This window comes from Pseudochelatococcus lubricantis (assembly GCF_011762225.1).
Taxonomy (GTDB): Bacteria; Pseudomonadota; Alphaproteobacteria; order Rhizobiales; family Beijerinckiaceae; genus Pseudochelatococcus; species Pseudochelatococcus lubricantis.
The window spans coordinates 1-56,121 of record NZ_JAASQI010000005.1; the positions used below are offsets into that span (position 1 = coordinate 1).

General features: G+C 64.7%; 54 protein-coding genes and 2 tRNA genes (1 of these 56 only partly in view). 35 read left to right on the plus strand and 21 right to left on the minus strand.

The features are described from left to right. Positions 1-86 precede the first annotated feature (86 nt). Positions 87-180, minus strand: a tRNA-Ser gene (locus tag FHS82_RS11175). Between the two features lie 133 nt (positions 181-313). After that, complete coding sequence (hspQ, locus tag FHS82_RS11180) at positions 314-658, minus strand: heat shock protein HspQ (RefSeq protein ID WP_166952632.1); 345 nt, start codon at positions 656-658, stop codon at positions 314-316. 518 nt (positions 659-1,176) lie between these two features. Here hspQ and dnaE point away from each other — a divergent pair. The 23 genes from dnaE to FHS82_RS11295 all read left to right on the plus strand — a co-directional run bounded on the left by dnaE (position 1,177) and on the right by FHS82_RS11295 (position 27,335). Further along, positions 1,177-4,698 (plus strand): DNA polymerase III subunit alpha, encoded by a 3,522-nt coding sequence (dnaE, locus tag FHS82_RS11185; RefSeq protein WP_166952635.1) that lies wholly within the window; start codon positions 1,177-1,179, stop codon positions 4,696-4,698. Between the two features lie 193 nt (positions 4,699-4,891). Continuing rightward, on the plus strand, positions 4,892-5,899 hold the full coding sequence (locus FHS82_RS11190; protein WP_166952638.1) for a 30S ribosomal protein S2: 1,008 nt from the start codon (positions 4,892-4,894) through the stop codon (positions 5,897-5,899). A gap of 110 nt (positions 5,900-6,009) precedes the next feature. Next, on the plus strand, positions 6,010-6,930 hold the full coding sequence (tsf, locus tag FHS82_RS11195; protein ID WP_166952641.1) for a translation elongation factor Ts: 921 nt from the start codon (positions 6,010-6,012) through the stop codon (positions 6,928-6,930). A gap of 130 nt (positions 6,931-7,060) precedes the next feature. Next, positions 7,061-7,768 (plus strand): UMP kinase, encoded by a 708-nt coding sequence (gene pyrH, locus FHS82_RS11200; protein ID WP_166952644.1) that lies wholly within the window; start codon positions 7,061-7,063, stop codon positions 7,766-7,768. Between the two features lie 143 nt (positions 7,769-7,911). Further along, positions 7,912-8,469 carry a ribosome recycling factor gene (gene frr / locus FHS82_RS11205; RefSeq protein ID WP_166952647.1) on the plus strand — a complete coding sequence of 186 codons (558 nt, stop codon included), beginning with the start codon at positions 7,912-7,914 and terminating at the stop codon, positions 8,467-8,469. A gap of 304 nt (positions 8,470-8,773) precedes the next feature. Continuing rightward, on the plus strand, positions 8,774-9,505 hold the full coding sequence (locus FHS82_RS11210; protein WP_246225318.1) for an isoprenyl transferase: 732 nt from the start codon (positions 8,774-8,776) through the stop codon (positions 9,503-9,505). 10 nt (positions 9,506-9,515) lie between these two features. Then, entirely contained in the window at positions 9,516-10,451 is a 936-nt protein-coding gene (locus tag FHS82_RS11215; protein WP_246225308.1) for a phosphatidate cytidylyltransferase, read from the plus strand. 123 nt (positions 10,452-10,574) lie between these two features. Further along, on the plus strand, positions 10,575-11,759 hold the full coding sequence (gene dxr / locus FHS82_RS11220; RefSeq protein ID WP_166952653.1) for a 1-deoxy-D-xylulose-5-phosphate reductoisomerase: 1,185 nt from the start codon (positions 10,575-10,577) through the stop codon (positions 11,757-11,759). Between the two features lie 249 nt (positions 11,760-12,008). Beyond that, positions 12,009-13,181, plus strand: coding sequence for an RIP metalloprotease RseP (gene rseP / locus FHS82_RS11225; RefSeq protein WP_166952656.1), 1,173 nt, complete (start codon positions 12,009-12,011; stop codon positions 13,179-13,181). Positions 13,182-13,339: 158 nt separating this feature from the next. Continuing rightward, entirely contained in the window at positions 13,340-15,673 is a 2,334-nt protein-coding gene (gene bamA / locus FHS82_RS11230) for an outer membrane protein assembly factor BamA (RefSeq protein ID WP_166952659.1), read from the plus strand. A gap of 101 nt (positions 15,674-15,774) precedes the next feature. Further along, on the plus strand, positions 15,775-16,869 hold the full coding sequence (gene lpxD, locus FHS82_RS11235; protein ID WP_166952662.1) for a UDP-3-O-(3-hydroxymyristoyl)glucosamine N-acyltransferase: 1,095 nt from the start codon (positions 15,775-15,777) through the stop codon (positions 16,867-16,869). 78 nt (positions 16,870-16,947) lie between these two features. Continuing rightward, positions 16,948-17,412 (plus strand): 3-hydroxyacyl-ACP dehydratase FabZ, encoded by a 465-nt coding sequence (fabZ, locus tag FHS82_RS11240; RefSeq protein WP_166952665.1) that lies wholly within the window; start codon positions 16,948-16,950, stop codon positions 17,410-17,412. 14 nt (positions 17,413-17,426) lie between these two features. After that, entirely contained in the window at positions 17,427-18,242 is an 816-nt protein-coding gene (lpxA, locus tag FHS82_RS11245; protein WP_166952667.1) for an acyl-ACP--UDP-N-acetylglucosamine O-acyltransferase, read from the plus strand. After that, positions 18,239-19,117: an LpxI family protein gene (locus FHS82_RS11250; protein ID WP_166952670.1), complete on the plus strand. Its 879-nt coding sequence runs from the start codon at positions 18,239-18,241 to the stop codon at positions 19,115-19,117. The genes lpxA and FHS82_RS11250 overlap by 4 nt, the downstream gene beginning before the upstream one ends. Further along, complete coding sequence (gene lpxB, locus FHS82_RS11255) at positions 19,095-20,300, plus strand: lipid-A-disaccharide synthase (RefSeq protein WP_166952673.1); 1,206 nt, start codon at positions 19,095-19,097, stop codon at positions 20,298-20,300. Before FHS82_RS11250 ends, lpxB begins: the two co-directional genes overlap by 23 nt. A 240-nt stretch (positions 20,301-20,540) precedes the next feature. Next, positions 20,541-21,296 carry an ABC transporter ATP-binding protein gene (locus tag FHS82_RS11260; protein WP_166952676.1) on the plus strand — a complete coding sequence of 252 codons (756 nt, stop codon included), beginning with the start codon at positions 20,541-20,543 and terminating at the stop codon, positions 21,294-21,296. Further along, positions 21,289-22,032 (plus strand): ABC transporter ATP-binding protein, encoded by a 744-nt coding sequence (locus FHS82_RS11265; protein WP_166952680.1) that lies wholly within the window; start codon positions 21,289-21,291, stop codon positions 22,030-22,032. Before FHS82_RS11260 ends, FHS82_RS11265 begins: the two co-directional genes overlap by 8 nt. Positions 22,033-22,127: 95 nt before the next feature. Then, complete coding sequence (locus FHS82_RS11270; RefSeq protein ID WP_166952683.1) at positions 22,128-23,333, plus strand: ABC transporter substrate-binding protein; 1,206 nt, start codon at positions 22,128-22,130, stop codon at positions 23,331-23,333. A 192-nt stretch (positions 23,334-23,525) separates the two neighbouring features. Then, positions 23,526-24,413, plus strand: coding sequence for a branched-chain amino acid ABC transporter permease (locus tag FHS82_RS11275; RefSeq protein WP_166952686.1), 888 nt, complete (start codon positions 23,526-23,528; stop codon positions 24,411-24,413). After that, positions 24,413-25,393, plus strand: a complete 981-nt coding sequence (locus FHS82_RS11280) for a branched-chain amino acid ABC transporter permease (protein WP_166952689.1) — start codon at positions 24,413-24,415, stop codon at positions 25,391-25,393. Before FHS82_RS11275 ends, FHS82_RS11280 begins: the two co-directional genes overlap by 1 nt. A 119-nt stretch (positions 25,394-25,512) precedes the next feature. Next, a complete protein-coding gene (locus tag FHS82_RS11285; protein WP_166952692.1) occupies positions 25,513-26,166 on the plus strand; it encodes a glutathione S-transferase N-terminal domain-containing protein in 654 nt (217 codons plus the stop codon). 121 nt (positions 26,167-26,287) lie between these two features. Next, complete coding sequence (gene ndk, locus FHS82_RS11290; RefSeq protein WP_166952695.1) at positions 26,288-26,710, plus strand: nucleoside-diphosphate kinase; 423 nt, start codon at positions 26,288-26,290, stop codon at positions 26,708-26,710. 232 nt (positions 26,711-26,942) lie between these two features. Continuing rightward, the gene (locus FHS82_RS11295) at positions 26,943-27,335 is read left to right on the plus strand and encodes a hypothetical protein (RefSeq protein WP_166952698.1); all 393 of its coding nucleotides are present in this window, start codon (positions 26,943-26,945) and stop codon (positions 27,333-27,335) included. Here FHS82_RS11295 and hisI read toward each other — a convergent pair. Both hisI and folE read right to left on the minus strand, forming a co-directional pair. Next, positions 27,328-27,759, minus strand: a complete 432-nt coding sequence (hisI, locus tag FHS82_RS11300; RefSeq protein WP_166952701.1) for a phosphoribosyl-AMP cyclohydrolase — start codon at positions 27,757-27,759, stop codon at positions 27,328-27,330. The genes FHS82_RS11295 and hisI overlap by 8 nt on opposite strands. Before the next feature lie 80 nt (positions 27,760-27,839). Next, positions 27,840-28,499 carry a GTP cyclohydrolase I FolE gene (folE, locus tag FHS82_RS11305; protein ID WP_166952704.1) on the minus strand — a complete coding sequence of 220 codons (660 nt, stop codon included), beginning with the start codon at positions 28,497-28,499 and terminating at the stop codon, positions 27,840-27,842. Positions 28,500-28,752: 253 nt separating this feature from the next. Here folE and FHS82_RS11310 point away from each other — a divergent pair, with 253 nt between their 5' ends. Beyond that, positions 28,753-29,214 carry an iron-sulfur cluster assembly scaffold protein gene (locus FHS82_RS11310; RefSeq protein WP_166953398.1) on the plus strand — a complete coding sequence of 154 codons (462 nt, stop codon included), beginning with the start codon at positions 28,753-28,755 and terminating at the stop codon, positions 29,212-29,214. Here FHS82_RS11310 and FHS82_RS11315 read toward each other — a convergent pair. Next, positions 29,197-30,108, minus strand: coding sequence for a MipA/OmpV family protein (locus tag FHS82_RS11315; RefSeq protein WP_166952707.1), 912 nt, complete (start codon positions 30,106-30,108; stop codon positions 29,197-29,199). The two genes, FHS82_RS11310 and FHS82_RS11315, sit on opposite strands and share 18 nt — an antisense overlap. A 94-nt stretch (positions 30,109-30,202) precedes the next feature. Here FHS82_RS11315 and yidD point away from each other — a divergent pair, with 94 nt between their 5' ends. Next, positions 30,203-30,676: a membrane protein insertion efficiency factor YidD gene (gene yidD, locus FHS82_RS11320; protein ID WP_166952710.1), complete on the plus strand. Its 474-nt coding sequence runs from the start codon at positions 30,203-30,205 to the stop codon at positions 30,674-30,676. Between the two features lie 51 nt (positions 30,677-30,727). Then, positions 30,728-32,698: a threonine--tRNA ligase gene (gene thrS / locus FHS82_RS11325; RefSeq protein ID WP_166952713.1), complete on the plus strand. Its 1,971-nt coding sequence runs from the start codon at positions 30,728-30,730 to the stop codon at positions 32,696-32,698. Between the two features lie 226 nt (positions 32,699-32,924). Here thrS and FHS82_RS11330 read toward each other — a convergent pair whose 3' ends face one another. The 6 genes from FHS82_RS11330 to FHS82_RS11355 form a co-directional block, all read right to left on the minus strand. Beyond that, positions 32,925-33,731 carry a carbon-nitrogen hydrolase family protein gene (locus FHS82_RS11330; protein WP_166952716.1) on the minus strand — a complete coding sequence of 269 codons (807 nt, stop codon included), beginning with the start codon at positions 33,729-33,731 and terminating at the stop codon, positions 32,925-32,927. A gap of 286 nt (positions 33,732-34,017) precedes the next feature. Continuing rightward, positions 34,018-35,043 carry a hypothetical protein gene (locus FHS82_RS11335; protein WP_208394201.1) on the minus strand — a complete coding sequence of 342 codons (1,026 nt, stop codon included), beginning with the start codon at positions 35,041-35,043 and terminating at the stop codon, positions 34,018-34,020. Positions 35,044-35,046: 3 nt separating this feature from the next. Continuing rightward, entirely contained in the window at positions 35,047-35,799 is a 753-nt protein-coding gene (locus tag FHS82_RS11340) for an NAD kinase (RefSeq protein ID WP_343042570.1), read from the minus strand. Between the two features lie 199 nt (positions 35,800-35,998). Continuing rightward, positions 35,999-36,286: a hypothetical protein gene (locus FHS82_RS11345; RefSeq protein ID WP_166952724.1), complete on the minus strand. Its 288-nt coding sequence runs from the start codon at positions 36,284-36,286 to the stop codon at positions 35,999-36,001. Positions 36,287-36,487: 201 nt separating this feature from the next. Then, the gene (locus FHS82_RS11350; RefSeq protein WP_166952727.1) at positions 36,488-36,970 is read right to left on the minus strand and encodes a CesT family type III secretion system chaperone; all 483 of its coding nucleotides are present in this window, start codon (positions 36,968-36,970) and stop codon (positions 36,488-36,490) included. 135 nt (positions 36,971-37,105) lie between these two features. Then, the gene (locus FHS82_RS11355; protein ID WP_166952730.1) at positions 37,106-37,903 is read right to left on the minus strand and encodes a hypothetical protein; all 798 of its coding nucleotides are present in this window, start codon (positions 37,901-37,903) and stop codon (positions 37,106-37,108) included. A gap of 461 nt (positions 37,904-38,364) precedes the next feature. Here FHS82_RS11355 and speB point away from each other — a divergent pair, with 461 nt between their 5' ends. Together speB and argC are read left to right on the plus strand one after the other, a co-directional pair. Beyond that, positions 38,365-39,318: an agmatinase gene (gene speB / locus FHS82_RS11360; protein ID WP_166952733.1), complete on the plus strand. Its 954-nt coding sequence runs from the start codon at positions 38,365-38,367 to the stop codon at positions 39,316-39,318. A gap of 77 nt (positions 39,319-39,395) precedes the next feature. Next, entirely contained in the window at positions 39,396-40,346 is a 951-nt protein-coding gene (argC, locus tag FHS82_RS11365) for an N-acetyl-gamma-glutamyl-phosphate reductase (protein WP_166952736.1), read from the plus strand. 40 nt (positions 40,347-40,386) lie between these two features. On the opposite strand, the gene FHS82_RS11370 is transcribed toward argC, so the two are convergent. Then, positions 40,387-42,195 carry a PHA/PHB synthase family protein gene (locus tag FHS82_RS11370; protein WP_166952739.1) on the minus strand — a complete coding sequence of 603 codons (1,809 nt, stop codon included), beginning with the start codon at positions 42,193-42,195 and terminating at the stop codon, positions 40,387-40,389. A 213-nt stretch (positions 42,196-42,408) separates the two neighbouring features. On the opposite strand from FHS82_RS11370, the gene FHS82_RS11375 reads away from it, so the two are divergent. From FHS82_RS11375 to FHS82_RS11400, 6 genes are all read left to right on the plus strand, one after another. Then, positions 42,409-42,768, plus strand: coding sequence for a hypothetical protein (locus tag FHS82_RS11375; protein WP_166952742.1), 360 nt, complete (start codon positions 42,409-42,411; stop codon positions 42,766-42,768). 216 nt (positions 42,769-42,984) lie between these two features. Next, positions 42,985-44,202, plus strand: coding sequence for an LL-diaminopimelate aminotransferase (locus FHS82_RS11380; RefSeq protein WP_166952745.1), 1,218 nt, complete (start codon positions 42,985-42,987; stop codon positions 44,200-44,202). Positions 44,203-44,236: 34 nt separating this feature from the next. Further along, positions 44,237-45,559, plus strand: coding sequence for a homoserine dehydrogenase (locus FHS82_RS11385; protein ID WP_166952748.1), 1,323 nt, complete (start codon positions 44,237-44,239; stop codon positions 45,557-45,559). Positions 45,560-45,659: 100 nt separating this feature from the next. Continuing rightward, positions 45,660-46,658, plus strand: coding sequence for a class II fructose-bisphosphatase (gene glpX, locus FHS82_RS11390; protein ID WP_166952751.1), 999 nt, complete (start codon positions 45,660-45,662; stop codon positions 46,656-46,658). 232 nt (positions 46,659-46,890) lie between these two features. Beyond that, positions 46,891-48,597 carry a single-stranded-DNA-specific exonuclease RecJ gene (gene recJ / locus FHS82_RS11395; RefSeq protein ID WP_166953400.1) on the plus strand — a complete coding sequence of 569 codons (1,707 nt, stop codon included), beginning with the start codon at positions 46,891-46,893 and terminating at the stop codon, positions 48,595-48,597. Between the two features lie 117 nt (positions 48,598-48,714). Continuing rightward, a tRNA-Glu gene (locus FHS82_RS11400) sits at positions 48,715-48,790 on the plus strand. A gap of 173 nt (positions 48,791-48,963) precedes the next feature. Here FHS82_RS11400 and arsK read toward each other — a convergent pair. Genes arsK through FHS82_RS11425 form a run of 5 tightly spaced genes read right to left on the minus strand, consistent with a single transcriptional unit; the run spans position 48,964 to position 52,651 of the window. Further along, positions 48,964-50,211 (minus strand): arsenite efflux MFS transporter ArsK, encoded by a 1,248-nt coding sequence (gene arsK, locus FHS82_RS11405; protein WP_208394202.1) that lies wholly within the window; start codon positions 50,209-50,211, stop codon positions 48,964-48,966. Between the two features lie 25 nt (positions 50,212-50,236). Then, entirely contained in the window at positions 50,237-51,292 is a 1,056-nt protein-coding gene (gene arsB, locus FHS82_RS11410) for an ACR3 family arsenite efflux transporter (RefSeq protein ID WP_166952757.1), read from the minus strand. An 11-nt stretch (positions 51,293-51,303) separates the two neighbouring features. After that, positions 51,304-51,729 carry an arsenate reductase (glutaredoxin) gene (arsC, locus tag FHS82_RS11415; RefSeq protein ID WP_166952760.1) on the minus strand — a complete coding sequence of 142 codons (426 nt, stop codon included), beginning with the start codon at positions 51,727-51,729 and terminating at the stop codon, positions 51,304-51,306. 24 nt (positions 51,730-51,753) lie between these two features. Continuing rightward, positions 51,754-52,281, minus strand: coding sequence for an arsenate reductase ArsC (locus tag FHS82_RS11420; protein WP_377700243.1), 528 nt, complete (start codon positions 52,279-52,281; stop codon positions 51,754-51,756). Positions 52,282-52,288: 7 nt separating this feature from the next. After that, on the minus strand, positions 52,289-52,651 hold the full coding sequence (locus FHS82_RS11425; protein ID WP_166952766.1) for an ArsR/SmtB family transcription factor: 363 nt from the start codon (positions 52,649-52,651) through the stop codon (positions 52,289-52,291). A gap of 46 nt (positions 52,652-52,697) precedes the next feature. Between FHS82_RS11425 and FHS82_RS11430 the strand changes: the two genes are divergently transcribed. Then, positions 52,698-53,237, plus strand: a complete 540-nt coding sequence (locus tag FHS82_RS11430) for a DUF6428 family protein (RefSeq protein ID WP_246225309.1) — start codon at positions 52,698-52,700, stop codon at positions 53,235-53,237. Positions 53,238-53,305: 68 nt separating this feature from the next. Here FHS82_RS11430 and FHS82_RS11435 read toward each other — a convergent pair whose 3' ends face one another. The 4 genes from FHS82_RS11435 to FHS82_RS11450 all read right to left on the minus strand — a co-directional run. Then, positions 53,306-53,929 carry a hypothetical protein gene (locus tag FHS82_RS11435; RefSeq protein ID WP_166952769.1) on the minus strand — a complete coding sequence of 208 codons (624 nt, stop codon included), beginning with the start codon at positions 53,927-53,929 and terminating at the stop codon, positions 53,306-53,308. Positions 53,930-54,008: 79 nt separating this feature from the next. Beyond that, positions 54,009-54,821 (minus strand): hypothetical protein, encoded by an 813-nt coding sequence (locus FHS82_RS11440; RefSeq protein WP_166952773.1) that lies wholly within the window; start codon positions 54,819-54,821, stop codon positions 54,009-54,011. 109 nt (positions 54,822-54,930) lie between these two features. Then, positions 54,931-55,329, minus strand: coding sequence for an HNH endonuclease (locus FHS82_RS11445; protein ID WP_166952776.1), 399 nt, complete (start codon positions 55,327-55,329; stop codon positions 54,931-54,933). 371 nt (positions 55,330-55,700) lie between these two features. Continuing rightward, on the minus strand, positions 55,701-56,121 hold the 3' portion of the coding sequence (locus FHS82_RS11450) for a recombinase family protein (RefSeq protein ID WP_166952779.1). The gene runs 212 nt beyond the window's last position; only the last 421 of its 633 coding nucleotides appear in the window; its start codon lies beyond the right edge, outside the window — the gene reads right to left on this strand; it ends in the stop codon at positions 55,701-55,703.

The following is a 56,121-nucleotide window of genomic DNA, read 5'->3' on the forward strand; positions in this document are numbered from 1 at the left end:
ACCGCCAACGGTGCATGTCTTTGAACTTCCCGCACTAATCGGGCAGGTCGCGAAAAGTCAAAAAACACTGAGAAATCAAGTAGTTATGGCGGAGACGGAGGGATTCGAACCCTCGATAGGACTTTAAGGTCCTATAACGGTTTAGCAAACCGCCGCCTTCAGCCTCTCGGCCACGTCTCCATGCGGTGCCTTATTTGCAGATTAGCGCATCAACGTCAACGCCGTTCACGAAACATAAGGTGGATAAGAATCCTTCAACAGGGGGTGACGGCACTGATGTGCGGGTGGTTGCGGTGCCGCGGGGCGCGTCGTGTCAGTGTGTTACGTGGATGCGTGCGCGGTAGCGGCCGGTTTCCGCAGGCTCGAAAGCTTCGAGCACGCGCGGATGGCGCACCGGTTCGCCGGAGGTGTCGGGCACGAGATTCTGCTCCGAAACATAGGCGATGTATTCGGTTTCCGTGTTCTCGGCGAACAGGTGATAGAACGGCTGGTCCCGGTCCGGCCGGCGGTCCTCCGGAATCGACTGGTACCATTCCTCCGAGTTGCTGAAGCAGGCGTCCACGTCGAAAACCACGCCGCGGAACGGGTAGAGCCGGTGCTTGACGACCTGACCGACCGCGAACTTCGCATTGCGTGTAAGTGACGACGATTTGTCCATGCTCTGAGTGACCCTTCCGGATTCTGTATTGCCACGCCTGCCCCGGAAGGCGTCTGGCGGGAAAATATGCCGCAACGTCAACCTCCTGTGGGCAATTCACCCTGACGTTAACGATCCTCCCACATTGTAAATAAATTGTTAAGCAAAATGCACCATTTATTCTGGACAAGAACATTAAATGAACATATAAGGACATCAGTCGAACGAAGGGGAGATCAGACGATGTACAAAGCTCTTGTAACAGATCTTGTCGAACTTACCTCGCTGGTGCTTTTCGTGGCGATGATAGGGGTGGTGGCGATTGCCGGCTCCCCGGCGTAAGCGGGGCCCCCAGGGCGCGGAGCCTGCCGTGCTTCGCGATTCCCGGGGTCATGGCGGGCATCGTCCTTTCCGGAAGTCGCGTCGGCTTCTGGGGATCATGCGCCGGGCGGGTCCGCTTCCGGGCGACGAAAGTGCGGCGCGGCGATAATATGGTGTCGTGCGGTCGATTCGACGGGTTTCCGGTCCGGGGGATGCTTATGGCCAGTCTTGCTGCGGAAGTCGGATTTATCCATCTTCATGTCCATTCGTCCTATTCGTTGCTCGAAGGGGCGCTGACGGTCTCGGCCCTGTCGAAGCTGGCGATGGCTGACGGCATGCCGGCGATGGCGCTCACCGATACCAACAACCTTTTCGGCGCGCTGGAGTTCTCGGAGAAACTCGCCCAGGCGGGCATCCAGCCTATCGCCGGCCTGCAACTCGCCGTCGCCTTCGAGGCGGCGGAGCCGAACGCGCGGCCGCTGCAACGGGTGTTTCCGCAGGTGGTGTTGCTGGCGGCGGACGCGCAGGGCTATGGCAACCTGATGGCGCTCTCCAGCGCCGCCTTCCTCGGCAACGAGCCGGGGCAGGGGGCGCATGGCGCGCACGTAACGTGCGAAATGCTCGCCGCTCACGCCGGCGGCGTGATCGCGCTCACGGGCGGCGCCGGCGGCCCGCTCGACAGCGCGCTCGTCGCGGGGCGGCCCGAACTGGCGGAGGAGCGGTTCCGGCATCTGCTCGCCATCTTCGGCGATCGCCTCTATGTGGAGCTGCAGCGCCACGGCGCAGCCGATGAAGCGCTGACGGAGCCGCGGCTGCTGGCGCTCGCCTACGAACACGGCGTGCCGCTCGCGGCGACCAATGAGCCCTATTTCGCCAGGCCCGACGATTATGAGGCGCACGATGCGTTGCTGGCGATCGCGGAAGGGCGCCTCGTCTCGGACGACCAGCGCCGGCGCCTTACGCCGTCGCGCTATTTCAAGTCGCGGGCGGAAATGGCGACGCTGTTCGCCGATCTTCCCGAGGCTCTGCACGCGACGGTCGAGATCGCGCAGCGTTGCGCGTTCCGGGTGCGCACGCGCAAGCCGATCCTGCCGCATTTCACCAGCGGCGGGGCACACGCAGGCCACGGGCAAGACGGTGCGCAGCACGAGGCGGAGGCGGACGACGAGACTGTGGAGCTGCGCCGCCAGGCGAAGGAGGGGCTGGCCGCCCGGCTTGCCGCCCACGGCCCGGCGGGCGGGCTTTCCGGGCAGGATTACCAGGACAGGCTCACTTACGAGCTGTCGGTGATCGAGCGCATGAAGTTTCCGGGCTACTTCCTCATCGTGTCCGACTTCATCAAATGGGCCAAGGCTCACCACATCCCCGTAGGGCCAGGGCGCGGTTCGGGCGCGGGCTCGCTCGTCGCCTATTCGCTGACCATCACCGACCTCGATCCGCTGCGCTTCGGCCTGCTGTTCGAGCGCTTTCTGAACCCCGACCGCGTGTCGATGCCCGACTTCGATATCGACTTCTGCCAGGACAGGCGCGAAGAGGTTATAGGCTACGTGCAGCACCGCTACGGCGAGGAGCGCGTCGCGCAGATCATCACCTTTGGCACCCTGCAGGCGCGTGGCGTGATGCGCGACGTGGGGCGCGTGCTGGAGATGCCCTACGGGCAGGTCGACAAACTGACGAAGCTCGTGCCGCAGAACCCGGCCAATCCGGTCACGCTGGCGCGCGCCATCGCGGACGAGCCGCGCCTGCAGGCCGCGGCCGAGGAGGAGCCGGTGGTCGCGGGCATGCTGGCGATAGCGCAGAAGCTCGAAGGGCTGCACCGCCATGCCTCGACCCACGCCGCCGGCGTGGTGATCGGCGACAGGCCGCTCGAACAGCTCGTGCCGCTCTATCGCGATCCGCGCTCGCAGATGCGCGTCACCCAGTTCAATATGAAGTGGGTCGAGCAGGCGGGGCTGGTGAAGTTTGACTTCCTCGGCCTCAAGACGCTCACCGTGCTGAAGACGGCGATCGATCACATCCGCACTCGGTATCCCGATTTCGCGCTCGACCGCATTCCCCTCGACGACCCGCTGACCTTCGAGCAGCTTGGGAAGGGCGAGACGGTGGGCGTGTTCCAGGTTGAAAGCGCCGGCATGCGCAAGGCGCTCGTCGACATGCGCCCGGACCGGCTGGAGGACCTGATCGCACTCGTGGCGCTCTACCGACCGGGACCGATGGCCAACATTCCCGTCTATTGCGACCGCAAGAACGGGCGCGGCGAGCCCGAGACCGAGTGGTATCTGCATGAGGCGCTGGCGCCGATCCTGCGCGAGACCTTCGGCATCATCATCTATCAGGAGCAGGTGATGCAGGTGGCGCAGACCCTGTCGGGCTACTCGCTCGGCGAGGCAGACCTGCTGCGCCGCGCCATGGGCAAGAAGATCAAGGCCGAGATGGATGCCCAGCGGGCGCGCTTCGTCGACGGCGCGACGGAACACGGCCTCACCCGGCAACTCGCCGACGAGATTTTCGACCTGCTGGCGAAGTTCGCCGACTACGGCTTCAACAAGAGCCACGCGGCCGCCTATGCCCTGATCGCCTATCAGACAGCCTATCTCAAGGCGAATTTCCCGGTCGAATTCCTGGCGGCGTCGATGACGCTCGATATGGACAACACCGACAAGCTGTCCGAATTCCGGCGCGAGGCGCAAAGGCTCGGCATCCGGGTCGAGCCGCCGTCGATCCAGCGTTCGGGCGTGCGCTTCGATGTGGAGTTCGACGGGAACGGCGACGGCATCATCCGCTACGCACTGGCTGCCATCAAGGGTGTGGGGGCGCAGGCCGTGGAATCTGTCGTCGCGGCGCGTGCGGAAGGGCCGTTCAGGGACCTCGCCGATTTCGCGCGCCGTCTCAACCCGCGCCTTGTCAACCGGCGCACGCTGGAGGCGCTGGTGGGGGCGGGTGCACTCGACGGAATCGAACCGGATCGCGCCCGCGCCTTCGCGGCGATCGAAGCGGTCATGGCGCTCGCCAACCAGACGGCACAGACGGCGGAGGCCGGGCAGGGCGACATTTTCGCGGATATCTTCGGCCAGTCCGCGGCGCCGGAGCCGCTGCGCATTCCCGAATACCAGCCGTGGCTGACATTGGAGCGCCTGCAGCGCGAGTATGACGCTGTCGGCTTCTTCCTCTCCGGTCATCCGCTCGACGAATACGGGCCGCTGCTGGAGCGCCTGCGTGTGCGCCGCTGGTTGGATTTCGTGCGCGGCGTCAAGCGCGGCGAGAGCATGGGGCAGCTTGCCGCCACCGTTCTCGACCGCACCGAGCGGCGAACGCGCAACGGGACGAAGATGGGCATCATCACGTTCTCCGACCAGAGCGGCCATTTCGAGGCGATCCTGTTCTCGGAAGGGCTGGCGCAATACCGCGATCTGCTGGAGCCGGGGCAGGCCGTGATGCTGCTGGTGCAGGCGTCGAGCGAGGGAGACGACGTGCGGGCGCGCATCCAGCGGGTCGAGCCGCTCGATCAGGCCGTTGCGCGCCATCAGAAGGGCATGCGCATCGTCGTCAACGGCACGGCACCGCTAGATGCGATCGCGCGGCAATTGACCATGCATGGCGAGGGAACGGTGTCCGTCGTCGTGGACGTCGATGGCCGGCAGGAGGTGGAACTGGAGCTGCCCGGCCGCTTCCGCACCACGCCCCAGATCGCTGGCGCACTGCGCGGCCTTGCCGGGGTTATGGAGGTGGAACTGCGGTGACGCCTGCGCGGGCCTGGCCGGGAATCGGTCGCCTGACGAAGCGGAAGGTGTTGAAAGAAGGACGGGGCGCTTGCAATTATCAGGCGCAAATACTATAAGCCGCGCCATTCCACACGCGGGGCGGGCTGTTTGGCTTCCGGTGGCCGGGTTGTCCGGCCGGAGCCCCGCGGAGGCTTGAACCGGAGAGAGTTATATGTCACTTCCTGAATTCACGATGCGCGAGCTGCTTGAAGCCGGCGCCCATTTCGGCCACCAGTCCCACCGCTGGAACCCGAAGATGGAGCCTTACATCTTCGGTACGCGCAGCAATATCCACATCATCGACCTTGCCCAGACGGTTCCCGCGCTCTATCGCGCGCTGCAGGTTGTTTCCGACACTGTTGCTGCCGGCGGCCGTGTGCTGTTCGTCGGCACGAAGCGTCAGGCGGCCGAATCAGTGGCGAGCGCCGCGCGCCGTTCCGCGCAGTATTATGTCAACTCCCGCTGGCTCGGCGGCATGCTGACGAACTGGAAGACGATTTCCGGCTCGATCCAGCGCCTGCGCAAGGTGGACGAGATCATCGCCGGCGGCGCTGTCGGCCTGACGAAGAAGGAGCGCCTGATGCTGGCGCGCGAGCGCGAGAAGCTGGAGCGCGCGCTGGGCGGCATCAAGGACATGGGCGGCACGCCCGACCTGCTGTTCGTCATCGACACGAACAAGGAGCAGCTCGCGATCAAGGAAGCCCAGCGTCTGGGCATCCCGGTCGTGGCGATCGTCGACACCAACAGCGATCCTGACGGCATCAACTATCCGGTTCCGGCGAACGACGACGCGGGCCGCGCCATCAACCTCTACTGCGATCTCGTCGCGCGCGCGGCGATCGATGGCATCTCCCGCGGCCAGGGCGACCTCGGCGTGGACGTTGGCGCTTCCGACGAGCCTTTCGCGGAGGATCTGTCTGATGCGGGCGCGGGCGAGAGCACGTTCGAACGCCTCGGCGCACCGCGCGGCGCACCGGACGAATTGTCCGCGCTGGCGGGCGTCGGTCCCGAACTCGAGAAGAAGCTCAACGAGGCCGGCATTTTCCACTTCTGGCAGCTCGCCGCGCTGACGCCTGCCGATGCAGCGGCGCTTGACGCCGAACTGAAGCTCGGCGGCCGTATCGAGCGCGACGGCTGGATCGATCAGGCCCGCGCCCGGCTGGAAGCCGTTGCGATCTGAGTAACCGCCCCGGCTGATCCGAGCCGGCATTGAAGACGTTGATTGATTGGCCCGGTGCCCCTTCCTGGGGGGGTGCCGGGCCGGCCCTGTCAGTGACAAGAGGACGACTCATGGCGAACATCACCGCTGCTCTGGTGAAAGAGCTCCGCGAAAAATCCGGTGCGGGCATGCTGGACTGCAAGAACGCATTGACCGAAACCGATGGAGACATCGAGGCGGCGATCGACTGGCTGCGCACCAAGGGCCTCGCCCGCGCCGCCAAGAAGTCCGGCCGCGTGGCGGCTGAAGGGCTCGTCGCCGTCGCGGTCGACGGCGCGAAGGGCGTTGTCGTCGAGGTGAATGCGGAGACGGACTTCGTCGCCCGCAACGACCAGTTCCAGTCGCTCGCCCGCACCATCGCCGAGGTGGCGCTGAAGGTTGGCGGCGATGCTGCCGCCGTGAGCGGCGCGCCGTTCCCGCAGGGTGGCACGGTCGCCGAGGCCATCACCAGCGCCATCGCCACCATCGGTGAGAACATCACGCTGCGCCGTGTCGATACGCTGTCGGTGTCGGACGGCGTCGTCGCCTCCTACCTGCACAACGCGACCGGCGAGGGCCTTGGCCGCATCGGCGTGCTGGTGGGCCTCGAGTCGACCGGCAACAAGGATGAGCTGACGACGCTCGCGCGCCAGATCGCCATGCACGTCGCCGCCACCAATCCGGTCGCGCTCGACGCCGCCGGCGTGCCGGAGGATACGATCGCGCGCGAGAAGGCGATCCTGCTGGAGAAGAACGCCGGCAAGCCCGCGAATGTGCTTGAGAAGATCGCCGAAAGCGGCCTGAAGAGCTACTTCAAGGAAGTGACGCTGGTCGAACAGCCCTTCATCCACGATACCTCGAAGTCTGTGGCGCAGGTCGTCAAGGAAGCCGAGGGCCGGGTGGGCGCTCCCGTCAAGCTCGTGGGTTACATCCGCTACGGTCTCGGCGATGGCGTCGAGAAGGAAGAAACGGATTTCGCTAGTGAAGTAGCGGCCGCGGCGGGCGCGGCCTGATCGTTCCGAAAGGCGGCGCCTGGCGCCGCCTTTTTTATGAGGCGGGGGTGCTCCCGCCTATCGATTTTTCCCGGCGCGGTCCGATGCGCCTGCGCCGGGCAGTGCGGATGCTGGTCACAGGAGAAGCGGAATGCGGTTGAAGCGAGTGCTGGTCAAACTGTCCGGGGAAGCTCTCGCGGGCCCGGGCGGGGCAGGGCTGCATGGCGAAACTCTGACGACCATCGCGTCGGACATTGCGGCGGCGGCCCACGACGGGCACGAGATCGCCGTCGTGGTTGGCGGCGGCAATTTCTTCCGCGGCGTGCAGGGGCTCAACAAGGGGCTCGACCGGCCCACCGCCGATTCGATCGGCATGCTGGGTACGGTCATGAACGCGCTGGCGCTGGAGCATGCGATCGACACCGCCGGCGTGCCGGCGCGCGCGATGTCGGCGGTGCCCATGCCGTCTCTGTGCGAAAGCTACGCCCGCAAGCGCGCGCTCGATCATATGGCGCACGGCAAGGTGGTGGTGATTGGCGGCGGAACGAGCAATCCCTACTTCACTACCGACACCGGCGCCGCGTTGCGGGCGGCGGAACTGGCCTGCCACGCGCTGCTGAAGGGCACCAACGTGGACGGCGTCTACACCGCCGATCCCAAGACACATCCGGATGCGACGCGCTACGATCGCCTCACCCACGACGAGGCCATCGGCCGGAATTTGAAGGTGATGGACACCACCGCTTTTGCCCTTGCGCGCGAAGCGGGATTGACGGTGGTGGTGTTTTCCGTTTTGGATGCTGGCGCAATCGGCGCCGTTCTGTCCGGCACGGGGCGATATACACTGGTGACTCCCTGAACGGATTCGCGCCCTTCGCACAGCGGCTCCAGAGCCGCCTCGCCATACGGGTGGAGAGAAGGCCCATCGGGCGGGGAACCGGTTCCCAACGATGATCCGGCCGCGTCCCGCGATGCGGCAACGGCAAGAAAAGGGCGTATTTGATGGCTGGTAGTTTTGATCTCGACGATATCAAGCGGCGCATGCAGGGGGCGATTGCGGCCTTGCGGCACGATCTCAGCAGTCTGCGCACGGGACGCGCGTCGCCGAGCATCCTCGATCCCATCCAGGTCGATGCCTATGGCACGCCGACGCCGATCAGCCAGCTCGCGACGGTGAGCGTGCCGGAGCCCCGGCTCCTCAGCGTGCAGGTCTGGGACCGCGGCGTGGTCGGCGCAGTGGAAAAGGCAATCCGCGAATCGGATCTCGGCCTCAACCCGCAGACCGAAGGGCAGGTCATCCGGCTGCGCATTCCCGAGATGAACGAGCAGCGCCGCAAGGAAATGGTGAAGGTCGCGAACAAGTATGCCGAGGAGGCGCGCGTCGCCGCCCGCCACGTACGCCGCGACGGTCTCGACACTCTCAAGAAGCTTGAGAAGGACGGCCTCAGCGAGGACGAATCGGCCCGTCACGCCGACCAGGTGCAGAAGGCGACCGACCAGACCATCGCCGAGATCGACCAGACGGTCGCCGCCAAGGAAAAGGAAATCCTCCAGGTGTGAGGATGGGCTGTCGCGTCCGGCCGCTGCCGATGGCGGCCGGCTGGCCGGGTTGACGCTGAAGTTCCGGGCGCGATCCGGCTCAATCCGCTATAGAGGCCGGACAGGGCCGGCGCCGCCGGCCGCGTGGCGCAGCTTCCGCGCAGGATGCGGGTTGCAGACGGAGACAGATCGATTGACCACGATACCCCGCTTGGAGGGGAAAGCCGGAGGGGGCATGGGGCTTGCGTCCGGGGGAGATAAGGTGGCGGCTGAAGGCGCTCGCCAGGCGGCCGTCACGGCGCCTCCCGCGCATGTCGCGATCATCATGGATGGCAACGGCCGCTGGGCGCGCGCCCGCGGGCTGCCCCGGTTCAAGGGCCACCACAGCGGCGTCGAGGCGGTGCGGCGCACGGTCCGCGCCGCGACCGAACTGGGTATCCGCTATCTGACCATTTACAGCTTCTCGTCGGAAAACTGGCGGCGGCCCGCGGCCGAAGTCGCGGAGCTGATGGGGCTGCTGAAGCTGTTCATCCGCCGCGATCTGGCCGATCTCGTGCGCAACGACGTGCGCGTGCGCATCATTGGCGATCGCGCCGGGCTGTCGGCCGATATCGTCGCACTTCTGGACGAGGCGCAGGACCGCACAGCCGACAACACCGGGCTGACGCTGACGGTCGCCTTCAACTACGGCGGGCGGCAGGAGGTGGTGCGCGCGGTGCGCGTGCTGGCGGAGAAGGTCGTGCGCGGCGAGATCGCACCCGGCGACATCACCGAGGAGATGCTCGACGAGCATCTCGATACCGCCGGCATCCCCGACCCCGATCTGGTGATCCGTACGTCGGGCGAGCAGCGCCTGTCGAATTTCCTGCTGTGGCAGGCGGCATATGCCGAACTCGTCTTCATGCCGATCTACTGGCCGGACTTCGACCGCGCCGCGCTTGAGGCGGCCATTGCCGAATTCCGCCGCCGCGAGCGCCGGTTCGGCAGCCTCGGCGTCGACGACCCGGATGTGGACCGTGCCGGCGCGGATGACGCCGGGGCGCGGGGTGACGTGTAGTGGGCGGTCGATGAGCAATCCCCGCATGCCCGGCGCGCCTTCGTCCGATCCCTCCGGTGCCGGTCCGGCGGGAAAAGCGCGTTCGGAGCTGTCCGCTCGCGTCGCCTCCGCGCTTGTGCTGGCTGCGATTGCGATCGCAGCGACATGGTGGGGCGGGCTGCCGTTCGCGGCGTTGTGGGCGCTGGCCGCCGGGGTCGTCGTTTTCGAATGGCTCGGGCTCGTCGGATCGCGCGTCGCCGACACAGAAGGCTCCCTGCCGGCCGCCGGCGCGCTGCCCTTGGTCTTGCGCCTGCTCGCGGCGATGCTGACCGGCCTGCTTCCGCTATTCGCCGCACTCGGGTTCCATCGGGCCGTCATCGCCGGCGCAGCGGCGGCGCTCGTTACGGCAGCTGTGTGGGGGCTGGCCGCTGGACGCGGCGCGAGCGCGCGGGGGCGCGTCATCCCGGCGCTGGCAGGCGTTGCATGCGGCGCGCTGATCGGCCTGACGCCGGTTCTCGTGCGCGCCGTGCCGGGCGTCGGGGCGGCCGCCATAGCGTGGATGTTCGCCGTGACCTGGACGACGGACATCGCCGCCTATTTCTCCGGGCGCGCCATCGGTGGCCCCAGGCTGTGGCCGCGTGTCAGCCCCAACAAGACGTGGGCGGGATGCATCGGTGGCACGCTGGCAGGCACGTTCATGGGCTGGCTGGTGGCCTCTCTCGCGCAAAGCGCCGGCGTGGCGGTGCCGTGGAGCGCCCTTGCAGTCGCTGGCGCGTCGGCGTTTGCCTCGCTTGCCGGGCAGGCGGGTGATCTCGCCGAATCGGCGTTCAAGCGCCGGGCGGGCGTCAAGGATTCCAGCGGACTCATTCCCGGCCACGGCGGCTTCATGGACCGGCTGGACGGGTTCGCGGCCGTTTGCCTGCTGGTCGCCATCGCGCTCGCCGCGGGCGCGTTCGCAACGAATTAAGCGCCGGAAAGGGCGAACGGCGTTCCATTGCGGTTCGTCATGCCCTATCCACGGGCGGCTGTTATTGGCCGTGTGCTGCTGGTCGACGATGGGCGCCCGCCGCACGAAGATCGGGGAGTAAGCATGAGTACACGCATCGTTCTGCTGGGCGCCACGGGCTCCGTGGGCAGTGCCGTCGTGGACGTGATCGTGCGCCATCCCGAGCATTTTCGGGTCGAGGCGATCGTTTCGGGCGGCAGCGATGTGCGGGCGCTTGCGGCCGTGGCGCAGCGGACTGGCGCGCGATTCGCGGCGGTCGCCGACCCTGCCAGGGGCGCGGCGTTGAAGAGCGCGCTCGCCGATGCCGGATTGAATATCGAGAGCGGCGCGGGCGAGTCGGCCGTGAATGCGGCGGTGGACCACGACAGCGATCTGGTGGTGGCGGCGATCGCCGGAACGGCGGGCCTGCGGGCCACGCATCGCGCCATCCGGCCGGGCCGCCGGATCGCGCTCGCCAACAAGGAAACACTGGTCTGCGCCGGTGAGGCGTTCATGCGCGGCGCGCGCGAGGCCGGCGTCGATATCCTGCCGCTCGATTCGGAGCACAACGCCCTCTGGCAGGCGATGGGCGCCGCGCGGCCCGAGGATGTCGAGGAACTCGTCCTCACCGCCTCCGGCGGCCCGTTCCTGAGCTGGACGGCGGAGGCCATCGCCGCCGCGACGCCGGAACAGGCGTTGAAACATCCGAACTATTCGATGGGCGCCAAGATCACCATCGATTCCGCGTCGATGATGAACAAGGGGCTTGAGGTGATCGAGGCGCATCATCTCTTCGGCATCGACCGCGCGCGCCTGCGGGTGCTCGTGCATCCGCAGCAGGCGGTGCATGGCCTTGTCGGTTTTCGGGACGGTTCGGTCGTGGCCGGCCTCGCGGCGCCCGATATGCGCATTCCCGCCGCCCATTGCCTGGGCTTGCCCGGCCGCCTGCACACGACCCTGCCGCGCCTTGACCTTGCCGCATTCGGCAGGCTTGACTTCATCCATGCTGATACCGCCCGGTTCCCCGCGCTGGCGCTCGCCTTCGAGGCGCTGGAGGCGGGGGGCGGCATGCCGACGATTCTCAACGCGGCCAACGAGATCGCAGTGGGAGCGTTTCTGGCGCGCCGGATCGGGTTCGGCCGCATCGCGGGCCTGGTGAGCGAGGCCTGCGAGGCACTGTCGGACAGGGCGGGAAAGGCGCCGGCGAGTATTCCGGAGGCGCTGGCGCTGGACGACGAGGCGCGCGGCTGGGCGCGCGCGCGGCTGGCCCGCTGTTCGGCAGTCGCATAGAGCATTCGAGGAGTGTTTCGGCCTTTTGCCGCAAGGCCGGCACAGCGGATGGAAATGCGGAGCGCTATCGCTCTATCCCTTTGTTTATAAATTAAATTATCCGAAAGCGGTACCCATTCTCGTAATGATGCTCTAGGTTACGGATCAACGCGCCCTCGGATTCGGAAAGCAGAAGCCGCTTTCTCCGGAAGCGCGATGGAACGCAGGCGCGGCGGAGGCAGGCTTCCGCCACGCGGGGAAAGGAACAGAATGGAACTTCTCGCGGGAGTTGTCGGAGGCATCGGCAACACGGCGGTCTCGCTGGCCGGCACGATTCTGGCGTTTCTGTTTGTGCTCACGCTCGTCGTGTTCATTCACGAGTTCGGCCATTTCATCGTCGCGCGCTGGTGCGGGGTGAAGGTGCGCACCTTCTCTATCGGCTTCGGCGCGGAACTGTTCGGCTGGAACGACCGGACGGGAACGCGCTGGCGCTTGTCGGCGATTCCGCTTGGCGGCTACGTCAAGTTCGCGGGCGATGCCAACGCGGCCAGCGTTCCCGATTTTGACGCCGCGCGGACGATGTCCGCCGAGGAGCGCGAGGGCAGCATCTTCCACAAGACGGTGGGCCAGCGGGCCGCCATCGTCGCGGCCGGCCCCTTCGCCAACTTTCTGCTGGCGATAGCGATCTTCGCCGCCATGACCTATTTCAACGGCAAGCAGATACTGATGCCGCGTATCGAGACGGTACAGGCAGGCAGCGCGGCCGAGCGGGCCGGGTTTCTGCCCGGAGATCTCGTGCTCTCCATCGATAACGTCACCATCGACGGCTTCGCCGACATGCAGCGAATCGTCGGCATGAACGCCGGCGAGAGCCTGGCCTTCGTGGTGGACCGCGGCGGCGTGCAGACGCCGCTCACGGCCGTTCCCGACCTGCGCGAGGTCACCTCGCCGCTTGGAACGCAGCGCATCGGCGTGCTCGGCATACAGGCCGCCAACGACGCCGCGAACTGGCGCACGGAAAGTTACGGCCTCGCGGGATCGCTGCGGATGGGCGTGCTCGACACGTGGCAGGTGGTGACGCAGACTTACCACTATCTTGGCCGTGTCATCACCGGAAAGGAATCGACGGAGCAACTGTCGGGTCCGATTCGTATTGCCGAAGTATCCGGCAAGGTCGCGCGCGTCGGCGGGCTGGTGGGTCTGCTGAATCTCGCGGCGCTGCTGTCGGTGTCGATCGGATTGATTAACCTCGTTCCCATTCCGATGCTGGATGGCGGGCATCTGTTGTTCTATGCTATTGAGGCGGTGCGTGGCAGGCCCCTGAGCGAGGAAGCCCAGGAGATCGGCTTTCGCATCGGTCTGGCGCTTGTCATGATATTGATGCTGTTCGTAACGTGGAACGACCTCTCCCACTTGGGTGGTCTGTTCAAGGCCGGCGGATGAGGGCGTGACCGGAAGGCAACGGCCTTTCGGGAAATGACCCGGCGGGACAGACGGGCGTTTGCACGAGCGTGCTTTATCTGTAGAAGCGTGTAGTCATAGGACTTCCATAGGCCGGCGTTTAGCCTGGCCCATAGAGCGTGAGTGAAGGGCGGCACCTGATGACGCGGAGAACGACCAACAGCCGGTATGCGGCACTGACGGGGGTATCGACCTGCCTCCTGGCGCTGGCGATGACCGTCGGACCGATGAATCAGGCGAATGCGCAGGCCGGTGCATCGCCGGCGGGCGCGGCTCATTCCCGCGCGGCGCAGGGCGAGCGGATCAACCGCGTGGTTTTCGAGGGCAACAAGAAGCTCAACAAGGACCAGCTCGGCGGCGTCGTCACCGTCCAGGCCAACAACCCCTATAATCAGGCGACGGTCAACGCCGATGTCGAGCGCATCCGGGATGCGTACCGGCGCTCCGGCCGCTCCCTCGCGTCGGTCACGGCGCGAGCGGTGCCGCTGCCCAACGGCACCGTCGACGTGGTCTTCACGGTCAACGAAGGCGACAAGACCGGCGTGAAGGAAATCAACTTCGTCGGCAACAATGCTTTTTCGTCCTATCGGCTGCGCAACCTCATGTCGACGACGGAGTCCAACTTCCTGTCGTGGCTGAAGTCGTCGGACGTCTACGATCCGGTGCGCATCGCCTCGGATGAGGATACCATCCGCCGCTACTACCTGCGCAACGGCTATGCCGATTTCCAGATTCTCTCGACGGACGTCGTGTTCGACGAGCAGCGGGGGGGCTATGTCGTCACCATGACGGTGTCGGAAGGGCAGCGCTACCGCATCAGCGACGTGAACGTCGATTCGCGGGTGGCGAACGTGTCGTCCGAACAGCTCCAGCCGCTGGTGCGCACCCGCGCCGGCGACGTCTATGACGTCGAGGCCGTGGAAAAGTCGCTTGAGCGAATCACCAACGAGATCAGCGGCGAGGGCAATCCCTTCGTGCAGGTCCGTCCCACCGGGCTGCGCAACCCGGAGGCGGGCACCGTCTCCCTGCAATACGTGGTCGATGACGGTCCGCACCTCTACATCGAGCGGATCAACGTGCGCGGCAACAGCCGCACGCGCGATTACGTGGTGCGCCGCGAGTTCGATATCGGCGAAGGCGATGCCTACAACAAGGTCCTGATCGACCGCGCGGAGCGGCGGCTCAACAACCTCGGCCACTTCAAGGCCGTGCGCATCACCAGCGAGCCGGGATCGACGCCCGACCGCGTGGTCGTCAACGTGGATGTCGAGGATCAGTCCACTGGCCAGTTCTCGGTTTCAGGCGGCTACTCGACGTCGGACGGCTTCATCGGCGAAGTGGCGGTCTCCGAATCGAACTTCCTCGGCCGCGGCCAGTTCGTGCGGCTTGCCGGCTCCTGGGGTCAGTATTCGCAGGGCGTGGATTTCTCGTTCACCGAGCCCTACTTCCTCGGCCAGCGCATGGCGTTCGGCTTCGATGTGTTCTCGAAGTACTCGGACAACAGCCGCTACTCCCGCTATGAGGACCGCGTGACGGGTGGCCAGCTCCGTCTCGGCCTGCCGATCGACGAGGCGACGACGCTGACGCTGCGCTACTCGCTTTATCAGTCGCGCATCAAGGTGCCGAATACGTGGCGCGATCCGTATGGCGACTGCTCCGCGCCGCTGCCCGGCTACACCGCGCTCAACCCGGACGGCAGCGCCACCTACCCGAATTGTACGTGGGACGGCGAGGCGTCGCTGGCGATCAAGGAAGCCGCCGGCACGAACCTGACGTCGCTCGTGGGCGCGACGCTGACCTACAACACGCTCGACAACACGCGCAACCCGACATCGGGCCTCTATGCCGAGTTCAAGCCTGATATCGCGGGTCTCGGCGGCGATTCGCGCTTCATCCGCGCCTCCGTCGACGCGCGCTACTATCGTGAACTGTTCGATGAGGTCGTCGGCTTCGTCCGCGTCCAGGGCGGCCATATCCGTTCCTTCGGTGGCAAGGACCTGCGTATCGTCGACAACTACTTCCTCGGACCGTCGCTGGTGCGCGGCTTCGCGCCGTCCGGTATCGGTCCGCGCGACATGTCGGGCGACTTCCAGAACAACGCGCTCGGCGGCACCACCTATTTCGGTGGTACGCTCGAAGTGCAGTTCCCGATTTTCGGCCTGCCGCGCGAACTGGGCCTGAAGGGCGCGGTGTTCGCCGATGCGGGCACGCTGTTCGGCTACGAGGGCCAGAAAGACTTCTCGGCGAGCCTCGGCGTGCCGACGAACTGCGCCGGCTTCCCCGGCTACTCGGCCAGCCGTCAGCCGACCTGCGTGAACGTGCAGGACGACAAGAAGATCCGCTCGTCGGTGGGCGTGAGCTTGCTGTGGGCCTCGCCGCTCGGCCCGCTGCGCTTCGATTACGCCTTCGTGCTCTCCAAGGTGCGCGGCGACCAGACGCAGGCGTTCCGCTTCTCGGGCGGCACGAGCTTCTGATCCCGGTTTCCGGCGCGCGATCCACCGCGTTTCGGCCGGAGCCGAAAGGGAATGTCGGGACGGCCTTGCGCCGTCCCTGTTTTTTTGCGACACGGGCAGCCATGAGTAATCCAGTCTTCTTTCCCGGCGGCGCTTCCGTATCTCTCGACGATATCGCGGCGTTGGCGGGGATATCGTTGCCCGAAGACGCCGACGGCAGGCGGACGTTCGCCACGGTGGCGCCGCTGGAAACGGCGGGCCCGGGCGACCTGGCCTATATGGACAACCCGCGTTACGGCGACGCGCTCGCGGCAACGGCGGCCGGCGCGTGCCTCGTGTCGCAGCGCTATGCGGACAGGGTGCCGGCGGGAACCGTTGCGCTGATCACGCGCGAGCCTTATCGGGTCTTCGCGCAGGTACTGGCGCGGCTCTATCCCGCAGCGGTGCGGCCGCAGGCGCTGTTCTCCGCGACCGGCGTCTCGCCGGGGGCGGTGGTGCATCCCGATGCGCGGCTCGAAAGCGGCGTGGCGGTCGACCCGGGCGCCGTCATCGGGGCGGGGGCGGAAATCGGCAGCGGCACGCTGATCGGCGCCAATGCGGTGATCGGCACGGGCGTGCGCATCGGCCGTGACTGCGCCATCGGCGCGGGCGCGGTGCTGTCCCACACGCTCGTGGGCAATCGGGTGATCGTGCACCCGGGCGCGAGCATCGGGCAGGACGGTTTCGGCTTCGCCATGAGCGCCCGTGGCCATCTCAAGGTGCCGCAGGTCGGACGGGTGATCATCCAGGACGATGTCGAGATCGGCGCCAATACCACCATCGACCGGGGGGCGAGCCGCGATACCATCATCGGCGAGGGCACGAAGATCGATAACCTCGTGCAGATCGGGCACAACGTCGTCATCGGCCGCCATTGCGTGATCGTTGCCCACGTGGGCATTTCGGGCAGCACGACGCTCGGCGATTTCGTCGTGATGGGCGGACAGTCGGGCTCCGTCGGCCATGTCCACATCGGCAGCGGCGCCCAGGTGGCGGCGGGTACCGGCATCACGACGGACATTCCCCCCGGCGCGGTATGGGGCGGAGCGCCCGCGAGGCCGATCAAGGACTGGCTGCGTGAGGTCGCGTGGCTGAAGCGCATGGTGGCAGGCCGCCACGCGAACCGCCGGCAAGAGGGCCGGCAGGACGGAAAGGATGACGGCGGCGCTCCGGTCTGAAGCATCCGCCAGAGTGATATTGGAACGACGATCCGGTCCCGACACGCGGCGGAGCCGGATCCAGGGAGCGTAACCTACATGACCGACGTGCCGTCGAACCTGAACACCGCCGATATCCTGCAGATCCTGAGCTATCTGCCGCACCGTTATCCATTCCTGCTGATTGACCGGATCATCGAGATGAACGGTGACGAAAGCTGCATCGGCATCAAGAACGTCACCTACAACGAGCCCCAGTTCCAGGGACACTTCCCGTCGCGGCCGCTGTTCCCGGGCGTGTTCATGATCGAGGGCATGGCGCAGACGGCCGGCGCGATTTGCGTCGCCTCGAAGCTTGCCGAAAAGGCGCGCCCCAAGGAGGTCTATTTCATGACCATCGACAAGGTGAAGTTCCGCAAGCCGGTGGAGCCGGGGGACGTGGTACACTATCATATGAAGAAGCTCGCGAACCGGCGCAACATGTGGTGGTATCGCGGCGAGGCCAGGGTGAACGGCGCCCTGGTGTGCGAGGCGGAACTCGCCGCCATGCTCGTGATCGAGTGAACGGGACAGCCATCATGACCAGCGCGGCGACTGCCATCATCCATCCGAACGCGGTTGTGGAAGAGGGGGCGCGCATCGGCGAGGGCGTGCGTATCGGCCCCTTCTGCGTCGTCGGCCGCGAGGTGGAACTCGGTGAGGCGTGCGAACTTGTCAGCCACGTGGTGGTCGCCGGGCGCACGCGGATCGGTGCGCGCACGAGGCTGTTTCCATTCGCCTCCATCGGCCACCAGCCGCAGGATCTCAAGTATCACGGCGAACCGTCGACGCTGTCGATCGGGAGCGACTGCCTGATCCGCGAAGGCGTGACCATCAATCCCGGCACCGAAGGCGGTGGCATGGAGACGGTGATCGGCGACCGCTGCGCCTTCCTCGCCAATTCCCATGTCGGACACGACTGCCGTGTCGGCAGCAACGTCGTGCTATCGAATAACGTCATGCTGGCCGGCCATGTGACGGTGGGCGACCATGTGATCATCGGCGGCGGCGCGGCGGTGATCCAGTTCGCGCGCGTCGGCGCGCACGCCTTCATCGGCGGGCTTTCGGGGCTGGAGAACGATCTCATTCCCTACGGCATGGCCCTTGGCAACCGCGCCTATCTCGGCGGGCTCAACATCGTCGGCCTGCAGCGCCGCGGCTTCTCGCGCGAGGAAATCCATACGCTGCGGCGCGCGTATCGGGCGCTGTTCGCAGACGAGGGCACGCTGCTGGAGCGCGTCGAGGACGTTGCTGCGGCCTTTCCCGACGCGCCTCTGGTCAGCGAGGTGCTGTCGTTCATCCGCGCCTCCGGCAAGCGCTCGATCTGCGTGCCGAGGGAGGAGCGCGGCGGATGACGGGCAGCGCGCGGCCCATCGCCATTCTGGCGGGCGGCGGCGCATTGCCCGGCGCGCTGGCGGATGCGCTCGGCAAACGCGGTGAGGATATCCGCATCCTCGCCTTTCGCGGTTTCGTCGACGGCAGCCTTCGGCGCCGCGCCGATGCCGCCACGGACCTGCTCGACGTGAAAAGGACACTCGCCACGCTTGCGGCGTGGCATCCCGCCTGCGTGGTGCTGGCGGGACCGGTGAATCGCCCGCAGCCCTCGGCCGTGCTGAGTGCGTTGGCAGCCTATCGCAACCGGCGCGAACTCGCGGCGCTGATGGCGCTGGGCGACGACGGCCTGCTCGGGGGCGTCGTCAGGCTGCTGGAGGAGCACGGCCATCGTGTCGAAGGCGTCGACAGCGTGGCGCCGGAGCTGCTGGGCACAGCGGGCCTGCGCAGCCGGGTGCAGCCCGATGCGGCGAGCCTTCGTTCCATTGGTATCGGCCTGGATCTGTTGCGCACGGTCTCGCGCTTCGACGCCGGGCAGGCAGCGGTGATCGGCGGGCGGCGCGTCATCGCGCTGGAAGGGCCGGAGGGCACCGACGCCATGCTGCGGCGGGTGCGCTTCATGCGCTTTACGCGGCGGTGGAAGGCGGAGAACCGGGGCGTGCTGGTGAAGACCACGAAGGAAGGGCAGGACTTCCGCGTCGATCTGCCGGCCATCGGGCCGCGCACGATGGTGCTGGCGGCGAAGGCGGGCCTCGACGGCGTGGCCTACGGCGCCGGACGCACGCTTGTCATCAACGAGGCGGACATGTTGCGCGAGGCCGACCGGCGCGGATTGTTCGTCATCGGCATTCCTCCGGATGAAGCGGGAGCGGCGCATGACGGACAGAGTGGCGAATAACCCGGCGGACGGCCTGCAGCGGGCCGGGAGGAAGCCGCCGCATGTATTCCTCGTCGCCGGCGAGGTCTCTGGCGATCATCTCGGCGCGGGGCTGATGCGCGCGTTGCGGGACGAGGCGGGCGACGTGCGCTTTTCCGGCGTGGGCGGCGCGGCCATGGAAGGCGAGGGGCTGCAAAGCCTGTTCTCGCTGTCCGACATCGCGGTGATGGGCTTCGTGGCGGTGATCGCGCGCCTGCGCACCATCGTCGCGCGCGTGCATGCGACCGTCGATGCGGTGGTGGCGGCGCGTCCTGACGTGCTGGTGGTGATCGACAGCCCGGATTTTACCCACGCGGTGGCGAAACGGGTTCGCAAGCGGATGCCGGACCTGCCGATCGTGGACTACGTCAGCCCGAGCGTGTGGGCGTGGCGGCCGGGCCGGGCACGCAAGATGCGGGCCTATGTCGATCATCTGCTGGCGCTGCTGCCCTTCGAGCCCGAGGCGCACGCGCGGCTGGGCGGGCCGCCCTGCAGCTATGTCGGGCACCCCTTGATCGAAAGGCGGGACGAGTTGCGGCCGGCGCCCGGCGAGCGGCCGCCGCTGGCGCAGGCGGAGCGCCTCAACGTGCTGGTGTTGCCCGGCAGCCGCCGGTCCGAGGTGACGCGCCTGCTGCCCGTGCTGGGGGAAACGCTCGCGCGTGTGGCGGCCGCATCGACACGGCCGCTGCGATTCGTTCTGCCGGCGGTGAGCCATGTCGCTCCCCTGATCCGGGAGGCCGTGGCCCAATGGCCGGTGCAACCGGAGATCGTGGAGGGCGAGGCAGCCAAGTTCGCGGCGTTCCGGCAGGCGCATGCGGCGCTCGCGGCGTCCGGCACCGTGACGCTGGAGCTGGCGCTCTCGGGCGTGCCGATGGTGGTCATCTACAAGGTGTCGCCGCTGGAGGCGCAGGTGCGGCATTTCCTCACTATCACCACGGTGACCTACGCGAATCTCATTCTGGGGGAGCACGCGGTGCCCGAGCGGCTGCAGTGGGACTGCACGCCGGAGAAGCTGACGCAGACACTCCTGCCCCTGCTGGATGAAACGCCCGAGCGGCAGCGGCAGATCGAGGCGTTCTCGCGCCTTGAAACGGCGATGGCGATCGACGCCGAATCGCCGAGCGCCAAGGCGGCGCGCATCGTGCTGGATCAGTTGCGGCGCTAAGCCGCGCCGGCCCGCCTTCCACATTATGCAGCGCAGTTTCATGCTGCCCGCTATCGGGAGATTGACAGCGGCTGCTTTCCGCGTAATGCTCTCAGTGCATATCTAATGCATGATTTGCGAATGGCTTGGTTGCGCGCGCAATAATTTTCCGAGGGTAGCTTCAGGTTGCCGTGTAGAAACATTCGGTCATCGTTGTCACAAAAATAACAATGTAAAAACAATATTCAGGGAGAACGCCGGATGCGGGCCGAGGCTATTCTCGCAACACGCGATCTGACGATAGAATTCAAGGGTTTCAAGGCTGTCGACGGCGTTAATCTGAACATCGAACAGGGCACGATCCACGCGCTGATCGGCCCCAACGGAGCGGGTAAGACGACCTGCTTCAACCTGTTGACGAAGTTCCTGACGCCCACGAAAGGGACGATTCTCTACAAGGGCCGCGATATCACGGCTTTGAAGCCGGCCGAGATTGCCCGGCTGGGCATCGTGCGCTCATTTCAGATCTCGGCGGTTTTCGCCCAGTTCACGGCGCTGGAGAACGTGCGCGTCGCCCTGCAGCGCAGGAGGGGCGATTCGTTCGATTTCTGGCGCTCCGAGCGCGTGCTGACCCGCTACGACCGGGAGGCGAGGGAGCTGCTGGAGGCGGTGGGCCTCGCGGATTACGCCTCGGTGCGGGCGGGCGAACTGCCCTATGGCCGCAAGCGGGCGCTGGAGGTGGCGACGACGCTCGCGCTGGACCCCTCCATGCTGCTGCTGGACGAGCCGTTGGCCGGCATGGGGCACGAGGATGTCGACCGCATGGCGGCGCTCATCCGCCACGTCTCGACCAATCGCACGATCCTGATGGTCGAGCACAATCTGTCGGTCGTCGCCTCGCTGTCGGACCGCATCACGGTGCTGGCGCGCGGCAAGGTGCTGGCGGAGGGAAGTTACGCCACGGTCTCCAGCGACGAGCGGGTGGTGGAAGCCTACATGGGGGGAATGCATGCCTGAGGCCGCCGTTCGTGTTGCGGGCGGCGCGCCCGCGACGGCGCCGCTGCTCGCCGTCAGAAATCTGCAGGCGTGGTACGGCGAATCCCACGTTCTGCACGGCATCGATTTCGATGTCGCGCCGGGCGAGGTCGTGACGCTGCTCGGGCGTAACGGCGCGGGCAAGACTACGACCCTGCGCTCCATCATCGGCATCCTGCGCAAGCGCACGGGCTCGATCGTTTTCGACGGCCGGGAGACGATCCGCATGGCCTCGCGGCACATCGCGCAGCTCGGCATCGGCTACGTGCCGGAGGAGCGCGGCATCTTCTCCAGCCTGTCCGTGGCGGAGAACCTCGTGCTGCCGCCGCAGGTGAAGCCTGGCGGCATGACCACGGAGCAGATATTCACGCTCTTTCCGAACCTTCGGGAGCGGCTCTCCAGCCAGGGGACGAAGCTCTCCGGCGGCGAGCAGCAGATGCTGGCCATCGGCCGCATCCTGCGGACAGGCGCCAACCTGCTGCTGCTGGACGAGCCGACGGAGGGGCTGGCGCCGGTCATCGTCGAGCAGATCGGCCGCACCATCGCGCGCCTGAAGCAGGACGGCTTCACGATCGTGCTGGTGGAGCAGAACTTCCGCTTCGCCGCCACCGTCGCCGACAGGCATTATGTGGTCGAGCAGGGGCGGGTGGTCGACATGATCCGCAACGACGAACTCGACGCCAACATCGACAAGCTCCACGGCTATCTCGGCGTATGAGCGGGTGTGCGGCCTTTCCGGCCCGTGCGCGGGCCGGACAATAATAACGACAGATGTGTTTCACAGCCAGTTGAGGCGCAATTCAGGGGAAAACGATGGGCATCAGGACATGGTTGCTGGCTACCACTTTCGCGATCGGCGCGATGGGCGCGGCGGAGGCGCAGGTTGCCGTCAAGCTCGGCGTGCTGAACGACCGCTCCGGCGTCTACGCGGATCTTTCGGGTGAGGGGTCGGTCGTTGCGGCGCAACTCGCCGTCGAGGATTTCAAGGCCAAGGAGAAGGGGATCGACGTCTCGATCATCTCCGCCGACCATCAGAACAAGCCGGACATCGGCTCCAACATCGCCCGCCAGTGGTACGACCGGGACGGCGTTGACGTCATCCTCGACGTTCCGACCTCCTCCGTGGCGCTGGCGGTGTCGCAGATCACGCGCGAGAAGAACAAGATCCTGATCAACTCGGGCGCCGGCGCGACGGACCTCACCGGCAAGCAGTGCTCGCCGAACACCATTCACTGGACCTACGACACCTACGCGCTCGGCTACGGCACCGGCACGGCGCTGGTGAAGCGCGGCGGGGATACCTGGTTCTTCCTCACGGCGGACTACGCCTTTGGCCATGCGCTGGAGCGCGACACGGCGGAAGTGGTGAAGAAGGCTGGCGGCAAGGTGCTGGGGCAGGTGCGCCATCCGTTCCCCGGCAGCGACTTCTCGTCGTTCCTGCTGCAGGCACAGGCGTCCCAGGCCAAGGTCATCGGCCTTGCCAACGCGGGCGGCGACACCATCAACGCCATCAAGCAGGCATCGGAATTCGGCATCGTCGCCGGTGGCCAGACGCTCGCGGGCCTGCTCGTCTTCCTTTCCGACGTGCATGCGCTCGGCCTTGAGGCGGCGCAGGGGCTGGTACTGACGGAAGCCTTCTACTGGGACCAGAATGACGGCACCCGCGCGTGGTCCGAGCGCTTCGCGGCCCGCCACGGCGGCAGCAAGCCGACCATGGTGCACGCGGGCGTCTATGCGGGCACGCTGCATTACCTGAAGGCCGTCGAGGCGCTCAAGAGCAAGGACACGAAGGCCGTGCTGGAGTGGATGCGCGCCAACCCCTCCGAAGATCCGCTGTTCGGCAAGGGCGAGATTCGCGTCGACGGACGTCACGTGCATGACATGTACCTGTTCGAGGTGAAGAAGCCGTCCGAGTCCAAGGGGCCGTGGGACTATTACAACCAGCTCTCGGTCATCCCGGCGGCGGAAGCTTTCCGGCCGCTCGACGCCGGCGGCTGCGAACTCGTCAAGAAGAGCTGAGACGCGGGAAAGCCCTCCGGCAGTCGCAGAGACTGCCGGAGCGTGTCCGCAGGCGGGCTGCGCGAGGCATAACGCAAAATCTGAATATTCAAATATAACGTATTGCCGGAATGGAAGTAATCATGAAATTCATCTGCGGCGCGACCCGTGAGGCACCGGCTGCATCCGGTGCCGCCGCTGAAAGGCCTGTCGATGTCTGAACTTCTGGGCGTTCCCTCTCAGGTGCTGTTCGGCCAGCTTCTGCTGGGGCTGATCAACGGCTCGTTCTATGCGGTGTTGAGCCTTGGCCTCGCCATTATCTTCGGCCTGCTCAACATCATCAACTTCGCCCACGGGGCGCAGTACATGATGGGTGCCTTCGTGGCGTGGATGCTCCTGCAATATGCGGGCGTCGGCTACTGGTGGGCGTTGCTGGCCGCGCCGGTCGTTGTCGGGATCACGGGCGTCGTCATCGAGCGGCTGCTGCTGGCGCGGCTGCGGAACGCCGACCACCTCTACGGTCTGCTGCTCACCTTCGGCCTCGCGCTGATCATCCAGGGCATTTTCCGCAACGAATACGGCGTTTCGGGCCTGCCCTACGGCATTCCGCCGGAACTTGCGGGCGGGCGTAACCTCGGCTTCATGTTCCTGCCCAACTACCGGGCGTGGGTGGTGCTGGCCTCGCTTACGCTGTGCCTCGCGACGTGGTTCGTCATCGAGCGAACGCGCCTTGGCGCCTACCTGCGGGCGGCGACGGAGAACCCCACGCTGGTGCAGGCGTTCGGCATCAACGTGCCGCTGCTGGTGACGCTCACCTACGGCTTCGGCGTGGCGCTTGCCGCCTTCGCCGGCGTACTGGCGGCGCCCATCTATTCCGTGAACCCCAACATGGGCGCGGACATGATCATCGTCGTGTTCGCGGTGGTGGTGATCGGCGGCATGGGCTCGATCCTGGGTTCGATCGTCACCGGCTTCGCGCTCGGCATCGTGGAGGGGCTGACAAAAGTGTTCTACCCGGAGGCGTCCTCGACCGTCATTTTCGTGATCATGATCCTTGTGCTGCTGGTGAAACCCGCCGGCCTGTTCGGGAGGGCTGCCTGATGAGCGCGCATGATGTTGCGGTTCCCGCCGCTGTGGAGGGCGACGGAGCGCGGCCGTCGGGGCGTACTTACGGCGTGCTTCTGGCCGTGCTCGTCGGCGTGATTCTCGTCGCGCCATATTTCCTCTATCCCGTTTTCCTGATGAAGGTGCTGTGCTTCGCGCTTTTTGCCTCGGCGCTGAACCTTCTGCTCGGCTACGGCGGGCTGCTGTCCTTCGGGCACGCGGCGTTCTTCGGCTTCGCGAGCTATATCAGCGCGCATGCCGCCAAGGTATGGGGGCTGCCGCCGGAACTCGCGATCCTGTCGGGCACGGCGGCGGCGACTGTGCTCGGCGCGGTGTTCGGGGCGCTGGCGATCCGGCGGCAGGGCATCTATTTCGCCATGATCACGCTGGCGTTGGCGCAGCTCATCTACTTTGTCTCGCTGCAATCCGAGTTCACCGGCGGCGAGGACGGCATCCAGTCGGTTCCGCGCGGGGTCCTGTTCGGCGTGCTGCCGCTCACCGACGACCGGACGCTTTACTATGTCGTGGCGACGATCTTCCTCGCCGGCTTCCTGCTGATTTTCCGCATCATCCATTCGCCGTTCGGGCAGGTGCTGCGCGCGATCCGGGACAACGAGCCGCGCGCCATCTCGCTCGGCTACCGCACGGTGCAATACAAGCTCGCGACCTTCGTCATTTCTGCCGGCATCGCAGGCCTTGCGGGTGCGACGAAGGCGCTGGTCTTCCAGCTTGCCTCGCTCACCGACGTGCACTGGAGCATGTCGGGCGAGGTAGTGTTGATGACGCTCGTCGGCGGCATGGGCACGATCTTCGGCCCCGCGGTCGGCGCGATCGTCGTGGTGTCGATGCAGAACTATCTCGCGACTCTGGGTGCGTGGGTGCCGATCGTGCAGGGCATCGTGTTCGTCGTCTGCGTGCTGCTGTTCCGGGAGGGCATCATCGGCGTGCTGTCGCGCTGGACGAAACGGCCGCTGTGACGCGCCGCGATCCGCGGCGTGACGTTACGCACGAAGCGGCGCGGGCAGCATGGTATGATGGCATCGTCGTCCGGGCCGGGGGGCGCCGGTGCGGCCCGTGACAGCAGGCGGAGGGGCCGATGGCAGGCAGCGCGCAGGAACCGATCGACCTCTACTACTGGCCGACGCCCAACGGATGGAAAATCGCCATCATGCTGGAGGAGGTGGCCCTGCCTTACCGGGTGCGGCCGGTCAACATCGGCAAGGGCGAGCAGTTCCGGCCGGAGTTCCTCGCGATTTCACCCAACAACCGCATTCCCGCCATCGTCGATCCGGACGGGCCGGGCGGCATACCGGTCTCAGTGTTCGAATCGGGGGCGATCCTCCAGTATCTTGGCCGCAAGACAGGCAAGCTCTATCCCGCCGACGAGCGCGTGCGGGTGGAAGTGGAGGAATGGCTGTTCTGGCAGGTGGGCGGGCTCGGGCCGATGGCCGGGCAGGTGCACCACTTCCGCATCTTCGCGCCGGAAAAGATCCCCTACGGTATCGCGCGCTATACGAAGGAGGTGGCGCGCCTCTACCGTGTGCTCGACCGCCGTCTCGCCGACCGGGAATTCCTCGCCGGCGACTATTCCATCGCCGATATCGCCTGTGTCGGCTGGAGCAAGATGTGGGAGTGGCAAGGGCAGGATATCGGGGAGTTTCCCCATTTCCGGCGCTGGCTGGAGGCGGTTCTCGCCCGGCCTGCCGTGCAGCGCGGCCTCGCGGTGACGGCGGATGCGCCGAAAACATGAGAAAAATGCGTCGGACAGGCGGATTTCCCGGCGCGAAGGCAACGGCTTGTCTTGTGGCTGACGTTTCATGCCGCTATAAGCCACGGCACTATCGCTAACATAAGGTTTCAGACGGTACATCATGGCTTTAGAGCGCACCTTCTCCATCATCAAGCCCGACGCGACGGAACGCAATCTTACCGGTTCCATCAACGCCGTTATCGAGGCTGCGGGCCTGCGCGTCGTCGCGCAGAAGCGCATCCAGCTCACCCGCACGCAGGCGGAGACGTTCTACGCCGTGCATAGCGCGCGCCCGTTCTTCGGCGAACTGGTGGACTTCATGATCTCCGCCCCCGTCGTCGTGCAGGTTCTCGAAGGTGAGAACGCTATCGCCAAGTACCGTGAGGTAATGGGCGCCACCAACCCCGAGAACGCGGCGGAAGGCACCATCCGCAAGCTGTTCGCGAAGTCGGTCGGCGAAAACTCCGTCCACGGCTCGGATTCGCCCGAGGCCGCACAGGTCGAGATCGCCCAGTTCTTCGCGGGCAACGAGATCGTCGGCTGACCGTACGGCCCCTGGCCTCCGAAGCAAGCGTGGCGCGCAGGACGCAGCCACGCTTTTTTCTTGTCCGTTCCTGAAAACCGTTTCGCTTCAGCAATGAAATGGGATATCGCGGGATCGTTATAGCGTTTTCAAGCGAAGCGGGTGCCGGTTCGCGTGAAGAAAATGCGCCAAAACAAATAACTGGAGCGTTTCCGTGAAACGACGGAACGCTCCGGCACATGGATGCAGGGGCATGGCGATGCAAGCGTTCAGGGGCTGGCCTGTCAGGGTGCTGATGTTGGGGGCTATTCTGGCAGGAGTGGCGGGCCCTGGTCCGTTCGCCATAGAACCCGCCCGCGCCGGTGCCACGCCGCCGCAGTCCGCGCCGGTCGCCGGTGCAGTCGATCTGCGCGACGCGAGCCCGGAGGCCGTCCGCACGCATATCCTCGATAGCTGCGTGATTCGGGAGTGGGGCACTTCCAGGGACAACACCGACAGCTATGCCGAGCGCTGCGCGTGCTTCGCGCGGAAGATCACGCAGGCGCTGACGGCGGACGAGTTCGACGCCTTCCGCCGGGCGGGCGTCTTCAACGCCACCGCCCGTCCCAAGGCGGAAGCGGCACAGGCCGAGTGCAAGCTCAAGTAACCGCCGAGCCATCCTTCTCCAGCGGCTCGCACACGCCCTTGCCGACCGGGACGCGCCGATAGAAGCAGGAACAGCGGCCGGTGTGACAGCAGCCGCCGTCGCCGGCGACCTTGACCCTGAGCCAGATGGCATCCTGATCGCAATCGACGCGCATTTCCACGACGGTCTGGATCTGGCCAGAGGTATCGCCCTTGTGCCATAGCGTCCGGCGCGAGCGCGACCAATACCACGCCTCACCGGTCTCGATGGTGCGGCGCAGCGCCTCCGCATTCATGTGCGCCACCATTAGCAACTGGCCGCTGTCGGCCTCCGTCGTCACGCAGGTGACAAGCCCGTTGGCGTCGAAGGCCGGCATTAGTTGCAGCCCTTCCTCGACGGTTTGCCTGTTGGCCGAGGCGGGGGACGGGAATAGAGAATCGAGCACGGCAAAATTCCGATACGGAATGCGATATCTGTTTTATATCAGCATGGAAGAACGAGTTTCTCCCATGCCGGATGAGGCCGTCACTCGCGGACGAGCATCATGAAGCGCGCCTGTTCGGCCGGATCATCCGCGAACACGCCGCTGAAGCGGGTGGTGATGGTGGAGGCGCCCTGCTTCTGAATGCCGCGCATCGCCATGCACATGTGCTCCGCCTCGATCATGATCGCGAGGCCGCGCGGTTGCAGCGCGTCGTTGATCGCGTCGGAAATCTGCGCCGTCAACGCCTCCTGCGTCTGCAGACGGCGGGCGAAGACGTCGACCACGCGGGCGAGCTTCGACAGCCCCACGACGCCGCGCGCGGGGTAGTAGGCGATATGCGCCTTGCCGATGATCGGCACCATGTGGTGCTCGCAATGCGAGAAGAACGAGATATCGCGTACGAGCACGATGTCGGAATAACCCTCGACCTCCTCGAAAACGCGGTCGAGCACCTCGGCGGAGTTCTCGCCGTAGCCCGCGAAGAGTTCTTCGTAGGCTTTCACGACGCGCCTGGGCGTGTCGACCAACCCCTCGCGGGCCGGATTTTCGCCGATCCAGCGCAGCAGCGTCTCCACTGCCGCCTCCGCCTCCGCCCGTGTGGGCCTGCGCGGGCCTTTCCCGCCAACCGAATCCGAACCTGGCTTGCCAGCGTCGGCAACAACTGCCTTACGCGCGGACAAGGGCTTAACCACGGCATCCATGTGGTGCCTCCCGCTGTTTGACGGCCCGGTATGACGGACCACTTCCGCAATGTTTCTGACGGGTATTCAACCCCCAAAGGGATATCTTATATAGGCATTGCAGGCTGTGCCGCAATGATAGCCGTCGGCCGGCGGCGCGGCGAGTGCCATAACAAACATAGAATGGTGGCGGGCTCCGCTCCGGTGTCCACGCCCCATGAAACTGAAAGAGCAGGGCGCTCGCCAGGAGGCGGGCGCCGCGATTGCGGAAAACATGCTGAACGATATCTATACCCGCCAGATTCTCGCGCTCGCTGCCGATATTCCACGCCTCGGCCGGCTTGCACATCCCGACGCCACCGCGACCGCGCATTCGCGGCTTTGCGGCTCCACCGTCATCGTCGACCTGGCGATGGACGGAGATACGGTGATGGATTTCGCCCATGAGGTGCGGGCTTGTGCGTTGGGGCAGGCATCGGCCTCGGTGATGGGGGCGCTCGTCGTCGGCTCCGGCGCGCAGGAGTTGCGCGAGGTACGCGAAACCATGCGGCTGATGCTCAAGCAGGGCGGCCCGCCGCCCTCCGGACGCTGGAGCGCGCTCGCCGCCCTGGAGCCGGTGCGCGACTATCCCGCCCGTCACGCCTCGACCCTGCTGACGTTCGACGCCGTCGTCGACGCCGTTGCGCGGATAGAGGCGCGCCGGCTGCAGCCGGCCGGCTCAGTTCACGCCGAATGAGTAGGCGGCCGTCAGCCCGAAGTTGAACTGGTTGCGCTCGCCGCCAAGCCGCCGCACGATCGGGCTGCGGCCCGCATCGCCCACCAACCGGCTGTAGGAGGCGGTCGCCGTGGCGCTCCAGGCGTCGTTGAGGCGGTAGGCGAGCGACGTCGCCGCGCCTGCGCTCTGGAAACCGCTCTCCGGCTTGTAGGCATAGAGGCCATGCTGCGGAAACACCAGATTGTTGAGCGATGCCTCGTACTCGTTCACGCCGAAGGTGTTGCGCATCGACTTGCCGCTGGCCCAGCTCGCGCGCGGCCCGACGGTGAAGGTGAACTGGCCGAAGGGCTGCACGAAATCGGCGGCGAGATCGACGACCCAGCCGTCCTCGTCGCGGAAGCCGTGGCGGGCCTCGACGCGCCCGCGCAGGTTATGCGTCGGCCACACTTCCACGAAGGCGCCGCCCTCGACGGTCCACGGCAGCTTGCGCAGGCCGAACAGCTTGCGGTCATTCGCGAAGTAGCGGCCGGATTTGTAGCGCCCGACAGGGCCGAAGCTCAGATACTCATGGTTGAGCAGGTCGAGCTGGAAGCCGTCGCCCGGAATGCTGGGGCGCCGGGCCTGCCCGCCACGGCGGATGCTGATGAGCGGATAGGGCGTGAACGTATACTTGTCGGAGCCGATGAAGGACGGGCCGACATTGACGTTGGCGCTCACCGTCGCGACCCATCGGGCCGAGGACACCGGCGTCGGCGAGAAATACGGAAAGACGGAACCGGAGCTTGCCGACCCTTGCGTCGCGTAGGGATCATAGCCGGCGTCCTGCGCCACGGCGCTTGCACCGACCGCGTCGAAACAAAGAACGCCCGCCGCCACGGCGAGCGCCGCTCCACGGGAGAATGCGAAACGCAACACGGCATACCTCCAATTAATGCTGATGCGATTGTCTTGCATAAAGTTCACCAATTGGTTAGCAAGCCGGCGGTTAGGCGGGCCGTGGCCGCGGAGCATGGCCCGGTGCTGTCCCGGCAGCTATAACCCATGGAAGGTCGGATGCAAATTGGGCGATGACAGGCCGTTTCCGAAGCCGTTCCGCCGGCCCGGCGTGGCAGTGGCGCGCCTTCTGATTCGCGTCTACCAGCTCACGCTGTCATCCGTCTTCGGCCGTCACTGCCGCCATCTGCCGAGCTGTTCGTCCTATACAGACGAGGCGATCGACCGTTATGGCCTGTGGGCGGGCGGCTGGATGGGCGCGGCGCGCATCTGCCGCTGCCATCCCTTCGGCACGCACGGGCTCGATCTGGTGCCGGAGGCGTTGCCCGAAGGGCACCGATGGTATAAGCCGTGGACCTACGGGCGCTGGCGGAGCACCTATGCTCCCGCCATGACGGAGACTTCGGAGACGAAGGCATCCATGATCTGCGAGGCCGTCGAAACGGATGGCGGCGAAGCCTCGACGCCCGCTTCCCGAACCGTCCCATGATCGCGTGAACGCTTACCTGCCCCGTTTGCAGGAGTGAGCTGGAGAAGTTTGATGATTACCCTGACATTTCCCGATGGCGCGGAGCGCCAGTATGCACCCGGTATCTCGGGACGCGAGATCGCCGAAAGCATCGCCAAATCGCTGGCGAAGCGCACCGTCGCCATGGCGATCGATGGCACGGTCCGCGACCTTTCCGACCCTGTCGACGTCGACGCAAGGATCGAGTTCATCACCCGCGAGGATCCGCGCGCCCTGGAACTGATCCGCCACGACTGCGCGCACGTGCTGGCCGAGGCGGTGCAGACGCTGTGGCCCGGCACGCAGGTGACCATCGGCCCGGTCATCGAGAACGGGTTCTACTACGATTTCGCGCGCAACGAGCCATTCTCGCCCGAAGATTTCCCCGCCATCGAGGCGGAGATGAAGAAGATCGTCGCGCGCGACGCACCCTTCACCAAGGAACTCTGGACGCGCGATCAGGCGAAGGATTTTTTCCGCGCCAAGGGCGAGCACTTCAAGGTGGAACTCGTCGACGCCATTCCCGAGGGCGATGACCTCAAGATTTACAGGCAGGGCGACTGGCTCGACCTCTGCCGCGGCCCGCACATGACGAGCGTCGGCAAGATCGGCACCGCCTTCAAGCTGATGAAGGTGGCGGGTGCGTACTGGCGCGGCGATTCGAACAACCCCATGCTCACCCGCATCTACGGTACGGCGTGGGCGGCGCAGGCTGATCTCGACAGCTACCTCCACCAGCTTGAGGAAGCGGAAAAGCGCGATCACCGCCGGCTGGGGCGCGAGATGGACCTGTTCCACTTCCAGGAGGAAGGGCCGGGCGTCGTCTTCTGGCACGACAAGGGCTGGACCATGTTCCAGCAGCTCATCGCCTACATGCGCCGCCGGCTGCACGGCGACTACCGTGAGATCAATACGCCGCAGATTCTCGACAAGGCGATGTGGGAGACCTCCGGCCACTGGGCATGGTATCGCGAGAACATGTTCGTCACCCAGACGGAGGACGAGCGTGTCTTCGCCATCAAGCCGATGAACTGCCCGGGCCATGTGCAGGTGTTCAAGCACGGTCTCAAGTCGTACCGCGATCTGCCTCTGAGACTTGCAGAATTCGGCTCCGTGTCCCGCTACGAGCCCTCCGGTGCGCTGCACGGGCTGATGCGCGTGCGCGCCTTCACGCAGGACGACGCGCACGTGTTCTGCACCGAAGACCAGCTCGCCGCGGAATGCCTCAAGATCAACGACCTGATTCTCTCGACCTATGGGGACTTCGGCTTCGATCTCAACAACATCGTCGTCAAGCTCTCCACGCGCCCGGAGAAGCGCGTGGGCAGTGACGAGTTATGGGACCACGCCGAGGAGGTGATGGGCAACGTGCTGGAGGAAATCCGCGCACGCTCCGGCAACCGCATCCGCACGGAGATTTTCCCGGGCGAAGGCGCCTTCTATGGGCCGAAGTTCGAATACGTGCTGCGCGACGCCATCGGCCGCGACTGGCAGTGCGGCACGACGCAGGTCGACTTCAACCTGCCGGAGCGCTTCGGCGCCTTCTTCGTCGATCAGGACGGGCAGAAGAAGACGCCGGTCATGGTTCACCGGGCCATCTGCGGCTCCATGGAGCGGTTTCTCGGCATCCTGATCGAGCACTATGCCGGCCATTTCCCGCTGTGGTTCGCGCCGCTGCAGGCGGTGGTCGCGACCATCACGTCGGATGCCGACGACTATGCGCGCGAGGTGGCGGCGGAGGCGGAAAAGCGCGGTCTGCGCGTGGAGACCGACCTGCGCAACGAGAAGATCACCTACAAGGTGCGCGAGCATTCGCTCGCCAAGGTGCCGGTGCTGCTCGTCGTCGGCAAGAAGGAGGGCGAGCAGCGCACTGTTTCGATCCGCCGTCTCGGTTCGCAGGCACAGCAACAACTGACGCTCGACGAGGCGCTGCGGGCGCTCGTGGACGAAAGCCTGCCGCCGGACCTGCGCCGCGTGGCCGCGCCGGCGGACGAAGCGGCGTGACGCATCGCGTCTGACGGGCAACGCGCCTAAAGCGTTTTCAAGCAAAGTGGATACCGGTTTGCGTGAAGAAAGCGCGTAATATCAAAAACTTATAGCATTTCGGCGTTTCAATGAAATGTCGAAATGCTATAAGCGTCGAAAAAGCGAATCTTTTTCTGCCACAGGCAAATGCTGGAGTGTTTCTGTCTTTGACAGAAACACTCCAAGTGCCACGCTTTTTCAAGGGTCAGACCGTTGCCGGCGGCGGTGCGTCGCTCTCCTGCGTCCGGCGCAGGCGCGTGCGATCCTGCATGTTGGCATATTCCGGGCGGGCGGGATCGATTGCCGCAACGACGATCGCCGGTTGTCCGCGCCGGGCGCGGACGAGGAAGTTGCCGTCCGGCCCGATGACGCCACCGGGCAGGCCGCGGCTGGTGGCGACTGGCGTCGATAGCCCGATCCACAGCGCGTTGATCGCCGCGTGGGCCTGTGCCTCGATGGCGACGATCGCTTCCTCGGCATAGCAGGACAGCAGTACCACGTCCGTGGAGAGACGCTCGTAGGCGGCGAAGAGTTCCGGATAGTGCACCTCCGTCGACAGCGCGCAACCGAAGCGATAGCCGTCAACGACGAAGCTGGTCGACGTGACGCCCGGTGTATACCAGAGGCTGGATCCGTCGCTGGCGCACAGGCGCTTGTCGTAGCGCGTGACGATCACGCCCTTGTCCGAGATGACATAGAGGCTGTTGTGCGGCTCCTGCGGCGGCGGCAGGCGGTGGTTGCTGCCGATGACGGTCCACAGCCCGAGCTTGCGGGCATGGTCGGCCGTTTCCGTGAGTTCGGCGTCGAGCGCCTCCCAGTCCACGCGGTGCCAGTTGTTGATCTGGTTTCTGGCGCGGCCGGAAAGAGCGCATTCGGTGAAGTGGATAAGGCGCGCCCCCTTTTCGCTGGCGCGTTGCATCAGCGCGCGCACATGGCGGCCGTTGGCATGAACGTCTGCCGTTATGTGGCTTTGCGCCGCTGCGATAATCAATGGTTTCACGAGATTCGTCATCGCTGAATCGTGACGGTTTTACGACGATCTGCCAAGCCCGCGCGGTGCATATCATCAAAAAAATATCGCATGCTGGAATTGGCGAAATTTTTATAATAATTCTGAATAGTTGGAAGATTATTATAAGTATTTACCATATTATAAGTTTTATTCGCAACTACTAGCGGTAGTTCGGCACGCTGATGTTGGGGCGCGATCCGATTTATAAAGCCGGATCGTCTCATAAAGTCTTTGATTTAGAGAGATTTATTGCCGATAGGATGGCCTCCGGCGATCGGAAAACGCTCTAACGCCCGACAATCTCGACATCGTTATCGATGCCGCTCCTGACGGTAAAATCGCGCGAATAGACCTGCCCCTCGTGGCGGGCGACCACGACATAATCTCCCTCGGCGAGGATGAGCGACGTGAATGCGCCCACTTCCTCGTGGATCGTGTCCCCGCCGGGGGTCAGCACGCTGAAGGCGGTGCCGGCGAACGCTTCCGCGCCCTCGCCAGCGACGAGCTTCAAGGTGACGCGCGCTCCGCGATGGTTGATCGTCGCGTCCGTCACCTTGCCCGCCTCGACCGAAAGGTCGGCGCGCGCGATGGCGTTCGACGTACCGTAGTTCGACACCACGTGATAATCGCCCGCCGGCAGTCGCACGATTTCGCCGGAGCGGATGTTCTCCGTCACCAGCCGACCTTCCGGATTGTTCTGTTCGGGAAGGTAGACCGAATAGGTGAGGTCCTGATCCGGAATCGCCTCCTTGCCGACCGCGCCGGTGACGCGCAGCCCGCCAGCGGCGATCGCCAGCCGCGAAACGGAATCCGCGCGCAGGGCAACGCGCGCCATGGCGCTCGCGAAGCCGTAGGAAACGTGGACGATGTAGTTTCCCTGTGGCAGGGACTGGCGCGGCGTGGCCTCCGTCAGCTCGGACACCGGCGTCGGCGCGGCGCCGGGCGTCACCGCGTAGATGCGCCATACCAGCCCGGACTGGATCGGCATCTCGCTGCCAGCGAGTGTCGCCGCCAGCGAAAGCGCGTGGGTCATCTGCGGCCCGCCCTGAAGCGCCTGTGGCAACGTCTTCGGCGCATCGCTGGCCGGGCTCTCCATCCGCAGCGCAGGGCCCTCGACGGGGGGCGTCGGGCTCTCCATGGGAAGCGCAGGGGTGATGGGAATGGCCTTCGGCGGTTCGTACCGTTCCTGCCCGCGCGCGATGTCGCACGGCTGCACGGCGACAAGCGCCATCACGGTGGCCACCGCCGCCCGGCCGCGCCATGATGTGCCACGCGCGGCGCCGTGTTGCGGCCTATGGCGGGCGGAAACCATGCCTCAATATCCGAACTGGGCGCGCAGGATGCGCTCATCGAGGCTGTGACCGGAGTCGTGGAGCATGACCAGTTCCACCTCACGGTCGAGCGCGATATCCACGAAGGCGACCGAGAGGACTTCCGTGTGATCCGCCACGGCGTTCACCGGCCGCTTGTCGGCCTCCAGCACGTCGAAGCGCAGGCGGGCATGGTCGGGCAGCAACGCGCCGCGCCAGTGCCGTGGGCGGAAGGCGGAGATGGGCGTCAGCGCCAGCAGGGGCGCGTTGAGCGGCAGGATCGGCCCGTTGGCTGAAAGGTTGTAGGCGGTGGACCCAGCGGGCGTCGCCACCATGATGCCGTCGGCGATGAGTTCCCTGAGCCGCACCTCGCCATCGACCCAAACCCTGATTTTGGCCGCCTGGTAGGTCTGGCGCGACAGGAAGACCTCGTTGATACCCCAGGCGCGGAATTCCTGTCCGTGAATGTCGTGGGCAACCATCAGCAGCGGATGGACGACACTGCGCTGGGCTACGGCGAGGCGCTCCATCAGCCCTTCTTCCCTGAACTCGTTCATCAGGAAGCCGACAGAGCCGCGGTTCATGCCGTAGATCGGCTTTCCGGTGCCCATGAAACGGTGCAGGGTCTGCAGCATGAGGCCATCGCCGCCGAGCGCGATCACGATGTCGGCGTCGTCCGGCGCGCTGGCGCCGTACCGCTCCTTCAGGCGGCCGGCGGCTGCCTGCGCCTCCGCGGTGTCGCTCGCGACGAAGGCCACCGCGGGCGAGTCCGGCGGCCGGTAACCGGGGAGGGCGGCGCCTTGCGGCGTTTCGTCGCTGTATGCCTGATCCACTGACATGACGATCCGTGACTGTCGGCGGCGGGCGTGAAATGCCCTGCCGTGGCCATAACAGATAGCCGCAGAAGATGCCGCGTCAAAGGAAAAAGAAGCGCGGCGCGGCGGGTTGGGGCGCCGGTTACCGGCCGTCCCTGTCCGCGTCCCGGGCCGAAGGCTCGCCCCTTTCCCTGTGCGAAAGGATGACGTATTCGGCATCGATGACCTGATCGCCCCCGGACCGCCCGGCGCGGGACGCCGATTCGCCGCGCCAGTAGGCGAGGAAGCGCCAGATCAGCCCGCCGACCAGCACTGCCGGGAAAATCAGCAGGAACGCGCTCACAGCGACCACAGCCAGCGTCAGCATGAGCGTGGCCGCAACCGCGAAAGCCAGCACAAGCTGCCAGCGCTTCAGTCTGACTGCCCGCATCCTGGTGAAACCGTATCGGCCTGTATTAAACGGACCATGCGTCATGCGTGTCTTCCATCCCTCGTCCATGCCGGACGCCTTCCTGATTCCCGGCCCGTGGCGCCGCAACGCCGGAGCCGGGCAAAACGATCAGCTTCATATGGTGGCACGATAGCCTTGCGCCAAGATATCCGCGTCATCGTCGTCCGCAGCGGCATCTTGTCAGACGCGCTTCAGCAAGCCCCCCATGAGGTCGGTCGCCGAGACGGCGGAGGGGCCGGGGGATTTGTCCGCCCCGGAGAAGGCACCGGAAGCCGCATATCGCCGCCACGTCTCGATGGTTTCGAGATTCTCCTTCACGAAAGCGTTGAACCGCTCCTGCTCAAGTCCAGCGAGGGAAACGGTGTTGACGAAAAACAGGAGATCGAAATCCCTGTTGAACCCCGCACAGCCTTTGCCGGCCAGCGACCAGCCCAGGCTCAGCTCCAGAAAACCCGCATAGAGATCCGCGTCGTGGTCGATCGCCGTGTTGATCACCGGCCCGTACATCGCGATCAGATGCTTGTCCCTGTCGTGCCGGAACCCGGTGAGAATGTCGTCGAACATGAGAATGGCTCCTCCGTTCTCGTCGAAGGCGACATCCCGGAGGCCGATCGATCGGCCGAAGCCATCGATCAGTTCATCGGCATCGGCGGCGGCTACCATGTCTTTCTCCTGTATTCGTCTCAGCGGACGAAACTTCCGCAAAATTAAATTTTGCGCAAAAGTTTCAATTATGGCCTTTAAAAGTGTATATTTTGCGTATTAAAAAATGAATTAATATGAAAATTATTATCTTTTCTATGAAAAAAATATTCCATCAACATCGTGATTTATGATTCTCAAATCGTCTGTCGACTCTTTTATGGGTCGCCATTTTACAATAGTATTCTCATCCGATGTCGCGGTTTTCTGCAGCTCGACCAGAAACGTATTCATGGCGGATGTCGCGCGCCGGAGGCGCTCCACATGTGCGTCCTGCAGCTCGCCCCTGGAGAGAAGGTGTTGCGCCTTCTGCATGCTCGCCTCGATCTTGCTCTGGATCGCGACGGTGTCGCCTTTCAACTGGCTGAAGACCTTCTTCACGCCCGATTGAAACACGCCTTCCTTCATGTCGGCGGTTTTTTCATCGCGCCATCCGTAGTAGGCGCCGCCTGCTGTCAGGACGACGCCGATCGCCGCCGCAAGGGGAACAACGCTGCCCATGCTTGACACGCAGAGAACCACGATAGCAACAGTCAGCAGGGCAAGCCCGACAGCAAGGCCGACTTTCGCGGCGAGTTTGGTGTTCTCGCGGTTTTGATAGTTCAGGGCATTGGTGGCGTCGCTGATATCCGGGAACTGGTCTATCTTAAGCTTAAGAAGCTCTTTCTTCTCCGCTTTGGAGAAGTGCATGACCTTCATGTTGTTGAGCGATTCCCACAGCGCGCCGCCCTTTTTGACGTCATCGGCGATGCTGACCAGCTTGTCTTTCAGTTGCCGGCTGACCTGTTTGCCGTAGCCGGGGCCGCCCATATAATCAAGCGCGTCATCGATAGCCCGGTGCATATTGTTATCGTTCAGGCCCAGTCTCGGTTGCTTTTGATTCAAATCGGCCAATGAATAACTTGTATTCCGACTCGAATGGGTACTTGCTGATAGCTCAGTCATAATAAATCCCCGAAATAGGAAAATTTATAAGGTCGATGAAATGACGTAAAATTGAAGATAATTCGCACCATATATCACCAATAAAATATTTCAAGTGTCTTTTATGTAGCTGGCAAATTTATATAAATACTATATTTAATTTACGATTATAAGAATAATTCAATTTTAGTCTAATAATATATCTGTCATATTATTTGATTTCAGGTTCTGGCCAATGGGAATGTATCTCCCCGCGAGATAATGCAAGCGTCAAGGCTTGCTGCAATTTGCCGCTGAACGTGCGCATCGGGGGCGGTGCGGACTTTCGGGTGATATCGCTTGACGTCCGGCGCTTTCGCCGGTCAACTTCACCGCAGCCTTGGTGCCCCCCGGCGGGCGCCGTCCCGCAAATCCGCGCACGAGAGGCCGCCTTGTCCGACGATCCTATCCGCCCCCGCCCCACCGACAACGCTTTTCTCGGCGATCTCAGGGGCGGGTCGGCCGAGCCGACCTATTCCGGCGCGCTTTCCTTCATGCGCCGCCGCTTCAGCCGCGACATTGACGGCGCGGATGCCGTCGTCTGGGGCATTCCGTTTGATTGCGCCACTTCAAACCGTCCGGGCACGCGATTCGGGCCGCAGGCTATCCGGCGCGCTTCGGCGATCTTCGACGGCGATCCGCAGTTTCCTTCCGGGCTTGATCCGTTCGACGCGCTGACCGTGGTCGACTGGGGCGACTGTTCGTTCGACTACAGGCATATCGAGCAGGCGCCGGGGCTGATCGAGGCGCAGGCGGGCGAGATACTGGCCTCGGGCGTGCAACTGATCACGCTCGGTGGTGATCATTCCATTACCCTGCCGCTGCTGCGTGCCCACGTGGCACTGCACGGGCCGCTGGCGCTGGTGCAGTTCGACGCCCATCAGGATACCTGGGAGGCGGACGGCGGCATGTCGCATGGCACCTTCGTCACGCAGGCGGAGGCAGAGGGGCTGATCGATACCGGCAGCTCGATCCAGATCGGCGTGCGCACCCTTGCCCCCGACGATTTCGGCATCGAAATCATAGATGCCTATGAGGCGCGTGTGCTGGGAGCGGCAGGAATCGCGGAACGTGTGCGCGAGCGCGTGGGGGCACTGCCGGCCTATCTCTCCTTCGATATCGATGCGCTCGATCCCGCCTTCGCGCCGGGAACCGGCACGCCTGTGTCGGGCGGGCTCGCCGCCGTGGACGCGCTGATGGTGCTGTGGGCGCTGCGTGGCCTCGACTGGCGGGGCATGGATGTCGTCGAGGTGTCGCCGCCCTACGACCATGCCGACATCACGGCCATCGCCGGCGCCACGGTGGTGCAGCACTATCTGCAAATTCTCGCCGAGAAGGTGCGCTGAGCGTCGGCGTGCGCATGCGCTCTTGACAGGCGGACCGGCTGCCGCCATGCCGGAAACAGTCACAGCAGGGGTCTATCATGTCCGACCAGACGCATCCGACCGCCGGCGCCCGGCCGCGCGTATTCATCGATGGCGAAGCGGGAACCACGGGGCTCGGCATCCGCACGCGCCTCGATGAACTCGGCCTCGTCGACGTCATCAGCATCGCGCCCGAGAAGCGCAAGGATGCGGATGCGCGCCGCGAGATGATGCGCGCCGCCGACCTCATCATTCTGTGCCTGCCGGATGACGCCGCGCGCGAGGCCGTGAGCCTCGCGGCCTCGCTGGGCGATGAGGCGCCGCGCGTGCTCGACGCGAGTACCGCGCACCGGGTGAGCGAGGGCTGGACCTACGGCTTTCCGGAAATGGCGGAAGGGCAGGCGGAGGCGATTGCCGGCGCATCCCATGTCGCCAATCCCGGCTGCTATGCCACCGGCGCGATCGCGCTGCTGCGCCCGCTCGTTGAGCGCGGGCTGCTTCCGGTCGATTTCCCCGTCGCGATCAATGCGGTGAGCGGCTATTCGGGCGGCGGGCGGTCGATGATCGAGGATTACGAGGCGGCGCGGGCGCCGGCGTTCGAGCTTTACGGGCTCGGGCTGAAGCACAAGCATCTGCCGGAGATCCGCGCCTACGGCCTGCTGGCCCGCCAGCCGATCTTCGTGCCGTCCGTCGGGAACTTCCGGCAGGGCATGTTGGTCAGCCTGCCGCTCTTCTTGCGCGATCTGCCCGGCGCGCCGTCCGCCGCGGACCTGCATGCCGCGCTCGCCGCGCATTACGAGGGCGCGCGCAACGTTGCGGTGGCGCCGCAGGAGGAAGCGGACGCCGGCCGGATCGAGGCGCTGGCGCTCAACGACACGGATCGGCTCGACATCCACGTGTTCGGCAACGCGGAACACGGCCAGGCGGTGCTGGTGGCGCGCCTCGACAATCTGGGCAAGGGCGCATCCGGCGCGGCCGTCCAGAACCTGCGGCTGATGCTCGGCGTGTGACGATCGCCGCCCTGCCGGGGCGGCGCGTGCCAGTCACTCGTTACGACGTTACCCGGACATACTCGCCGGGCGCATCGCCCAGAACCGGCAGCGGCCCCTTCGCGGGATCACGCGCGGGGACGCGCTCGGGCGCCTGCGCTTCCAGCCACGCGAGCCAATCCGGCCACCAGGAGCCGGGGTGCTCCTTCGCTTCCGACAGCCAGCCCTTGATGTCGCCATAAAGCGGGGCCGGCGACGTCCAGTACTGGTATTTGACGCGCGCGGGCGGGTTGACAACGCCGGCGATGTGGCCCGATCCGGAGAGAACGAAGCGCACCGGCCCGCCCAGAAGCTGCGCGCCGAGGAACACGGATTCGGCGGGCGCGATATGGTCCTCCCGCGTCGCCAGTTCGTAGACCGGGACTGTGATCTTCTTCGGGTTGAGGAGCACGCCGCCGATATTCAGCTCGCCTCTGGCAAAGGCGTTCTCCAGATAGAATTTCCTCAGGTAATACGAGTGGTTCGCCTTGGTCATGCGCGTGGAGTCGGAGTTCCAGTGCAGCAGGTCGAACGGGAAGGGCGTCTGCCCCTTCAGATAGACGTTGATGATATACGGCCAGATCAGGTCATTGGGCCGCAGGGCGTTGAACGCGCCCGCCATCACGATGCCGTCGAGATAACCATAGGTGGTCATGCGGTCTTCGAGCGCGCTGATCTGGTTCTCGTCGATGAAAACCTTGAGGTCGCCGGCGCGCGTGAAATCGATCTGGGCCGTCAGCAGGGTGATGCTGTCGATACGCCGGTCGCCGTTGGTGGCGAGGTAGGCCTGTGTCATGGCGAGCAGGGTGCCGCCGACGCAGTAACCGACCGCGGCGAGGCTGTCTTCGCCCGTCAGCTTGAGCACGACGTCGACCGCCGCGATCAGGCCTTCGCGCATGTAGGCCTCGAAATTCTTGTCGGCCAGACTCGCCGCCGGATTCACCCACGAGATGCAGAACAGCGTCGCGCCTTGGTCGACAGTCCACTTGATGAAAGATTTGTCGCGGGTGAGATCGAGGATGTAATACTTGTTGATCCACGGCGGAATCAGCAGAACCGGGCGCTTCAGCACGGTTTCGGTGGTGGGCGAATACTGGATCAGCTCGAACAGCTCGTTGCGGAACACGACCTTGCCGGGCGTGGTGGCGAGATCGACGCCGACCTTGTAGCTCCCCGGCGGTGTCTGGCGGATCTTGAGTTCGCCGTTGCCGGCGGCGATGTCCTCCGCGAGCATCTTCATGCCGCGCACGAGGTTGGCGCCGTTTTCCTTGATGGTTTCGCGCAGTACTTCGGGATTGGTGGCGAGGAAATTGGTTGGCGAGAGGGCGCTCGAAATCTGCTTGACGTAGAAGCGCGCCTTCTGCCGCGTGGCGTCGTCCAGCCCTTCCGCGCCCTCCACGAGGTTGTCCGCCCAGTGGCTGGTGATCAGGTAGACCTGCTTGAGGAAGTCGTAAACCGGATGCTCCTGCCAGTCCTCCGCCCGGAACCGCTTGTCGCCCGGCAGCGGCTGCGCGACCGGCGCCACGGCCTCGCCGTTGAGGCGCTTGAACGTGGTCGCCCACAGATCGATGAAGCCGTTCGCGAGGTTCATCTGCGCCTCGATCGCCTTCTGGGGATTGGCGATCCACTGCTCGGCGAGCTGGCCGAGTGTCTTTACCATGTCGGAGATGTCGGCAGGGCCCTTGGGCGGCGTGCGGCCGCTCTCGATGGGCTTCAGATAGGCGGCGGTCGCCTTGCCGGTTTCCTCGACGAGCTTTGCCATGTTGTGCGACAGCTCTTCGAAATCCGGGAGCGGAAACTCTGCCTGAGCGTTGGCGTCCTGCTTCGACATGCTCTGTTTTTCCTCGTGGCGTCCGGGTTGGCGCGGGTCATCGGCCGGCTTTTGTACTTGTCGACCGGGAGAAGGCTTGCCAGCCTTCTCCAATCGGGATTTATAGGACATAAGCCTTCTTGCCCCCCGTTACGATGACCCACATGCAACGCTGCCCATGAAAGTAGCCGCAATTGCCTTGAATGTCGCCAGTCACGCAGAAAGTTGCCGATCATGATGAATGTTCTTCGCCAATCGACGCCGGCTGCGGCTCTCATCCTTGTCCTTGGGGCCTGCGCGGGGTGCTCGGGCAACGGCCCCGTGCGCAGCGTCGCCGTTGCGAGCGGCTTCGCGACGCAGGGGGCGAAATCGGCCGATTTCGTCGAGCAGTCGCGCCCCGGGGCGCTTGAGTACAAGCCCGTGGGCGTCAAGCCGCCGGATCGCGGCCATGCGCCGTTGAATGCCGATGAACTGCGGACGCTGGAGACAAGCCTCGACCAGCGCCGGACGCGCAACGAGTCGGAGGCGGCGACCGCGAAGGCGCTCGGCAATACGCCGATGGCGCAGCCGCCGGTCATTCCGCCGCTGGAATGAGGGGCGCAGCCGTGCGGCGGCTGCGCGGGGAAGTGTTTCCGCGAAAATATTTCCGGGAAGATATTTCCACCCGCCGCGTGTTGATGATAAATGTTACCTTTACGGCTGTTCGCGCATGATCGTCGATGCGCCGGCCCGTATAAGGCTGCTCTCAAGCGAGCGTTCCGGGCTGGGGCGCGGAGCCTTCAGCCCATTGGCAATCCCGGATACCAACCCATGACCGAATTTCATCGTATCAAGCGCCTTCCCCCCTATGTGTTCGAGCAGGTCAACCGCGCCAAGGCGGCTGCGCGAGCAGCGGGCGCAGATATCGTCGATCTCGGCATGGGCAACCCGGATCTGCCCGCGCCGCGCCACGTCATCGAGAAGCTGGTGGAAACGGTCGGCAAGCCGCGCACGGACCGCTATTCGGCCTCGCGCGGCATCGCGGGCCTGCGGCGCGCGCAGGCGGGCTATTACGAACGCCGTTTCGGCGTGAGGCTCAATCCCGAGACGCAGGTCATCGCCACGCTCGGCTCGAAGGAGGGCTTCGCCAACATGGCGCAGGCCATCACGGCGCCCGGCGACGTGGTGCTGGTGCCGAACCCGAGCTATCCGATCCACGCCTTCGGCTTCCTGATGGCGGGCGGCGTCATCCGCTCCGTCCCGGCGGAGCCGACGCCGGCATTCTTCCCGGCGGTCGAGAAGGCCGTGGTGCACTCGATTCCGAAGCCCATCGCGCTCGTCGTTTGCTATCCGGCGAATCCCACCGCCTATGTCGCCTCGCTCGATTTTTATCGCGATCTCGTGGCCTTTGCGAAGAAGCACGACCTGTTGCTGCTATCGGACCTCGCCTATTCGGAAGTGTATTTCGACGGCGAGCCGCCGCCCTCCGTTCTGCAGGTGCCGGGCGCGATCGACGTGACCGTCGAGTTCACGTCGATGTCCAAGACCTATTCGATGGCTGGCTGGCGCATCGGCTTCGCGGTCGGCAACGAGCGCCTCATCGCTGCGCTGGGCCGGGTGAAGTCCTATCTCGACTATGGTGCGTTCACGCCCGTTCAGGTGGCGGCGACCGCCGCGCTGAACGGCCCGGACGACTGCATCCGCGAAATGCGCGCCACCTACAAGCACCGGCGCGACGTGCTGATCGATTCGTTCGGCCGCGCCGGTTGGGACATCCCGGTGCCGAGCGCGTCGATGTTCGCCTGGGTGAAGATTCCGGAGCCCTTCCGGGCACTCGGCAGCCTGGAGTTTTCCAAGCTGCTGGTGGAGAAGGCGGAGCTTGCCGTCGCGCCGGGCATCGGTTTCGGCGAGCATGGCGACGAATACGTCCGCATTGCCGTGGTCGAGAACGAGCAGCGCATCCGGCAGGCTGCCCGCAATCTGCGGCGTTTCCTTGAAACAGCGGACAAAACGTTGCACAACGTCGTTCCACTCGCTGCGCATCGCTAAGCTGCGCACCTTCCATCGCACCCGGTTCTGAATAATGGCGCAAAGTTTACGGGTCGGCATCGCCGGCCTTGGCACGGTCGGCGCATCCGTCGTCCGCCTTCTCGATCAGCAAAAGGATATCCTGGCCGCCCGCTGCGGGCGCGCGATCGTCGTCACGGCGGTTGCCGCCCGTGACAGGACGCGCGACCGCGGCATCGACCTCGGCGGGCTGCAATGGTACGATGATCCCGTCGCGCTGGCGGACGCGCCCGATATCGACGTTTTCGTCGAACTCATCGGCGGCGAGAACGGCCCGGCGAAGAAGGCCGTCGAGACGGCCCTGCGCGCGGGCAAGTCGGTGGTCACGGCCAACAAGGCGCTGATCGCCCACCACGGCGAGGCGCTCGCCCACCTCGCCGAGGAACGGCAGGTGGCGCTCTCGTTTGAGGCGTCTGTCGCCGGCGGCATTCCCGTCATCAAGACGGTGAAGGAAGGGCTTGCCGGCAACCGCATCTCGCGCATTTCCGGCATTCTCAACGGCACCTGCAACTACATCCTCACCCGGATGGAGAAGGAGAGCCTGTCGTTCAAGAAATGCCTCAAGCAGGCGCAGGTGCTGGGCTACGCAGAGGCCGACCCGACCTTCGACATCGACGGCTACGACACTGCCCACAAGCTCACCATTCTCGCGGCGCTCGCCTTCGGCGTCGACGTCAATATCGGTGCGGTCTACGTCGAGGGCATCAGGTCCATCGATGCGTTCGACATCCGCATGGCGAAAAAGCTCGGCTACCGCATCAAACTGCTGGGTGTCGCGGAGCGGTCCGAATCGGGTATCGAGCAGCGCGTCCATCCCACCATGGTGCCGGACGATTCGCCCATCGCCCGTGTGATGGGCGTCACCAATGCAGTGAACATCCAGGCGGATGCGGTGGGTGAACTCACCCTTGCCGGTCCGGGGGCTGGCGGCGACGCAACCGCCTCGTCGGTGATCGCCGACCTCGCGGACATCGCGCGCGGCCTCGTCAGCCCGCCGTTCGGCGCGCCGGCGGCCTCGCTTGGCCGCTCCATCCAGGAGCCGATGCAGGTTCACGAAGGCGGCTATTACGTGCGTCTGACGGTGGCCGACCAGCCGGGCGCGGCCGCGTCTATCGTCACGAGCTTCGCCGATCTCGGCATCTCGCTGGAGAGCATCATCCAGAACCGCTCCGAGGATGCCGCCCAGCTTGATCCCGCCGGCCGTTCGGGCGCGCCGGTGCCCGTCGTGGTCATTACTTACGCGACGACCGAACAGGCCATTCGCTCCGCGGTTGATAAGGCGATCGCGGAGGGTTATGTCGTCGAAAAGCCACAGGTTATCCGTATCGAACGGGAATAGTATTCGCCGTGTCCGCGAATGACACGATAAAGACGTGAAAGCATGGCGTAGCCGTTCGCGCATACCCCTGTTCAAGCTTGTCCCCGAGGAGCAGACCACGATGTCCAACGAAGGCGAATTGAAAGCCAGCCACTATATCGACCGTATCCTCACGCTGGAACTCGTTCGCGTCACCGAGCGCGCCGCCGTGTCCGCCGCGCGTCTGCGCGGCAAGGGGGACGAGAAGGCGGCCGATCAGGCGGCGGTGGACGCCATGCGCCGCGAACTGAACCGCCTGTCCATCGACGGCACGGTGGTCATCGGCGAGGGCGAGCGCGACGAGGCGCCGATGCTGTTCATCGGCGAGCGGGTCGGCAACCGCAGCGGGCCGAAGGTGGACATCGCCGTCGACCCGCTGGAGGGTACCACGCTCTGCGCCAAGGACATGCCGGGCTCCATCGCCGTGATGGCCATGGCCGAGGGCGGCTCGCTGCTTAACGCCCCCGACGTCTACATGGAGAAGATCGCCATCGGCCCCGGCTATCCGGCTGGCCTCGTCGATCTGGACGCGACGCCCGAGCAGAACATCGAGGCGCTGGCGAAGGCCAAGGGTGTGCACCCCTCCGAAATCACCGCGCTGGTGCTCGATCGTCCGCGTCATGCCGAGATCATCGCCGCCATCCGCCGCACGGGCGCGTCCGTGCGACTCATCACCGACGGCGATGTGGCGGGCGTGATCTTCACCGCCACGTCGGGCGAGACCGGTGTCGACATTTATATCGGCACGGGCGGCGCGCCCGAGGGTGTGCTCGCGGCGGCGGCTCTGCGCTGCGTCGGCGGCCAGATGCAGACCCGCCTCATTCTCGACACGCCGGAGAAGCGCGAGCGCGCCGCGGCCATGGGCGTCACCGATCCCGCGCGCAAGTATTCCATTGAGGAACTGGCGGCGGGCGACGTTGTCGTCTCGGCGACGGGTGTGACGGACGGGGCGCTGCTCTCCGGCGTGCGTTTCGGCAGCGACGTCATCGAGACCGAGACTGTCGTCTACCGTTCCGCCACCGGCACGGTGCGCCGCATCCGCGCCGAGCATCGCGACCATTCGAAATTCCATCTGGACTGATTGCCGCTGTTCGCGCCGGGCCTCTGCGCCCGGCGCGCTTTCATTCAGACGGAGCATTTCTATCTTTCGCAGAAATGCTCCAGCCAACATTTCGTCGAGCAAGGTGGCCCAGGCAAGCTTTTCCGCAGCGCATTCCTTTGAGGCGCGTCCGTTTCTCGGCGTCAGCCGCTCCGTTCTCGGGCGCGCCTGGCAGGATCGCTGCACGGAGGCCGAGCGCGCCTCGGCGCTTGCAATGGTGCAGCTGCACGGGCTGCCCGACATTCTGGCGCGCGTGCTGGCGTCGCGCGGCATCGGGCCCGACGATGCGCAGGCTTATCTCGCGCCGCGCGTGCGCGATCTCATGCCCGATCCCTCGACGCTCGTCGCTATGGACGAGGCGGCGGCGCGTATCGCGCGGGCGGTGGCGCGCCGGGAGAAAGTCGCCATCCTCGGTGACTACGATGTCGACGGCGCCTGTTCCTCCGCCCTGCTCGGCCTGTTTCTGGCACGCGGAGGGGTGGACTTCGTCGTGCGGATTCCGGACCGCGTCGTCGACGGCTATGGACCCAACTTGGCGGCGATCCGTGAACTGCATGAGGCCGGCTGCACCCTGCTGGTGACGGTGGACTGCGGCGTGGCGAGTTTCGAGCCGCTCGCCGAGGCGCGCCGGCTTGGCATGGACGTCGTGGTGCTCGATCATCATCAGGCGGGCGTGGAGCTGCCGCAGGCTGTGGCAGTCGTCAACCCCAACCGGCAGGATGACCTGTCGGGCCTCGGCCACCTGTGCGCGGCCGGCGTGGTTTTCATGGCTCTCGTCGCCGTCCAGCGTGCGTTGCGTCAGGCCGGCTTCTGGCGGCAGACGGCGGGCGGGGAGCCCGACCTGCTCGCCGATCTCGACCTCGTGGCGCTTGCGACCGTGGCCGATGTCGTGCCGCTCGTCGGCCTCAACCGCGCTTTCGTCCAGCAGGGGCTTGCCGTGATGCGCCAGCGCCGGCGACCTGGGCTGACGGCGCTGCTCGACGTCTCCGGCCTGTCGGGGCCGCCGGAGGCGTGGCATCTCGGCTTCCTGCTCGGCCCGCGCATCAACGCGGGGGGGAGAATCGGCGATTCGGCGCTGGGCACCACCTTGCTGATGGCACGGGAGCCGCATGAGGCGGCGCGCATCGCTACAGAACTCAACACGCTGAACGCGGAGCGGCAGGTGGTGGAGCGGCTGGCCGTCGAGGAGGCGGTCGCCATGGCGGAGCGCCAGCTGGCGGAAGGCGATCCCCCGGTGCTGGTCGTGGCCTCGCCCGGCTGGCATCCGGGTGTCGTCGGGCTGGTCGCCGCGCGGGTGAAGGAGCGCTTCAACCGTCCCGCCTTCGCCATCGCGCTCGACGACCGGGGTGGCGGCACGGGCTCGGGCCGCTCGATTCCGGGCGCGGATATCGGGCGGGCGGTGCGTCGGATGGTGGAGGAGGGCATCGCCGTCAAGGGTGGTGGCCATGCCATGGCGGCGGGCGTGACACTCGGCCGCGACGGCGTCGCGGCCTTCGGCGAGCGGCTGTCGGCGGTACTTGCCGAAGACGTCGGGCGGGCAGGCGAGGGCGAGGCGCTCGGCATCAACGCAGCGCTCACGGCAGGCGGCGCGACGCCGGAACTCGTGGCGGGCATCTCCCGCGCAGGCCCTTACGGCGCTGGCAATCCCGAGCCGGTATTCGCGTTCGGCCATCATATGCTGACCGAGGCCACCGTCGTGGGGGCGAACCATGTGCGTGTCCGCCTGCGCGCCGGCGACGGTGCATCGCTCGGCGGCATGGTGTTCCGCGCCGCCGACCAGCCGCTTGGGCAGGCGCTGTTGTCGCTGAAGGGGCAGCCGGTGCACGCGGCCGGCACACTGGCGCTCGACAACTGGGGCGGGCGCACGCAGGTGAGCCTGCGGCTGCTCGATGTCTGCAAGGCCGAAGCCGCGCGCCGATAGTGCTTGTATGACGGCCGCGCGTCACTTATGTGGAAAACATCCAAAGTTTTACGACAGGCCTTGCCGAAGGCGGCAAACATCTCTATTAGTCACGCCACTTCACCGGCAACGGTTGATGCGCCCATCGTCTAGCGGTCTAGGACGTCGCCCTTTCACGGCGAAAACAGGGGTTCGATTCCCCTTGGGCGCGCCATAAAACTCGCCTATACGTAAGGCACTGATATTCAAAGACAATCCCGGACAAGATTTTGGACCGCGTACCTAGCCGCGTCCTAGACTGCGTACCTGTGTCAGGATGTCGCAGAGGGCTATGTGATCCGGTTGAACGTCCACCGGGGCAGCGCAGAGCGATACCGGAGATGGTTGCTACACGGCGCTGCCCGAATCTGCCGTGCTCTCCTGCCTGACAACAGCAACATCAAGCCGAGCGGGCGCACGCGATAGCCTCGCGATGCCAGCAAACGCCACTACAGCACCAGCCCCAAATGCGGCCGTGACCGCGAGCGCCCAATCAACGCCGATATGCTCCGTCAGCAGGGCGAAGGCGAACGGCGCGGCTGATGCGACCACGAGGCGCACTGCCATCACCTGACCTTGGCGGGTGCCGTAACCGAAGCTACCGAACAGTACGAGGGGAAGGGTTCCGCTCACGATGCTGTAAAGCCCGTTGCCCATGCCGAACAGGACGGCGAAGGCCAGTGCGCCCGGAACGGACGGAGCGGCCAAAAGCAGAAGGGCTATCGCCGCCGGCAGCAACCCGGCGGAAATCATTGCGAGCCGGAGTTGGGACAGGTTCCGGCCGAATACCATGTTGACGAAACGGCTCAAGACCTGCGCCGGGCCGTACAGGGTGCCGACCATGACACCGACCACGCCGAGGCCGAGCGCGGCGAGAAGCGGCAGCATGTGAACGAGGATTGCCGAACTGACGAAGCTCTGGAGGGCAAGGCCAATCGCCATCAGGGCAAACCCTTTCCGTCTTACGACAAGCGGTAGACTGCCTTCAACCGGGTTGTCATCTCTCCGGGGCGCTGCATCGCTTGTCGTGTCGGCAGGCCGGGACGGGCGCGACAGCAGGGCGTGGAGCGGCAAGCAGATGGCAAGGTGCATCGCCGCGAAGGCAAGATAGACCTGCCGCCATGTCAGGAATCCATGCAGCCATGTCGTGACCGGCCAAAAGATGGTGGAGGCGAAACCGGCGATCAGCGTCAGATAGACGATGCTGCGCTGTGCGGTCTGCGGGTGGCGCTGCACCAGCAAGGGAAACGCGGCGCTGTACTGCACGAGCGTCGAGGCGATTTCCATTGCCACCAGCGTCGGCAGGAAGGCCGTGCCGGACGGAGCGAAAGCGCAGGCCACGAGCGCGGCGGCCGCGACGAGTGATCCGGCCGTCATGACACGCCCGGCCCCATAGCAGTCGATCCAGCGTCCCGATAGGGGCGCGGCCAGTCCTCCGGCCAGAAGCGCAGCGGAAAGCGCCCCGAACGCCAATTCCGGGGGCCACGCGAAGTCTCGCGCTATGGCGGGCGCGAGGATGCCGAAGCTGTAATAGAGCGTGCCATAGCCGACAATCTGTGTCAGCCCGAGCGCCCCGATGGCGAGCCACCGCGTCATGGCGTCTTGCGCCAGATCGTGAGCATCAACGCCCCGCTTCCGTGACAGCCGGTGCCTTGCCGCCGCGTTCATACCAGCCTTTGGAGCGGTTCACGATCCACACGACGGAGAGCATCACCGGCACTTCGATCAGCACCCCGACGACGGTGGCGAGCGCCGCACCCGACTGGAAGCCGAAAAGGCTGATGGCGGCGGCAACCGCCAGTTCGAAGAAGTTTGAAGCGCCGATCAGGGCGGACGGCCCCGCCACGCAATGTTTCTCCCCGGTGACGCGGTTCAGCAGATAGGCCAGCCCGGCGTTGAAATAGACCTGGATCAGGATCGGGACGGCCAAGAGGGCGATAATGAGCGGTTGGGCAAGAATCTGTTCGCCCTGAAAACCGAACAGCAGCACGAGCGTGGCGAGCAGCGCCGCCAGTGAAAGCGGCTGGAGCCAGTCGAGGAAACGTTTCAGTGCCGGTTCTCCGCCCGTGGCGAGCAGATGACGGCGCACGAACTGCGCGACGATCACCGGGACGATGATGTAGAGCGCAACCGAAAGGACGAGTGTATCCCACGGCACGGTAATGGCCGAGAGGCCGAGCAGCAGGCCGACAACCGGCGCGAAAGCGAACACCATGATGGCGTCATTGAGCGCGACTTGGCTCAATGTGAAGTGCGGTTCGCCCTTGGTCAGGTTCGACCAGACGAACACCATCGCCGTGCAGGGCGCGGCCGCAAGGATGATGAGGCCGGCGATATAGCTGTCGATCTGGTCAGCCGGCAGGTAAGGCCGGAACAGGTATCCGATGAACAGCCAGCCAAGCGCCGCCATCGAAAAGGGCTTCACAGCCCAATTGACGAAGAGCGTCACGCCGATGCCGCGCCAGTGCTCCTTGACCTGCCCGAGCGCGGCAAAGTCGATCCTGATCAGCATCGGCACGATCATCAGCCAGATGAGCACCGCAACCGGCAGGTTGACCTTGGCGACCTCCATCGCGCCGATGGCATGGAAGATGCCCGGCATGAGGTGGCCGAGCGCGATACCGGCGACGATGCAGAGCGCAACCCATAGGGTGAGATAGCGTTCAAAGGTGGACATGTGGCCCGTCCTTATGCTGTCGCCACGCGGCGGCCGTGTTCGTCCACCACCCGTTCGCCGTCCTCCTTAACGAACTCGCCCCGCTGCGGCGGCAGCAGGTCCAGCACCTGTTCGGACGGGCGGCAGAGCCGCACGCCCTTCGGGCTGACGACGATGGGACGGTTAATCAGGATCGGATGCGCCAGCATGGCGTCAAGAAGCTGGTCATCGGTCAGGTTCGGATCGTCAAGGCCAAGCTCCGCATAGGGAGTGCCCTTCTGGCGCAGCAGATCGCGGACGGGGATGCCCATGCGCTCGATAAGCTGCTTGAGCATCGTCCGTGTCGGCGGCGTCTTGAGATATTCGATGATATGCGGCTCGATACCGGCATTGCGGATCATGGCGAGCGTGTTGCGCGATGTGCCGCAGGCGGGGTTGTGATAGATAATGACGTCCATGATTCACCTCATGCCAAGTTCATCTCATACCAAGTCGGGCCGGAGCGACGTGGCCCCTTCGCTTCTGCCGATTTCCCGCAGCTTCGTGCCGAGAGCCGTCCGGTCGAGGCTTTCGATGGGGAGCGACGAAAAGGCGGAGATGCGGTTTCTGAGATAACGGAACGCGGTGACGAAGGCCGCTTCCTTCTCGATGTCCGCCCCCTCCACGGCGGCGGGGTCTTCAATGCCCCAATGCGCCGTCATCGGATGCCCCGGCCAGACCGGACAGGTCTCCCCGGCCGCGTTGTCGCAGACGGTGAACACGAAATCCATCACGGGCGCATCCGGCTTCCCGAACTCGTCCCAGCTTTTCGACCGGAGCCCATCGGTGGGATAATCGAAGCTCTCCAGTACCTTGAGAGCAAAGGGATTGACTGCGCTTTTCGGATGGCTGCCCGCCGAGAAAGCACGGAACCGGCCGGCACCGTCCTTGTTAAGGATGCTCTCGGCCATGATCGAACGGGCGGAATTGCCGGTGCAGAGAAACAGGACGTTGTAGACGCGGTTGGTCAGGTTGGTGTCAGGCATGAGCGTGATCCTCCACGGGTTCGCATTGGCAGGACAGCGCGGCCACGGCGGGGTTGCACACTTCGGGGTGGCCTTGGCAGCAGTCGCGCATGAGGAAGGCGATGAGGCCGGCGAGGGCCGGATAGGCGGCGCTGTAGATGATCGAACGCCCCTCGCGGCGGGACACAACCAGCCCGGCATGTTCCAATTGGCTCAAGTGGAACGACATGCGCGAAGATGACGCACCGTCCATCGCCTCGCCAATCGCCCCGGCCGGCAGACCTTGAGGGCCGGCCGTCACCAGCAGGCGGACGATGCGCAGCCGCGTTTCTTGAGAGAGCGCGGCGAAGGCGTCGAGGGCTTGCTTTTCGTTCATTGTAGCCTCAATATATCAACATCTATTGAAATATGGATACATGAAGATGAACGATAGCACCAGATCCCAAGAGATGAATTTTCTGGAGATGGATTTTGACGGCGACGCCTCGCTGGGCGCCCTTCTGACCGCGCTGGAGCCGCACGCCGGCAAGGCTCTGGTTATCGACTACGGTGGGCGCAGGATCAGACCCGGCTATCATGTGACCGAAGTCAAGGCCGGCTCCTTCGTGACCCTCGATTGCGGCGTCAATCCCGCCTCGTGGCGCGAAACGATCCTGCAAGTGGAGGATAGCGGCGCGGAAGGGGGACGTGATTACCTGTCTGTCGGCAAGTTTCGCGGGATTCTCGATCAAGTGGCGCGACGGGTTGCGCTCGATCCCGACGCCCGACTGACTTTCGAGGTTGGCCCGCCCGGCGCAGCGATGCAGGTTTTCGACGTGGACGCGCTGCATCTGGAGGCCGGGCATGTCGTGCTTCGGCTCACTGCCCGCTCCGCGATCTGCAAACCGAGACACCGGGCGCAGCAGGCAGCGACAGCGTGTTGCAGCCCGAGAACGACGGCTGGAGCCTGTTGCGCGAGGTGACTCGCTGATTGCAACCGAAACTATTTTTCCCGGTGTTGTGGGTCATGGGTAATTATTATCTTCGACGCTCATTCATGCCGGGAACCCTCAAGAGGCCCGCAGGAGCCCGCGACATCCGCATCCCGACGCCCTTCAAATAACCCTTGCTTCTTGACCCTTTCCCACGTCTCAATCTCGCCCTTCCGTTGGCTGAGATATCGGCTGACAAGTTGCTGGGTACATTCGACCACGGTTGCGATGTCGTTATGGGAAAGGTCGGGGAAGTGATGACGGACCCAAATGATTTCCATCTGGACCGTCATGGGCGACAGACGGGTTTCCTTGAACACATCAAGGGCTTCCCTTGCGGTGACGACACTCCCATGTTCCCGGAGGTCTTTTTCATAATCAGCGACAGCCATGTCCCATGCTTCTGCAATGAGGCGCTGGCCCATCGGGCTGACGGTGTCGAAGGAGAAGCCAGACTTGGGATTGTCATTCCTGGCCCCGTATCCGCGTTCCTCCCATTCTTGCGGGAGCCGGTAATAGCGACCTTCCTTTCCGAGCATTCCCATGTGATGGAGGACAGCCCGGACACGCTTGGAGCCGACGCCATAATGACGGCCGACTTCGGTGACGGTAAACCACTCTCCCCAGTCTGTCGGTTCGATGCGCCCCGTCTTTCGATTCAGGATATGCGGCTGGTAGTGCATTGATGATGGTCCTTAGAAACGACAAAACCCGCCAAAAAGGCGGGCTTGTCTGAGGTGGTCGGTTGTCTTCTCTTACTATCTATCGGGCGATCCCGCAGGCTGCGATGAAATCATCAAATGGTAAGCCATATTTTTCTGCCGCCCTTTCCAATCTCTCCTTTGCGGCCTCCCGCTCGCCTGCCGTCACTCCTCTCGTGTACAGCGACCAAACCTTTTTAGCGCGGGTTCTGTCTTGAGGATCTACCTTGACGGAACTATTCTGGGCGTTGGCAGCTTCCTGATTGCCCAGCGGTGTTCCGTGGGGAGCAGGGTATCGTTGCGCTCCAAAGTCGAGTTCTGGCTGGCTAGGTTTCTGCGTCTGGTCTGGCGCTTTGCGGGCCTCAAGGCTCTTTATCCGCTCCAAGGCTTCCGTGAGGGCCTGAGAGAGCCGCTTGTTTTCTTCAAGCACTTGCTCAAGCCGTTCCTTGGTGGAAGGCGGCTTGGGCTTGGCTTCCGTGGAAATGGTTGCCTCGGGGCAACTATTTAATCCGCTATCTGCCTTCCGCTTATCCGCGAGGGCCTTCAAGACCTCCTTGACGGACCATTTCCGTTCGCCTTCCGGCCTGACTTCCATTGCAGCCTTGGCTTCGTCCCAATTGGCGGCAAGCTTCATGAGGCGGGAGCGCCATGTTTTATCGAAACTAAAGCCTTGTTCGTCGCACCACTTCCCGAAAGTGCTGTTTCTTCCAGCGCCGCCCAAGGTTTCTTTAACCTCGTTCAGGACTTCCCCAATCGCCACAAAGGTCATCAGGGTCTCAAAGGTTCCTTCTCGGGCCTTTGCGGTGCGTTCGTGGATGGTCTGCGCTGCATTAGCAAGCCAGTTGTGGTTTCTGTTGTCGGTTATTTCTGTCATGTTTTTGATGATCCTTTTTCGTCTGGTGTCTGTAGATAAAGAAAAACCCGCGTCGAGGCGGGCGGATAGTGTTTTGTTGCGAAGCATTCTGCGGGGCTGTGGTCAGTCGCTAAGGCTGTGCTTCCCTTCCTCGCCTGTCATCCCGGCCCCATGCCGTCATCTTGGCGTTCCGCGTCGTCACCGTCAGGTTCTCCCTGCGGAGGTCTGTCTTGTCCCCGTTGCGATGCTTGATGATGAGGGCGCGGTTCTGCGTCGCTATCCCGGTAACTGTCTCCGCCACGCCCATGATGACGCGGGCGATGGAGGTGCGTGTTCCCGACTTCCTGCCGCTCTTCCATGTCTTGATGGTTCCGTCAGGATGCTGCATCCAGTTCGGGCTGTATCCAGCTTCAAGGACGCGGCGATAGTCGTTCGGGGCGATGAGGGCTGTCCTTTCGGAGTGCGCGAGGGGCACTTGAAGGAGGCCGTCCGGGGTGGTGATGGGTGGTCTGAGTTCCGTGAATTTCATGGCTGTCTGTGTTCCCGAATTTGATTTGAGCGAGGCTTCCCAACAAATGGGAAAGAGGCAAGTGGATCAGGATTGCTGACTTAATTCAAATGTGAAGTGAACTTCACTTTTCGGGCCTCTTCTCCACTAGGTGCAGCCCAATAGCTGGCTATATATCTTGGCGCTCGCCCGCTTCCTTATGCTGCGGGTGGTCCGTAAGCGCCTCTCTTGGCTATAGGTGCAACTTAAGCTTGCCGTCCCGGAATCGTTATTAATTTCAATATGTTATAAAATGTGAAGTTGCGACTTCACTTTTGGGGTGGAAGTAAGCCATTGATTCTACACGATTAAATTAATAATCGTTCAAAATCAATATGTTATAGTATATTCGTTCACAGTCCCCATCTCGCCAAGGCCGCTTCCGCCCCCGTCCGGTCATCCCTGATCCGCAGCACTGTCTGCCGGGTCAATCCGGTCGCCTTTGAAATGGCCGACGCGCCTTCGCCCATCGCCAGCATGTTCACGACGGCCCCGAAGTTCTCCCGGTCATAGCTTGGCTTCTTCCCGCGATACCGTTCTGTATCGCCCTTCCGCGCGTCTATCCCCGCCCTTTGCGCCTCTTTCGTCGCTTCCGCTTGGGCCTGTGCCGTCGCCGCCATAAAGGCGATGAGTGCATCCCGAACGGCCATTTGCATCGGGTCTGCGGTCGCGCCGTCGAATGTCATGTTGTTGATGACCGTCCGAACGATGACGCCCCGGTCCATGAACTGCCGGGTGACTTCCGTCACGTCCCGGTAGTTCCGCCCGAGCCTG

What these genes read in the sequence shown, in the direction of transcription:
- lpxA (WP_166952667.1), top strand. Translation starts at nt 17,427, where the DNA reads ATGACCAGCGCGGCGACTGCCATCATCCATCCGAACGCGGTTGTGGAA.
- argC (WP_166952736.1), top strand. Translation starts at nt 39,396, where the DNA reads ATGTCCGACCAGACGCATCCGACCGCCGGCGCCCGGCCGCGCGTATTC.
- FHS82_RS11280 (WP_166952689.1), top strand. Translation starts at nt 24,413, where the DNA reads ATGAGCGCGCATGATGTTGCGGTTCCCGCCGCTGTGGAGGGCGACGGA.
- tsf (WP_166952641.1), top strand. Translation starts at nt 6,010, where the DNA reads ATGGCGAACATCACCGCTGCTCTGGTGAAAGAGCTCCGCGAAAAATCC.
- folE (WP_166952704.1), bottom strand. Translation starts at nt 28,499, where the DNA reads ATGGATGCCGTGGTTAAGCCCTTGTCCGCGCGTAAGGCAGTTGTTGCC.
- FHS82_RS11210 (WP_246225318.1), top strand. Translation starts at nt 8,774, where the DNA reads ATGGATGGCAACGGCCGCTGGGCGCGCGCCCGCGGGCTGCCCCGGTTC.
- arsB (WP_166952757.1), bottom strand. Translation starts at nt 51,292, where the DNA reads ATGTCCACCTTTGAACGCTATCTCACCCTATGGGTTGCGCTCTGCATC.
- thrS (WP_166952713.1), top strand. Translation starts at nt 30,728, where the DNA reads ATGATTACCCTGACATTTCCCGATGGCGCGGAGCGCCAGTATGCACCC.
- lpxD (WP_166952662.1), top strand. Translation starts at nt 15,775, where the DNA reads ATGAGTAATCCAGTCTTCTTTCCCGGCGGCGCTTCCGTATCTCTCGAC.
- FHS82_RS11310 (WP_166953398.1), top strand. Translation starts at nt 28,753, where the DNA reads ATGCTGAACGATATCTATACCCGCCAGATTCTCGCGCTCGCTGCCGAT.
- glpX (WP_166952751.1), top strand. Translation starts at nt 45,660, where the DNA reads ATGTCCAACGAAGGCGAATTGAAAGCCAGCCACTATATCGACCGTATC.
- hspQ (WP_166952632.1), bottom strand. Translation starts at nt 658, where the DNA reads ATGGACAAATCGTCGTCACTTACACGCAATGCGAAGTTCGCGGTCGGT.
- FHS82_RS11445 (WP_166952776.1), bottom strand. Translation starts at nt 55,329, where the DNA reads ATGAAATTCACGGAACTCAGACCACCCATCACCACCCCGGACGGCCTC.
- bamA (WP_166952659.1), top strand. Translation starts at nt 13,340, where the DNA reads ATGACGCGGAGAACGACCAACAGCCGGTATGCGGCACTGACGGGGGTA.
- FHS82_RS11250 (WP_166952670.1), top strand. Translation starts at nt 18,239, where the DNA reads ATGACGGGCAGCGCGCGGCCCATCGCCATTCTGGCGGGCGGCGGCGCA.
- recJ (WP_166953400.1), top strand. Translation starts at nt 46,891, where the DNA reads ATGGTGCAGCTGCACGGGCTGCCCGACATTCTGGCGCGCGTGCTGGCG.
- FHS82_RS11330 (WP_166952716.1), bottom strand. Translation starts at nt 33,731, where the DNA reads ATGACGAATCTCGTGAAACCATTGATTATCGCAGCGGCGCAAAGCCAC.
- FHS82_RS11335 (WP_208394201.1), bottom strand. Translation starts at nt 35,043, where the DNA reads ATGGTTTCCGCCCGCCATAGGCCGCAACACGGCGCCGCGCGTGGCACA.
- pyrH (WP_166952644.1), top strand. Translation starts at nt 7,061, where the DNA reads ATGCGGTTGAAGCGAGTGCTGGTCAAACTGTCCGGGGAAGCTCTCGCG.
- FHS82_RS11190 (WP_166952638.1), top strand. Translation starts at nt 4,892, where the DNA reads ATGTCACTTCCTGAATTCACGATGCGCGAGCTGCTTGAAGCCGGCGCC.
- FHS82_RS11385 (WP_166952748.1), top strand. Translation starts at nt 44,237, where the DNA reads ATGGCGCAAAGTTTACGGGTCGGCATCGCCGGCCTTGGCACGGTCGGC.
- frr (WP_166952647.1), top strand. Translation starts at nt 7,912, where the DNA reads ATGGCTGGTAGTTTTGATCTCGACGATATCAAGCGGCGCATGCAGGGG.
- dnaE (WP_166952635.1), top strand. Translation starts at nt 1,177, where the DNA reads ATGGCCAGTCTTGCTGCGGAAGTCGGATTTATCCATCTTCATGTCCAT.
- FHS82_RS11270 (WP_166952683.1), top strand. Translation starts at nt 22,128, where the DNA reads ATGGGCATCAGGACATGGTTGCTGGCTACCACTTTCGCGATCGGCGCG.
- FHS82_RS11370 (WP_166952739.1), bottom strand. Translation starts at nt 42,195, where the DNA reads ATGTCGAAGCAGGACGCCAACGCTCAGGCAGAGTTTCCGCTCCCGGAT.
- FHS82_RS11215 (WP_246225308.1), top strand. Translation starts at nt 9,516, where the DNA reads ATGAGCAATCCCCGCATGCCCGGCGCGCCTTCGTCCGATCCCTCCGGT.
- FHS82_RS11275 (WP_166952686.1), top strand. Translation starts at nt 23,526, where the DNA reads ATGTCTGAACTTCTGGGCGTTCCCTCTCAGGTGCTGTTCGGCCAGCTT.
- arsC (WP_166952760.1), bottom strand. Translation starts at nt 51,729, where the DNA reads ATGGACGTCATTATCTATCACAACCCCGCCTGCGGCACATCGCGCAAC.
- FHS82_RS11440 (WP_166952773.1), bottom strand. Translation starts at nt 54,821, where the DNA reads ATGACAGAAATAACCGACAACAGAAACCACAACTGGCTTGCTAATGCA.
- ndk (WP_166952695.1), top strand. Translation starts at nt 26,288, where the DNA reads ATGGCTTTAGAGCGCACCTTCTCCATCATCAAGCCCGACGCGACGGAA.
- lpxB (WP_166952673.1), top strand. Translation starts at nt 19,095, where the DNA reads ATGACGGACAGAGTGGCGAATAACCCGGCGGACGGCCTGCAGCGGGCC.
- FHS82_RS11265 (WP_166952680.1), top strand. Translation starts at nt 21,289, where the DNA reads ATGCCTGAGGCCGCCGTTCGTGTTGCGGGCGGCGCGCCCGCGACGGCG.
- FHS82_RS11375 (WP_166952742.1), top strand. Translation starts at nt 42,409, where the DNA reads ATGATGAATGTTCTTCGCCAATCGACGCCGGCTGCGGCTCTCATCCTT.
- rseP (WP_166952656.1), top strand. Translation starts at nt 12,009, where the DNA reads ATGGAACTTCTCGCGGGAGTTGTCGGAGGCATCGGCAACACGGCGGTC.
- arsK (WP_208394202.1), bottom strand. Translation starts at nt 50,211, where the DNA reads ATGACGCGGTGGCTCGCCATCGGGGCGCTCGGGCTGACACAGATTGTC.
- FHS82_RS11285 (WP_166952692.1), top strand. Translation starts at nt 25,513, where the DNA reads ATGGCAGGCAGCGCGCAGGAACCGATCGACCTCTACTACTGGCCGACG.
- FHS82_RS11435 (WP_166952769.1), bottom strand. Translation starts at nt 53,929, where the DNA reads ATGCACTACCAGCCGCATATCCTGAATCGAAAGACGGGGCGCATCGAA.
- FHS82_RS11260 (WP_166952676.1), top strand. Translation starts at nt 20,541, where the DNA reads ATGCGGGCCGAGGCTATTCTCGCAACACGCGATCTGACGATAGAATTC.
- FHS82_RS11380 (WP_166952745.1), top strand. Translation starts at nt 42,985, where the DNA reads ATGACCGAATTTCATCGTATCAAGCGCCTTCCCCCCTATGTGTTCGAG.
- yidD (WP_166952710.1), top strand. Translation starts at nt 30,203, where the DNA reads ATGGCCCGGTGCTGTCCCGGCAGCTATAACCCATGGAAGGTCGGATGC.
- FHS82_RS11350 (WP_166952727.1), bottom strand. Translation starts at nt 36,970, where the DNA reads ATGGTAGCCGCCGCCGATGCCGATGAACTGATCGATGGCTTCGGCCGA.
- FHS82_RS11425 (WP_166952766.1), bottom strand. Translation starts at nt 52,651, where the DNA reads ATGAACGAAAAGCAAGCCCTCGACGCCTTCGCCGCGCTCTCTCAAGAA.
- FHS82_RS11295 (WP_166952698.1), top strand. Translation starts at nt 26,943, where the DNA reads ATGGCGATGCAAGCGTTCAGGGGCTGGCCTGTCAGGGTGCTGATGTTG.
- dxr (WP_166952653.1), top strand. Translation starts at nt 10,575, where the DNA reads ATGAGTACACGCATCGTTCTGCTGGGCGCCACGGGCTCCGTGGGCAGT.
- FHS82_RS11345 (WP_166952724.1), bottom strand. Translation starts at nt 36,286, where the DNA reads ATGCGGGCAGTCAGACTGAAGCGCTGGCAGCTTGTGCTGGCTTTCGCG.
- FHS82_RS11430 (WP_246225309.1), top strand. Translation starts at nt 52,698, where the DNA reads ATGAACGATAGCACCAGATCCCAAGAGATGAATTTTCTGGAGATGGAT.
- fabZ (WP_166952665.1), top strand. Translation starts at nt 16,948, where the DNA reads ATGACCGACGTGCCGTCGAACCTGAACACCGCCGATATCCTGCAGATC.